Origin of the sequence: Synechococcus sp. CCAP 1479/9 (assembly GCF_019038535.1) — a bacterium.
GTDB lineage: Bacteria > Cyanobacteriota > Cyanobacteriia > PCC-6307 > Cyanobiaceae > Cyanobium.
Map to the genome: position 1 here is coordinate 1 of NZ_JAFKRK010000029.1, position 55,766 is coordinate 55,766.

Consider the following 55,766-nt stretch of genomic DNA (forward strand, 5'->3'; position numbering starts at 1 on the left):
CAGCATCCTCTTTGACGTCGTCTTCAGCGAGGTGGTCACCGGCTTTCAGACCGGCGACGTGACGCTCTCCGGTACCGCCGGCGCGACCACCGCCACCGTCAGCGGCTCCGGCGCCAACTACACCGTCACGGTGACCGGCATGACCGGACCCGGCACGGTGGCCGCCTCGATCGCCGCCGGGGTCGCCACCGACGCTGCCGGCAACGCCAGCCTCGCCTCGACAAGCACCGACAACACCGTCACCGTGGAGGCGAACCAGACCCCGAGACTCACCCTCGGCACCGACCTGATCGCCAATCCCAGCGCCTTCCGCTTCGATTTCGGCAGCAACCAGCCGGCGGCTGTCGCGCTTCAGGCCCGCTTCTTCGACGCCCAGGGCCAGCCGATCCCCGCGACCCAGACCCTCGCCACCGCCATCGGACAGGCCTCCGGGCTGCCTGCCGGATTCGATGCCGACACCCAGCCTGGTGTGCTCGGTGACGGCCAACTCAATGGCAGGGCGGAATTCTTCCTCACCAACCTCTCGAGCGGTGCCACCACTCCCCTGACCCTTTCCGGTTCCGCCCAGAGCGGGTTCGTACTGGCTGGCGGTGGCTTCAACATCACAGCCAGCCTCACCCCTGGGGCATCGCAGCCCGAGGTCTACAACACCAGCTTCGCCGTCGGTGGGGAAGAACTCATCGGACTGGACCTCACCGGCCTCACCAACCAGCTCACCCTGGAAGTGGAGATCTTCCGTGAAGCCGCCTACAACGGCACGCTGGGGCTCTACCTCTCCAAGCGCAGCACCGGCGATGTGATCGACCCCCTCACCGGGGCCGTGGCCAGTGGCGGCAGCTGGGCCGGAAGCGAAGTGAACTACCGCCGAGCGGCGGTGGCCAACGCGCTCTGGACCGGAACGACCCCCAACAACACCGTGGCCAGCCTCAGCGCTTCGGTGACCCTCGGCCAATCCCTCAACCCCGACGACTACGTGCTGCTTCCCTTCATTCAGGTGGCCAACACCAAGCAGACCTTCGTGGCGGGTGCCTCCAGGAATGCAGACAACTTCGGCCACATCCGCCTGCTCGGCAGCAACACCTTCGGTTTCGAGGACCTGAGCGGTGGCGGTGACGCCGACTTCGACGATCTCATCCTCCGGGTCAACAGCCTCTGAGGGTCGCTCGACCAGACAGCCACCCCCCGAAGACATCCGGAGGGGCCAAACAGTGGATCCACCGGAACGGGATTCCAGGTGAAGTCTCACCCCCTGGAAGTTGCATCCGTTCGATGATGACATCCCGACACCGGTGCTTTTACCGGCAACCACCTGATCTCCAGACAGACCAGGAATGACCCAGGGCGGCGCCAAGGGTCCACCTGGTCTGTCTTGACTGAGGCTGAGGCCTCTCTGGCACTCGCTGGCGTTCCGATCACTGGGCTTATCAGCCAGATTGCCAATCCTGCGCTGCCCTACCACCCAACGATCAAGTCTGGTCACTAAAGGATGACTTCCTCTTCCCTCTCGGTGATGACGACTTGAAGCGTCAGGATGGCTCTACCGATCGGATGGGGTAGGGAGAACACGCGCCACTTCAGTCCATTGTTCTGCAAGGAGTGACTCATGGATTCGAGCCAGCAGCAGCTTCGCCTGGGTGGGGCTTAGGGCTTTACCGCTGCGGGTGGTGCAACCGGCCTCAAAACGCCTTGCGCTGATCGCTGGGAGGCTCTGACCGGCAACATCCTCCAGGATCCTGAGGGAGAGTGCATCCTCAACCGCTTGCTCATGGGCTTCAATGTTCCTTAAAGAAGTGCGAGGCCTGAGCCCGCCCAACCTTGCACCTCTGGTCATTGGCCCCAACCAGGCCTGATTTGATGGCTGAGCTGTGGCGCCGCTCCAGCCATACAACTAAAGACTCCCCCTAGTGCCTACAGCGTCCTCGGCGCCACCCACAGAGTCGCTTGCTATTGACTTTCCGCGCATTTTCCGCGGTCGCCTGAGGAACGAAAACTGAAACTCTGAAAACCCTTGATCTACCTACTAAAAAGGGCCCTTCCAGGCCCCATGGGTCATTTGGGTGACAAGGCTGACCTCACCCCGTCTCCGTTAAGAGTGTCAGGCAGCCACAGGGGCGGCTTGACGGGAGAAACGAACGATGTTGTTCGCTGTTACGGGTTCGCTCTTACCGAGCAGGCTTCAGTCACCCTCCTCATGCCCCGTCGAAACCATTGCAGCCCCGGGATGACGCACCGCCTGCGGGGCGGTGCGTCGGGGGAATGGAGCTGAGCGGAATCGAACCGCTGTCCGAGACACTGGTGTGGACCACCTAGTTCGTCCGAAGACGAGCCTGTTCATCCTGCCACCTTCGGGGCGCCGGCCGGCAAGCAGCATGGGGGGATGTCCACCCCCTCCCATTTCGACGTCATCGCCGTGGTTCCCCCGGGGCTGGAGGAGCCGGCGGCGGCGGAACTGACGGCCCTGGGCGCCCATGAGGTGCGCCCCCTGCGGCGCGCCGTGGGCCTGCGGGCCGATGCGGCCACCTTCTACCGCCTGCACCTGCAGGCCCGGCTGCCGTTCCGCTTCCTGCGCCAGCTGGCCCGCTTCCCCTGCCGCGGCCGCGAGGAGCTGTACGACGGCGTGCAGCACGCCGCCGACTGGGAGCGCTGGCTGCCGCCCCAGCTGAGCTTCCGGGTGGAGGCCAGTGGCAGCGTGCCCGGCCTCACCCACAGCCACTACAGCGCCCTGCAGGTCAAGAACGCCCTGGTCGACCGCCAGCGCCAGGCGTGGGGGTCGCGTTCCTCGGTGGACCTGGACGATCCCGACCTGGTGCTGCACCTGCACCTCAGCCCAGGCCGGCCCGGCGGCAGCGGCCCCGAGGCGGTCCTGAGCCTCGATGGCGGCGGCGCCAGCCTGCACCGGCGCGGCTACCGGGCCGCCATGGGCCTGGCCCCCCTCAAGGAGAACCTGGCCGCCGGCCTGATCGCCCACACCGGCTGGGACGGGACGGTGCCCCTGGCCGATCCCTTCTGCGGCTCAGGCACCCTGCTGATCGAGGCCGCCTGCCACGCCCTCGGCCGCGCCCCCGGCCTGGAGCGCAGCTTCAGCCTGGAGCGCTGGCCCGATTTCGATGCCGCCCTCTGGCAGCGGGAGCGGCAGGCCGCCCAGGACCTGGCCCGCACCAGCCTCCCCGATGGGGCGCCCCTGGCGGCCGTGGTGGGCATGGAGCGGGATCCGGCGGTGCTGGCCATGGCCCGCAGCAACGCGGCGGCGGCGGGTGTGGCCGACTGGGTCGAGCTGCAGGAGGGGGACTGCCGCGATTTCCGCCCCCCGGAATCCCCCGGGGTACTGGTGTGCAACCCGCCCTACGGGGACCGGCTCGGAGCGGACGACGACCTGGAGGCGCTCTACGGCGACCTGGGTCGGATGGTGAAGGAGCGCTGCAGCGGCTGGACCCTGTGGCTGCTGAGCGGCAACCCCGCGCTCACCGGCGCCCTGCGCATGAAGGCCAGCCGCCGGGTGCCGGTGAGCAACGGCGGCATCGACTGCCGCTGGATCCGCTACGACATCCGCTGAAGCGCACGCGGGCCCCGTTGCCTCAGCAGCGCTGCTAGCGGTGGGTCCTGCCTCCGCCACCGCCAGAGCCATGGCCTCACTCTTTGAAGCCCTCAAGCAGGACGTGCTGGCCGTGGAGAAGGATCCGGCCCTCGACACCGGCCAGGCCACGATGGCCCTCGTGCAGGAGTGGCTGGCCAGCCACGAAGCCGAGATCAGCGCCCGCAAGCTGGCGGCGCCGACGGAGTTCAACGGCACGCTGATGCAGTGGTTCCACTGGTACAGCGACGGCGACGGCGGCCACTGGCGGCGGCTGCGCCAGGAGGCACCGGCCCTGGCCAGGGCGGGCATCACCGCCCTGTGGCTGCCGCCGGCGGGCAAGGGGGGCAGCGTGTGGGACGTGGGCTACGGCACCTACGACCTGTTCGACCTGGGTGAATTCGACCAGAAGGGCACGGTGCGCACCAAGTACGGCACCAAGCAGGAGTATCTGGAGGCCATCGAGGCCTGCCACGCCGCCGGGATGCAGGTGTACGCCGATGTGGTGTTCAACCACAAGCTGAACGCCGACGAGCAGGAGCAGTACCGGGCCACCCCCTACGACCCCGGCGACCGCAACCGGCCCCTGGGGGACGAACGCACGATCAGCGCCTGGACCCGCTTCCGCTTCGACGGCCGCGGCGACCGCTATTCGTCGATGCAGTGGCACTGGCACCACTTCGACGCGGTGGATCACAACACGCTCGATCCGGGGTTCCGGGCCGTCTGGCGCACCCAGGGCGCCGGCTTCGAGGGCAACGTCGATCTGGAGAAGGGCAACTACGACTACCTGATGGGCAGTGACCTCAACGTGAACCATCCGGAGGTGCGCGGTGAGCTCAAGCACTGGGGCCGCTGGAGCCTCGACCACGTGGGGGCGGACGGCTTCCGGCTGGATGCGATCAAGCACATCGCCAGCGATTTCTTCCTCGACTGGATCAGCGACCTGGAGACCCACGCCCAGCGTGATCTGTTCGTGGTGGGTGAGTACTGGACCTACAACATCGAAAGCCTGCACTGGTACGCGGCCAACACCGGCGGCCACATGAGCCTGTTCGATGCGCCGCTGCACATGAACTTCCACCAGGCCAGCCGCAGCGGAGGCAACTACGACATGCGCCGGCTGCTCGACGGCACCCTGATGCAGCAGCTGCCCCTGCTGGCGGTGACCCTGGTGGACAACCACGACACCCAGCCGCTGCAGGCCCTGGAATCGGTGGTGGAGGCCTGGTTCAAACCCCTCGCCTACGCCGTGATCCTGCTGCGTGACCAGGGCTATCCCTGCATCTTCGGTGCCGATTACTACGGCGCCGAGTACACCGACAGGAAAGACGGCCAGGAGTACCGGATCGTGCTTCCCAGCCACCGCTTCCTGATCGACCGCTTCCTGCTGGCCCGCGGCCACTGCGCCTACGGGCCCCAGTACGACTACCTCGACCACGACAACACCATCGGCTGGACACGCCTGGGCACCCCGGGCCACCCCCGGGCCATGGCGGTGCTGATGAGCGATGGGCCCGCCGGCCACAAGTGGATGGAGGTGGGCAAGCGCCACACCACCTTCCGCGACCTGACCGGGCACATCCGGACGCCGATCACCACCAACGGCGACGGCTGGGCGGAATGGCACTGCCCGGGGGGCTCGGTGTCGGTGTGGGTGGAGGAGGCGGCGCTGGCGGCGATGGGAGTGGCCCTCTGACCCCAGGGGGTCTGGCCTGCCCAGGGCGGGCTGGGGGGGGGCCGGCGGCTACCGCAGCACCCGTCCCATCAGCAGCTGGGGCTCGACGCTTGCCACCCCCTCCAGCTGCCGCAGCCGCGCCACACACCCCAGGGCATCGGCCACGCGGCCACTGCGGGCCCGCAGCCAGGCGGCCTCGGGGGCATGGTCGGGGGCCGCGGCGATGCGGCAGCCCGCCTGCTCCAGGGCGGCGCGGTGGGCCAGCGCCGACTCCCCGGGCCGGAAGCGGATGAACAGCTGGCCGGTGGGCACGGCCAGCGCGCCACTGCCGGGCTGGGCATAGACCGGGCTGAGCGACTGGCCCGCCGCCAAGGGGACGGCCGGGACTCCGGGCAGCACGGCGATGGCTTCGGGTTCGAACAGCAGCACCGCCTCGGCTGCCGGCAGGGGCTCCCCGTGCAGGGCGTACCAGCCGGGTTTCTGCTCGAACACCACCGGCCGCTCCACGCCGACGAGGATCTGCCGGGGGAAATCGTCGAAGGACGTCGCGGGGCCCATGGTCACCTGGCGGCCGCTCCGCTGCTCCTCCACGCTATCCAGCCACCGATCAGCGCCAGGGGGGTCTCACCTCTGAAGAAGGGTGAAGAATCCCCCGGCCTGTGTCGGCAGATCACGTCCTGTTCCGCCGGCTTGAATTCGCCAGCTGATGCGCGGAGAGTGATCGCCGCAGCGATGACACCGCGATGGTTCAGGTTCGCTATGGCGGCAAAGATGCGGCCCCTTACGCCCTCGATGTCAGCGACAATCACCTCGTCGTCCGCACCCTCAACCGCCAGGCGGTGATGCCGGAGCGGCCCTTCGAAGTGGCGCCGGTCAGCGCCGAGGCGCACCGGATCCTCGCCCAGTTCGAGTGCCTGACGCGCTTCCGCGAAGCGGGGGTCGAATTGTTGAGCACCCGGGCCCCCCAGGCCGATGGGGCCCTGCGCGATGCCGCCCGCAGCCTGCTCAAGGCGGAGCCCGGCATCGACTTCGCCGGCCGCGTTCTGGTGGATGGCCAAGGCCGGCCCGTGGTCTACACGGAGAATCTGTTCGTCAAGTTCGACGACGACGCCGAGCCCGAGGCCTGCGAGGACCTGCTGCAACGCCTGGGCCTCGCCATCAAGCGTGGCCTCAGCTATGCCCGCAACGCCTATTTCGTGGCCGCTCCAGGCAACAGCGGGCTGGCGGTGTTCCAGGTCGCCGAGACCCTGCTGGGCGAGGAGAGCGTCGCCCTGTGCCATCCGGAACTGGTGAGCCCCAGCCGCCAGCGCCGCCAGGCCTTCCCGCCCGAGTGGCATCTGAAAGCCACCGCCGTCAACGGCCGGCTCGTTGATGCCCACGCCGAGGTGGAGGCGGCCTGGGCCCTCAGCGACGGCACCGGGGCGATCATCGCCGTGGTGGACGACGGCTTCGACCTCGACCACGAGGAGTTCCGCTCCTCCGGCAAGATCGTCGCCCCGCGGGATGTGACCCGCCAGAGCGGCGACCCCCGCCCCGGCCGCGGCGACGACCACGGCACGGCCTGCGCCGGGGTGGCCTGCGCCAACGGCCAGTTCGGCGCCACAGGCGTCGCCCCCGGCGCCCGGCTGATCCCGATCCGGCTGGCCTCCGGCCTGGGCTCCCAGGCGGAGGCCGACGCCTTCGTGTGGGCGGCCCGCAACGGCGCCGATGTGATCTCCTGCAGCTGGGGCCCGCCGGACGGGGCCTGGTGGGACCCGAACGACCCGGCCCACCGCCAGGTGGTGCCCCTGCCCGATTCCACCCGCCTGGCGATCGACTTCGCCACCACCCAGGGCCGCGGCAGCAAGGGCTGCGTGGTCCTGTTCGCGGCCGGCAACGGCAACGAGAGCGTCGACAACGACGGCTATGCCAGCTACGGCAATGTGATCGCCGTGGCGGCCTGCAACGACCTCTCGAAGCGCAGCGCCTACAGCGACTTCGGCCGGGCCGTGTGGTGCAGCTTCCCCAGCAGCGACGGCCGCCCCTCCCTCACCCCCGGCATCTGGACCACCGACCGCTCCGGGGTGGCGGGCTACAACCAGGGCAGTCCCCAGAAAGGGGACACGCCGGGCCACTACACCAATTCCTTCGGCGGCACCTCCAGCGCCTGCCCCGGCGTGGCCGGGGTGGCGGCCCTGGTGCTGGCCCGCAATCCCGCCCTGCGCTGGGACCAGGTGCGGGAGATCCTGCGGCAGGCCTGCGTGCGCATCGACCCCACGGGCGGCAACTACGACGCCAGCGGCCGCAGCCCCTTCTACGGCTACGGACGGGTGAGTGCCCGCAAGGCGGTGGAGCTGGCCCGCCCGCCCCAGCCGGCGGCGGCCCTGGTGTTCCAGGCGGTGCAGGACGTGCCGATCAACGACTTCCAGACCGCCACCCTCACCCTGCCGGTGGCCGCCCCGGGCCCGCTGCAGTCGATCCGGGTGGCGGTGGATCTCGACCACACCTACATCGGCGATCTGGTGGTGCGGCTGCTGCCGCCCGCCGCCCTCGGGGCCGCCCCCGTGCTTCTGCACGACCGCTCCGGCGGCGGCACCGACAACCTCAAGGTCACCTACGACGCGGTGAATGCCCCCGCCCTGGCGGCGTTGAAGGGCAAGGACCCCAGTGGCACCTGGACCCTGGAGGTGTCCGACACCGCCCGGTCCGACAGGGGCACCCTGCGCAGCCTGCGGCTGGAGATGGGCTTCTGAACCTGGCCGGCCTCAGAACTTGCCGGTGAGGGCCCGGGTGGTGCGCATCAGGCCGGCGGTGGTCTCCGGCAGGTAGGGGCCCTTGAGCATCTGGCCGCCGATGCGCAGGCTGATCCCGGCCAGCACCAGGTCGATGGCGGCCACGGCCGCCGCGGCCTGCAGCCAGCTGAGGCTGAAGGCCTCGCGGATCCAGAGCAGCAGCACCAGCTCGGCCGCCACCAGCGCCAGGGTCATCAGGGTGAGGCCCATGCCGAGCATCACCCCGCCGCCCACCAGGCGCCGCTTTTCCTTATCCGCCTCCTGCAGGGCGATGCGGACGTGCAGGTCCATCACCGAGCTGATCAGGGCCGTGACCCGGCTGAAGTTCGGACCCGTCATGCCGAACGCCGACCCGACGACAGCAGCAGCCCCACCAGCAGCCCCACGCCGGCGGCGATGCCGAGGGCCATCAGGGGCCGCTCCCGCACCGGCTTCTCGATCCGGGGCCGCAGGGTGGTGTTGAGCTCGTCGAGCAGGTGCTCCAGCTGCTCCTCCAGGGGCCGCAGCGAATCCACCACGTGGCCCGCCTGCTCACCGGTGACGTTGACCAGATCGAGCAGTTGCTGCTTGACGCCGGCGGTGGTGAGCCCGCTCTGACGGCTGATCACTTCCACCACGTGGTCGAAGCTGCCCCGGGTGGCCTCCAGGGTGTGGCGAGCCACCTCGGGCCACTCCTTCTGGATGCTGGGCAGCAGGCTCTCGAAGCGTTCGCGGAACAGGTTCTGCGCCTGCTGGGCCTCGCCGCTGCCGGCGGGCGCCGGGCCCGGGGCGGGGGCCGCCGGGGAGTCGACAGGGGTGGTGTCCGTTTCCATGGGGCGCTCCGTGCGACGGCTGCACGGCATCACCGTAGGAAGAAGGGCTTGTGATCGTCAGCACCTCGGTTAAATTCGGCCTGCTCGGCGCACGGGCCTGTTGGTTCACATCAATCAGGTCGAGCTCACCCACTTCAAGTCCTTCGGCGGGTCGATGACCATCCCGCTGGAGGAGGGTTTCACGGTGGTGACGGGCCCGAACGGCTCCGGCAAGAGCAACATCCTTGACGCGGTGCTCTTCTGCCTCGGCCTGGCCACCAGCCGCGGGATGCGGGCCGAGCGGCTCCCCGACCTGATCAACAGCGCCGTGCTGCGCGAGGGGAAGGCCGCCGAAACCAGCGTCACCGTGCGCTTTGACCTGGGCGACTGGCAGCCGGATACGGCCGAGGAGGGGCTCGACGTCCCCGAACAGGGCCCCTGGCTGCAGCGGGGCCAGCGGGAATGGAGCGTCACCCGGCGGCTGCGGGTGGCCCCCGGCGGCACCTACAGCAGCAGCTTCAGCGCCGATGGGGTGCCCTGCAACCTGCAGCAGCTGCAGACCCAGCTGCGACGCCTGCGGGTCGACCCGGAGGGCAGCAACGTCGTCATGCAGGGCGACGTCACCCGCATCGTCTCGATGAGCGCCCGCGACCGGCGCGGCATCATCGATGAGCTGGCCGGCGTGGCCCTGTTCGACTCCCGCATCGAGCAGAGCCGGGGCAAGCTCGACGAGGTGGTCGAACGGCAGGAGCGCTGCCGCATCGTCGAGCAGGAACTGCTGGCGGCCCGCCAGAAGCTCGAACGCGACTGCGCCAAGGCGCGCACCTACCAGGAGCTGCGGGAGCGCCTGCACCAGGGGCGCCTGCACGAGCAGGTGCTGGCCTGGGAGGAGGCCCGCACCCACGGCCTGGCCCTGGCCGGTCGCCTGGAAAGCCTCGACCGCCAGCAGGAGCAGGAGCGGGAGGCGATCGTCGCCGGCGAAGCCGAGGTGGTCGCCGCCGCCGCCGCCCTCGAGCAGCTGCAGGCGGAGGTGAAGACCCTGGGCGAAGACCAGCTGCTGGCGGTGCAGGCCGAACTGGCCGGCCTCGAGACCAGTGGCCGTGAGCTGGCCCGCCAGGCGGAGCTCCATGGCCAGCAGGCCGAGGAGCTGCAGCGCCGCCGCCAGCAGCTGCAGCAGAACCAGGCGGAGCTGCGCCGGCAGCAGCAGGCCCTCGGTGAGCGGGCCGACGACGGCGCCATCGACCGCGCCGAGGCCCTCTGCCGCGACGCCGAAGCGGCGGTGGAGCTCTCCCGGCGTCGCCTCGGGGAGGTGGCCGGACGTTCCGGCAGCTGGCTGGAGGAGCAGCAGGAGCGCAGCCGCCGGCGCCAGGAGCTGCAGGAGCGGCTCGCCCCCCTGCTGGCCGAACGCCAGCAGCTGGAGGAACGGCTGCGACAGGCGGGTGAACGGCTCGAGGAACTGGGCGGTGAGGAGCTCCAGGAGGACGCGGCCCATGGGGAGGCCGCCGCCGCCCTGGCGGCCCTGGCGGAGCAGGAGCGCAGCCTGCGGGCCGTCCTGGAGGAACGCCAGGAGCAGGCCCGGGAGCTGGCCGAGGCCGTGGCGCTGCAGCAGCGCACCCGCGTGCGGCTGGAGCAGGAGCAGACCAGCCTGGAGCGGGACATCGCCCGCCTCGATAGCCGCCGCGAGACCCTGCAGGAGAGCCGCGGCACCGGCGCCCTGCGCCTGCTGCTGGAGGCGGGGCTGGAGGGGATCCACGGCTCGGTGGCCCAGTTGGGTGAAGTGGAGGAGCGGCTGCGGGTGGCCCTGGAGGTGGCGGCGGGGGGGCGCCTGGCCCAGGTGGTGGTGGAGGACGACCGCATCGCCGCCCGGGCGATCGAGCTGCTCAAGAGCCGCCGTGCCGGCCGCCTCACCTTCCTGCCCCTCAACCGCATCCGGGGCGGCAGTGGCGGCGCGGGAGGGGCGGCCCTGCAGCGGGGCAGCGCCGGCGGCAGTGGCGGTGCCAGCGGGCTGGTGGGGCGGGCGGTGGATCTGATCCGCCACGAGCCCGTCTACGCCGATGTCTTCCGCTACGTCTTCGGCGACACGCTGGTGTTCGCCACCCTCGCCGACGCCCGCCGGGAACTGGGCCGCTGCCGGGCCGTGACGCTCGAAGGGGAACTGCTGGAGAAGAGCGGCGCCATGACCGGCGGCAGCCTGCAGCAGCGCTCGGGCCAGCTGGGCTTCGGCCGCAGCGGCGACGGCGATGAGGCCGAGCCGCTGCGGCAGCGGCTGCTGGAGCTGGGGGAAAGCCTGCTGGCCTGCCGCCGCCGCGAAGCCGAGCTGGGACGGAGCCTGGAGGAGGCCCGGCCGGGCCTGCTGGAGCTCCAGCAGCGCCAGGCCGCCCTCCAGGCCGAACGAGGCGCCGCCGAGCGCACCCTGGCCCCGCGGCAGCAGCGCCGCGACCAGGTGGCCGGCCGGCGGCGGCAACTGCAGGAGGCCCACCAGGCCGACCGCGGCCGGATGGGGGTGCTCGAGCAGACCCTGCCGCCCCTGCGCCAGGCCCTGGCGGAACTGGAGCAGGCCGAGCGCGCCGCCAGCGGCAACGACGACAGTGCCCGCTGGCAGGGGCTCCAGGGTGAGCTGGAGCGGGCCGACCAGGCCCTGGTGGAGGCCCGACGCCAGCGGGACGAACTGGAGGCGGAACGGCGCGACCGGGCCCTGGGGGCGGAGCGGCTGGGCAGCCAGCTGGAGGCCCTCGCCGGGGAGGAACGGCGGCTGGTGGAGGCGGTGCAGGCCCTGGTGGCCGAACGCCAGCACTGGAAGGAACGCCAGCAGGCGGAGCAGGAGCGCCGCACCCTGCTGGAGCGCCAGCAGAGCGAGCTGCAGACCCGCTTCGGCGAACGGCGCCGCGCCCGCGACGGGGCCGAAGCCCACCTGGCCGGCCGGCGCCAGGCCCTGCAGCAGCGCCAGTGGGAGCTGCAGCGGCGCCAGGAGGAGCGGCTGGCCCTGGCCGAAGAGCAGCGCAGCCACGGCCTGCGGCTGGCCCAGATGGAACGGGAGCTGCCCGACCCCCGTCCCGGGCTGCCCGAGGAGGTGCGCGAGGCCGGCCTGGAGGCGCTGCAGCAGAGTCTGCGCAGCCTGCAGCAGCGCATGGAGGCGCTCGAGCCGGTCAACATGCTCGCCCTCGAGGAGCTGGAGCAGCTGGAGCAGCGGCTGGCCGACCTGGACGACCGCCTGGAGGTGCTCAGCAAGGAGCGGGAGGAACTGCTGCTGCGGATCGAGACCGTGGCCACCCTGCGCCAGGAGGCCTTCATGGAGGCCTTCCGGGCCGTCGACGGCCATTTCCAGACGATCTTCGCCGGCCTCTCCGACGGTGAGGGCCACCTGCAGCTGGAGAACCCCGAGCAGCCCCTGGAGGGCGGCCTGACCCTGGTGGCCCACCCCAAGGGCAAGGCGGTGCGGCGACTGGCTTCGATGTCGGGTGGTGAGAAATCCCTGACCGCCCTCAGCTTCCTGTTCGCCCTGCAGCGCTTCCGCCCCTCGCCCTTCTATGCCCTCGATGAGGTGGACAGCTTCCTGGACGGGGTGAACGTCGAGCGGCTGGCGGCCCTGATCGCCGCCCAGGCGCACCAGGCCCAGTTCATGGTCGTCAGTCACCGCCGGCCGATGATCGCCGCGGCCACCCGCACCATCGGTGTCACCCAGGCCCGCGGCTCCCATACCCAGGTGGTCGGTTTGCCGCCGGCGGCCTGAGCCGACCGCGTGGGCCACAATGGGCCGACCAGGCTGTTCCAGGCCGTGAAGTCGCTCCCGTTCCCCCTGCCGTCCAGCCCCGATCTCCGGATTTGACCTCCCCGATTCCCCCCTCCACCGAGCCCGCCGCCCCCAGCGACCGCCTCTGGCTGCGCTCCGAACTGATGGGCACGCAGGTCATCACCCGGGACACCGGCCGCCGCCTGGGCGTCGTCGGCGAGGTGGTGGTCGACATCGACCGGCGTGAGGTGATCGCCCTCGGCCTGCGGGACAACCCCCTCACCCGTTTCCTGCCGGGCCTGCCCCGCTGGATGCCGCTGGACCGCATCCGCCAGGTGGGTGACGTGATCCTGGTGGATTCAGCCGACTCCCTGGCTGAGGGGTTCAATCCCGAGCGCTACAGCAAGGTCATCAACTGCCAGGTGATCACCGAGTCCGGCGAACAGCTCGGCCGCGTGCTCGGCTTCAGCTTCGACATCGAAACCGGTGAGCTCACCACCCTGGTGATCGGGGCCCTCGGCGTCCCCCTGCTGGGGGAAGGGGTGCTGAGCACCTGGGAGATGCCGGTGGGCGAGGTCGTCAGCAGCGGACCGGACCGGATCATCGTCTACGAGGGAGCCGAGGAGAAGCTCAAGCAGCTGGGCACCGGCCTGCTGGAGAAGCTCGGCATCGGCGGCGCCAGCTGGGAGCAGGAGGAGCGGGATCGCTTCCGCTCCGGGGCCGTTCCCGCCGAGAACCAACTGCCCGCCGGCCAACCCACAGTCCAGGAGCAGCGGCGCATCCAGCCGGCCGCCAGCCGCAGTTTCCAGCCCAGCGAGGAGCTGGAGTACGTGGAGCTGGAGGAACGGCGCGAGCGCGAGCCCCTGCGCCAGCGCCGCTACCTCGACGACGACCTGCCCGAGCCGCGCCAGCGCCCCGAAGCCCGCCCGGCCGAGGCCTACGGGCGCGAGAGCGAGCGGCGGGAGCGGCTGACGCCGGACCGCTACGACGACCGCGTTCCTGACCGCACGCCCGACCGCAACCCGCCCCCGCGCTACGGCGAGGAGCGCTATCCCGAAGAGCGCTATAGCGAAAACCGCTACGCCGAAGATCGCTTACCAGAAGACCGATACCCCGAGGAGCGCTACCGTCCCGAGCGCGCTTACGAGCCGGAACGGGATCGTCCTGAGCCCCCCCGGGGACGGGAGCCCCAGCGGGACCCCTACGCCCCCCCCGAAGAAGCACCACCCCGGGAGGCCCCCCGCGCCAAGGAGCCGGTGGATGTGGAGCCCGAGATCCTCGACGACCCCTGGTGAGCGGGAGGCCGCCCGGCCTCAGCCCTCGTTGAACTGCAGCGACGCCGAATTGACGCAGTAGCGCAGGCCGCTGGGGGTGGGCCCGTCGTTGAAGACGTGGCCGAGGTGGGCGTCGCAGGTGGCGCAGCGGATCTCGGTGCGCTCCATGCCATGGGAGCGGTCAGTGTGGGTGGTGATCGCTCCGTCGCTCACCCCCTGCCAGAAGCTGGGCCAGCCGGTGCCGGAATCGAACTTGCTGGCGGAACTGAACAGCTCGCTGCCGCAGCAGACGCAGTGGTACATCCCGGTGGCCTTGTTGTTCCAGTAGGCGCCGGTGAAGGCCCGCTCGGTGCCCCCCTCGCGGGCCACCCGGTACTGCTCGGGCGTCAGCTTGGAGCGCCAGTCGGCATCGGCGGGGACGGTGCTGGCTGAGGTGGTGGAATCGCTCGGCTGCATGGTGGCGAGCCCCGCATGGGGCCATGGTGAGCTGAATCCTATCCAGATCGCACCGGCACCCCGGAGCGCTCCGGCGGCGGCAGCAAGCCCCGCACCATGGCCGCCACCGCCGCCACGGCGCCCGGCTGGCCCCGCAGGCTGCGCAGGTCGTCGGCCATGGCCGCCAGGCGCTCGGGATGTTCCAGCCAGTCGGCGGCCTCGGCGGCGATCTGGGCCGGTTCGATCGGCCCCACCCGCTCCGGCACCACGGCGCGGCCGGCGGAGATGTTGGGCCAGGCCAGGAAGCCGCGGTGGCGCATCCGCCAGGCGGTGAGGGCCACCCCCACCAGGCGCCGCAGCAGGGGCAGCCGGGCCACCAGCCCCATCCAGCCGTCCCAGGCCTGCATCACCGCCAGGTGCTGGGTGGGCACCAGCACAATCATCGGCACGGCCAGGGCCCCCAGCTCGGCCGTGTTGGCCCCCACCGTGGTGAGCGCCAGGGCGCACTGACTCAGGGCGGCATGGGCGGGATGGCGCTCCAGCACCAGGATGCGGGTGCCGGCCGCCGTGACGATCTCGTCGCCCTGGAGCTGGGGCTCACCGGCTCCCTGGTGGCGGTTGAGCGGGTTGGAGGGGCCGCCATAGGCCAGCAGTTCCCGCACCGAGGTGGTGGGGGCCACCGGCAGCAGGAAGCGGCAGCCGGGCCGCAGGGCCGCCAGCCGGTCGGCGGTCTCGAGCAGGAAGGGCACCCCCACCAGCAGCTTGGCCCGCTTCGAGCCGGGCAGCAGGGCCACCCAGTCGCCGGGCGGGAGGGGATCGTCCTGGCGGGCCAGGGTCGAGAGATCCGCCATCAGGTCACCCACCACCGTGGCCCGCTGCCGCCAGCGGGGGGCCAGGCGGCCGGCGGCGGTGGGCCCCATCACGGCGATGCGGTCGTTCCAGCGGGGCCAGCGGGCCACCCACTCGGCATAGGTGAGGTGGCGGTAGCCCAGACGGGCGGAGAGCAGCACGGTCCAGAACTGGTCGCCGCCGAGGAACACCACCACGCCCCGCTCGGGCCAGGGGCCGTGGCGGCGCGGCCGCAGCAGCATCCACCAGAACCGGGAGGCCGGCAGCACCCGCTCGAACAGCCCCCACTCCTGGGCCACCCGATGCTCCGCCCCGGTGGCGTTGGGGCACGGGACCAGCACCAGCCGCAGGCTGCAGGGGGCGGCGGGATCCCGGGGCCGCAGGGGCTGCAGCTGATGGAGCTGCTCGGCCAGCGGGCGCACCCAGGTGCTCAGCTCCCCGGGGCCGTTGCTGACCAGCACGATCGCGCTGCCTGCGGCTGGAGCGGAGACCGGCGACGGCTGGGTCAAGAGAACCGCAGGTTCCGGGGGACGGGGCTGGAGAAGAGAAATGCGGATGGCGAGACTTGAACTCGCAAGGCCGAAGCCACACGCCCCTCAAACGTGCGTGTCTACCAATTCCACCACATCCGCGTGGTCGGATCGGGCCGGGGCCTTCACCGATTGAGCAATATACGCACAGGCTTCCCCACCCCCGGCGACCCCTAAGCAGGGGTGGTGCCGGTGAGCACTGATACAGTCCGCCCCGGTACGGCCGCACCCCCGCCAGCCCCTTCGCCCGGACCTGCACGGATGCCCATCGGCAAGCTGCTGATCGCCAACCGCGGCGAAATCGCCCTCCGCATCCTGCGCAGCTGCCGGGAGCTCGGCATCGCCACGGTGGCCGTCTACAGCACCGTGGACAAGAACGCCCTGCACGTGCAGCTGGCCGATGAGGCCGTCTGCGTGGGCGAGGCCCCCAGCAGCCGCAGCTACCTCAACGTTCCCAACATCCTGGCGGCCGCCACCTCCCGCGGCGCCGACGCCATCCACCCCGGCTATGGCTTCCTGGCGGAGAACGCCGACTTCGCCGAGAAGTGCCTCGACCACGGCCTGATCTTCGTGGGCCCCTCACCGGCCTCGATCCTGGCCATGGGCGACAAGTCGACGGCCAAGATCACCATGCAGCGGGTGGGGGTCCCCACGATCCCCGGCAGCGAGGGGCTGCTGGAGGATCCCGCCGAAGCCGCCACCCTCGCCGCGGCCATGGGCTACCCGGTGATGATCAAGGCCACCGCCGGCGGCGGCGGCCGGGGCATGCGCCTGGTGCCGGAGGCCAGCCAGCTCGAGGGCCTGTTCCGGGCCGCCCAGGGGGAGGCGGAGGCCGCCTTCGGCAACCCGGGCCTCTACATGGAGAAATTCATCGACCGGCCCCGGCACGTGGAGGTGCAGGTGCTGGCCGACCGCCACGGCAACGTGGTGCACCTGGGAGAGCGCGACTGCTCGATCCAGCGCCGCCACCAGAAGCTGCTGGAGGAGGCCCCCAGCCCGGGGCTCGATCCCGACCTGCGCCGCCGCATGGGCGAGGCGGCGGTGGCGGCGGCCCGCAGCATCGGCTACGAGGGCGCCGGCACGGTCGAGTTCCTGGTGGACCGGAGCGGCGCCTTCTACTTCATGGAGATGAACACCCGCATCCAGGTGGAGCATCCCGTCACCGAGATGGTGACGGGCATCGACCTGATCGCCGAGCAGCTGCGCATCGCCGGCGGCGAGCCGATCTCCGTCCGCCAGGACCAGATCCACATCACCGGCCACGCCATCGAGTGCCGCATCAACGCCGAGGATCCGCGCCACAACTTCCGGCCGGCCCCGGGCAAGATCACCGGCTGGCTGCCCCCCGGCGGGCCGGGGGTGCGCATCGACAGCCACGTCTATACGGGCTACGAGATCCCCCCCTTCTACGACTCCCTGATCGGCAAGCTGATCGTCTGGGGGACCGACCGGGACCATGCGATCCGACGCATGCGCCGGGCCCTGTCGGAATGTGCCGTGACGGGGATTCCCACCACCATCGAGTTCCACCTCGCCCTGCTGGATCGCAAGGAGTTCCAGCGCGGTGAGGTCTGGACCAAGTTCGTCGAAGAGGAGATGCTGAACCGCTGAACCGGCGCCCGTTCAGCCTCCGGACACCAGCTCAGCCCACGGCCTGGCTGCGCAGCAAAGCCAGGGTGACCAGCCCCTGCTGACCCACCAGCAGCTCCCGCAGCAGGCTGATCAGCCCCACCCAGACCACCGGGGTCACGTCGACGCCGCCGATGGGCTGGATCAGGCGGCGGGTGAGGGCCAGAACGGGCTCGGTGGGCGCACCCACGATCCGCATCACCCCCTTGGTGAGGTCGATGCCGGGGTACCAGGTGAGGACGATGCGGAACAGGAACAGCAGGGTCCAGCCCGCCAGGAGCAGCCCCAGGGCCAGGTGCAGCAGGGGCAGCAGGGCCGGTGCGGAAAGGGCCGGGGCCGTCACAAAGCTCTAAGCGTCGGAACCCGGATCGTAGGAAGCCGCCGTCACTGCCTAGGATCCGCCGAGCTGTCCGGCGCGAACCACTGCCATGACCCCTTCCCTCGCCAACTTCCTCAGCAGCCTCGGTTGGGGCGCGGTCATCGTGGTGATCCCCATCTCCATCGCCCTGGTGCTGATCAGCCAGAACGACCAGCTCGACCGGCGCCTCTGATCCGACCGGCCCCCTGCGCCTGCCGATGACACGGTGGGCGCGGTCCTTAGAGTGGGGCCCGTCGCCCGGGTGAACCGCCGTGGTCAACGCCAGCCTCAACTGGGCCAGCATCGTCGGCATCGTCCTGGCGGTCGGTGGAGCCTTCCTCTACTTCATGAGGAGCTTCAAGCCGGCCCTGGCCCGGGACTACGACGTGTTCTTCGCCGCCATCGGCCTGCTCTGCGGCGGCATCCTCTTCTTCCAGGGCTGGCGCCTGGATCCGATCCTGCAGTTCGGCCAGTTCCTGCTGGCCGGCACCACGGTCTTCTTCGCCTACGAAAGCGTCCGGCTGCGGGGGGTGACCACCGAGCAGGCCCGCCGCTCCTCCTACTTCGACGACGAGGAGCCCGCCGCCCCCTTCCGGCCCCGTGGTGGCCTCGGCGGTGGCCGCAGCTGGGACGACGAGCCCGACCGGTTCGATGAACCCGAACCCCTGCGGCGTCGCATCCCCTCCCGCGAGGAACCCGAAGACGACTTCTACCGGCCGCGCCGGCCCAGCCGGGCCGCCATCCCCGAGCGGGCCGCCAGCCGTCGCGACGAGCCGGACGCCTGGGACAACCCCAGGGGCGAGCGCCCCTCGGGCCGCCCCGAACGTCCCCCCCTCGACGACCGCCCGGACCGCACCGCCGGCCGCTACAGCCCAGCTGGCCAGGGCCGTTCCGCCACCAGTGATTTCGGCGCCCGTCGCCGTGACCGTGACAGCGCCCCGGAACCCCGCCGCGGCTCCCGCCCGGTGGCCTCGGCCGATTCGGTGCCCCGCTCCACCCGCCGGGGCACCGCCCCGACGGGCCGTGAGCCCGGCCCCGCGGCCGCCGGTCCGCCGGGAACCCCGATGGGTACCCCGATCCGCCCCAGCTCCCGCGGCGGCGCCGCCGATGACGTCAGTGATGCCGACTTCTCGCCGATGGCCAGCGGCCGGCCCCGGCCCCCGGCCCCTGAGACCCGACCGCCGGCGACAGAGCCGCCCGCTCGCCCCTCCACCGCCAGGGACAACAGCTCCCGTTTCGACGACTGAACTATCTCCCTGCCGGCTGGGGCGCCCCGCTGGCACCCGCCTGCCCCTGCTGGCCGTGGCGCTCCTGGCCCTGCTGCTCTCCGGCTGCGGCAGCTGGAGCTGGGGCCGCCGCAGCGCCGGTCCGGTGGGCTGGGGCAGTGCTGACCGCCAGGATCCTTCCCTGAGCGGCAACGGCCGCGTCCTGGCCAGCGTGGTGCGCCGGGACGGCCGCGACACGGTGCTGCTGCAGGAGCAGCCCTCCGGCACGGTGCTGCCCCTGCGCCACCTGCAGCGTTTGCAGCCGCACCGCTCCCCGTCCCTGAGCTGGAACGGCCGCTATCTGGCCCTGCTGGTGCAGGAGGGCCCCCAGCGGCGGGTGGTCATCGAGGATCGGGCCACCGGACGGCTGCACCGCCTGCCCCTGCCGGGCAGCCTGGCGCCCGACAGCCTCAGCCTGGCCGCCGACGGCCGCCGCATCGCCATCGCCACCGAGGGGGATGGCCGCTCCCGGGTGCAGCTGTACGACCTCACCGCCCTGCTGGAGCCGGACCTGCCCGCCGGTCTGCCCGTGCGGGGCGCGCCGGGTGAGGCCCCATGACAGCCGGGGCCGGCCGGCGGATGGGGACGGCAGCGGTGGCGGTGATGGTGGCCTTGCCGGCTGTGCTGGCAGGCTGTCTGGGCCCCCTCCCTCAGCCCCTGGTGGGGCTGAACCAGCGCCTCGAGGCCGCCGGCCCCGCCCGGGCCCCCTCCCTTTCCGGCGACTGGCTGGCCCTGATCGTCAGCAGGGGCGGCCGCGACCGGGTGGAGCTGGTGGACCTGCAGCGCCAGCAGCCGGTGCCCCTGCCGGGGCTGGAGCGCCCCGACGCCCAGCCCCTGAGCGTGGCGGTGGATGGTCGCGGCGAGCGGCTGGCCCTGGTGCGCCAGCTGGAAGGGCGCACCGAGCTGGTGCTCTACCGGCGCAACCTGATGGCCCTGCAGCCGGTGCCGCTCCAGCCCCCCGGCGTGCCCCGGCGGGTGTCCCTGCGGGCCGATGGCAGGGAGCTGGCGGTGGAGGTGAGTCGCCAGGGCCAGTGGCAGGTGGACCTGATCGCGGTGCCCTGATCAGGGCACCAGGCCCGCCCAGTGCAGGAAGGTGTCGTGGCTGAGGGCCTCGACCAGCAGCACGGCGACGAAGCCGAGCATGGCGAAACGGCCGTTGACCCGCTCGGCGTAGCCGCTCCAGCCGAAGGCGGGCACCTCGGAGGTGGTGGCGCTGTGGGCGGGCGGGACTGCGGTGTCCTGGGGCCCGTCGGCGGACGGGGTGGCGGAAGGGTCGCTCATCGGATCAGTCCTCGCGGCCAAAGGTATAGCCGGCCGCCGGAAGCAGGCGCCAGCCGGCGTTGCCATCCAGCTCGAGCACCGTGTCGTGGTAGGCGGTGAGGGTGGGCCTGTGGCCCACGCTCACAAAGGCCATCTCCCGCTCCACCAGCAGTTCGTACAGCGCCTTCTCCGTGGCCACGTCGAGGGCGCTGGTGGCCTCATCGAGCACCACGAACCGGGGCGAGTTGAGCAGCAGGCGGGCGAAGGCCAGGCGCTGCTGCTCGCCGAGGGAGAGCAGCCGCGGCCAGTCCTGCTTGATGTCGAGGTCGGGATAGCGGTGCACCATCTCGGGCAGGCGCACCTCCTCAAGCACATGGCGCAGCTGCTCGTCGCTGAAGCGGTCGGTGGGCTGGGGATAGCAGAGCTGCTCCCGCAGGCTGCCCAGCAGCATGTAGGGCTTCTGGGGGATGAACATCAGCTCCCCCACCGGCGGCCGCTGCACGTTGCCGGCGGCAGGCGGCCAGAGGCCGCTCACCAGCCGCAGGAAGGAGGTCTTGCCGCAGCCCGACGGGCCCACCACCAGCAGTCGCTGGTTGGCGGTCACCTCCAGGTTGAGGTCCTGCACCAGGAGGCGGTTGGTGCGGGGCGGCACCAGATCCACATGGCTCACCAGGATCGATTCGGGGCGCACCGCGCCGGCACCCGCCCCCATGGCGCCACCGGCGGAGGCCTGCTCGGCGGCCACGAACTCGGCCATTTCGGCGCTGATCGACTCCACCTTGCCCTGGAAGCCCTCGAGACGGCTGATGGAGGCGGAGAAGGCGGCCAGCCGGTCGATGTTGTTGACGATGTAGCTGACGGAGAACAGCACCTGGGAGAAGGCGATGCTGGCCTGCCCGAAGACGCCGAAATCAACCTCCTTGGCGAAATAGATCGGGGCGATCACCAGCCAGGGGAGGAAGCGGGAGAAGTAGTCGTAGGAGCGCTGGATGACACTGATCAGCGCCTCCCAGATGATCAGACGGTTGTAGTTGACGATCACCCCGTCCAGCCGCCGTTCCCCCTCCTTCTGCTCCTGCCGTTCACCCCGGTAGAAGGCAATCGATTCGGCGTTGTCACGGATGTGGACCAGGCCATAGCGGAAATCGGCCTCCAGCTTCAGCTGCTGGTAGTTGAGGTTCACCAGCTTGCGGCTGGCGAACACGATCAGGGCCGTACCGCCCACCGAATAGGCCAGCAGCCACAGGGCCAGGGTCTGGTTGATGCTCCAGAGAACGATGATGAAGCTGAAGAACGTCAGCAGGGCGGAGATGATCTCCACCGTCACGCTCAGGCTGGTGGCGGTGAAGCTGGCCGCGTCCTGGGAGATCCGCTGGTCAGGGTTGTCGATCTCCTCAACGCTTTCATCGTTGGGATTGAGAACGTAGTAGGCCCGGTTGGTGAGGTAGCGGCCCAGCATGCGGCCGCTGAGCCACTCGCGCCACAGCAGCCCCAGCTTGGGAATCAGGTAGCTCTGGATGGCGCGGATCGGCAGCGCCAGCACCAGGCAGAAGGCGTAGATCGCGACAATCTTCCAGAACTCCTCCGCCTTGTACGCCACCAGGGCGTTCTCGATGTTCCGGGCGATGAAACTGATGCCGACGTTGATGCCGTTGATCACCAGGATCAGCAGGGCGATGATGCCCAGCAGCAGCCAGGGCAGCCAGCGCCCCTGGCGCAGCTTGGCCCGCAGGCTGATGAAGGCGCCCAGGCCGGCGGCGAACAGCACCATGATCACGATGCCGATCGGCCCTTTCCACACCGCCGCCACCTGCTCGGGCACCCCGGGCAGGAAGCGGTTGCGCAGCTCGGGGATCCAGGCCCCGGCCGCCGCCACCACGCCGGTGAGCAGCAGCAGGGTGAAGCCCACCACCACCGCCAGCAGGGCCACCACCAGCAGCAGAAACTGGCCGCTGCCGCCGCCGCCTTCATCGAGGGGCAGGAAGTAGGGCTGGGCCAGGCGCTGCAGCTTGCCCAGCTGCTCGCGAAGGGCCTTCAGGGGGGTCATGGGCGTGGGCGGATCGCGCCATTCTCACCGCCGGCCCGACCCGGCCGGGGCCGCGGTGTGCAGCCGGTGATCAGCCCGGCGGCCAGGCCAGCGGGCGGCCGCCGATCACGTGCAGGTGCAGGTGGAACACGGTCTGGCCGGCCTCGGCGCCGCTGTTGATCACCGTGCGCCAGCTCTCGAGTCCCTCCAGCCGGGCCACCTTGGCCGCCACCAGCAGCAGGTGGCCCAGCAGGGCCTGGTGCGCGTCCGTGGCCTCCCCCAGCTGGGGGATCGGCTCGCGGGGGATCACCAGCACGTGCACCGGCGCCTGGGGATTGACATCCCGGAAGGCGAGGCAGAGGTCGTCGGCATAGACCTCCTGGCAGGGAATCTCGCCGCGCAGGATGCGGCCGAAGATGGTGTCGCTGCTGGCCATGGGACGCCGCGGAGTGGTCGGGAGGTGGCACTGGACGGGCAGTGGGCTCCGAAGGGATGTTGGCACGGTGCAGCAGCGGGGCCCTGCGGGGCGTGGAGGCCCTGCCGGTGACGGTGGAGGTGGACATCGCCCCGGGGCTGCCCGGGCTGCGGGTGGTCGGCCTGGCGGATGCGGCGGCCCAGGAGTCCCGGGAGCGGGTGCGGGGGGCGCTGCGCAATGGCGGCCTGCGGGTGCCCCTCACCCGGGTGGTGGTGAACCTGGCCCCCGCCGACCTGCCCAAGGCGGGCCCAGGCTTCGATCTGCCCATCGCCCTGGGGCTGCTGGTGGCCAGCCAGCAGCTGGCGGCCGCCCAGGTGGAGGGGATCTGGAGCGCCGGGGAGCTGGGCCTCGACGGACGGCTGCGGCCGATCCGAGGGGTGCTGGCCCTGGCCCTGGCGGCCCGCCGGCACGGGGCCCGGGCCCTGGTGGTGCCGGCGGCCAATGCCACCGAGGCCGCCCTGGTGGAGGGGCTGCCCGTCTGGGCGGCCGACCATCTGGGGGAGGTGGTGGCCCTGCTGCGGGATCCGGAGCGCGCGGCGGCACCCGCGGCGGCGGTTCCGCCGGAGCCGCCGCTGGCCGCTCCCGATCTGGCCGAGGTGCGGGGCCAGGCCCATGGCCGGCGGGCCCTGGAGATCGCCGCGGCGGGTGGCCACCACCTGCTGCTGGTGGGGGCGCCCGGCAGCGGCAAGACGATGCTGGCCCGGCGGCTGCCGACGCTGCTGCCCCCCCTGGCGCACCACGAGGCCCTGGAGGTCACCCAGCTCCACTCCCTGGCCGGGCTGCTGGGGGAAGGGGCCGGCCTGCGGCGCCAGCGCCCCTTCCGCAGCCCCCACCACGGCTGCTCCGCCGCCGCCCTGATCGGCGGCGGCGCCCTGCCCCGGCCGGGGGAGCTGAGCCTGGCCCACCACGGGGTCCTGTTCCTCGACGAGCTGGCGGAGTTCCGCCGGGAGGTGCTCGACCAGCTGCGCCAGCCCCTGGAGGAGGGGGAGCTGTGGATCAGCCGCGCCCGGCAGCGCTGCCGCTTCCCCAGCCGGGTCCTGTTGGTGGCGGCCACCAACCCCTGCCCCTGTGGCTGGTACGGCGACCCCAGCCAGAGCTGCCGCTGCGGTGAGGCCCAGCGACGCCGACACTGGGGGCGCCTCTCCGGGCCCCTGCTCGACCGGATCGACCTGCAGGTGGTGATGCGCCGCCCGGAGGCCCGGGAGCTGGGCGGGGCCTACCGCGGGGCGTCGGATGGGCCGCGCTCTGCCGCAGAGTCGAGTGCGGTGGTGGCGCAACGGGTGGCGGCGGCGCGCCGGCGGATGGGCGAGCGCAACCCCCAGGGGGCCGCCAACGGCCAGCTGGATGGCCCCTCCCTGGCCGCCGTGGTGGATCCGGCGCCGGAGGCCCTGGCGCTGTGGGAGCGCGCCATCAGCCAGCGGCGCCTTTCCGCCAGGGGGGCGGAGCGGGTGCTGCGGGTGGCGCGCACCATCGCCGATTTGGCCGGCGAGGAGCGGGTGGCCAGCGGCGCCATCGCCGAGGCCCTCAGCTACCGCTCCTTCGACCGGATCGACTGAGTGCGTGGCTCGACCGAGCCAGGGCTGACGTCAGGGAAGGATGCCCTCAGCGGCGCCGGCGCCGCGGCGGGCTGTCGCTGTAGGGCTGCACGCCGATCAGGGGCGGCCGGTGCTGGGCTTCCTCACCCGGATTCCCCCAGGCGTGGTTGATCGTCTCCGACAACCAGTGGCCGAAACGCTCAAGCGCTGAACCAGACCGCGCGTGGCCTGCGGTGGAAGCGACCGGATGGCCCATGGACCCTGCTGCGATGGCCCCTCCAGCCTGGAGCCGGGCGGAGGTCAGGGCAACAGGTAGAAGCACCTGAAACGGTGCCCCCCAAGGCCAGGCTCAGCGGCGACGGCGGCGCTGCTGGGCCTTGCGCTTGTACTTCTCGGTGGGGGTTTCGTGGTGGCGCAGCCGCTTCAGATCGGCAAAGATGCCCGCCTTGGACACCTGGCGCTTGAAGCGGCGCAGGGCCGATTCGATGCCTTCGTTTTCGCCGACGGTGACCTGGGTCATGAAGTACTGCTGAGACGTTCGCAGCGTTGCACCCTAGCAAGCGGGGCTTCGGGGCCCCGCCTCAGAGCTTGGTGGCGGGGATGGCCGGCGGAGCCACGGGCTGCTGGGCGGCGGCCGGAGCCGACTCCGTCGCGGGGGGGACGGCCGTGGGGCGGGTCGTCGACGGAAGCACCCGGCGCCCGGCTGCGGCGGGCCTGCTGCTGGGGACTGATGCAGCAGGCCGGGTGGTCGGGGCGGCGGCGGCAGGTACCGGCGTGCCCGTAGCGGCGGCGGGCTGGGCCGGCAGGGCGGGAGTGCTCGTGGCGGGCTGGGCGGCGGTGGCCGCCGTTCCCGGCCAGCTGTCGGCATAGACGTACAGGTGGCCGAGGTTGCGGCCGCCGAACTGGCGCCGCATCAGTCGCCAGCCCGGCTCCAGGTGGAGCTTGAGGAAGCCGGGGGCACTGCCCTGGGTGCGGGCCACCACCATCTCAGGGCCGGCCCCGGCCTTGGTGGGGAAGGCCAGCAGCAGCATGTCGCCACCGCTGCGGGTGACCATCAGCCGGTAGGAGGTGGCCAGGTCCTGGCCGCCCACCCGCACCGAGTAGCCGTTGGCGTCGATGTAGCGGTTGCAGATGCCGGTGAAGTCGAAGGTGGCCAGCAGGGGGTTCACGGGAGACGGCAGGCCCGCGCCCACCTCGAAGCAGGGGCGCACCGGCTTGAGCTGCTCGTAGATGTTGAGCTGGGCCTTCTCGCCCCGGGTGCCGATGGGGGCCGCCACCATCAGGAAGTTCTGCTGGTCCACCTCGGCGGCGGCGAACAGGGCGGAAGCGCGGACGGGAGCGGGGCCCGCGGTGGCCAGGGTTGTCGCCAGCACCGTCAGGGCCGCCAGGCCTGCGCGGGGAAGCACGGGGAGGGTCACGGCGTTCATCGAAGCGGCCTGAATCGTATGAACGGCAACCACCGGAAACCAGCCCATGTGTCCCAATCGGCCGGCCGGTTGTCGGGCCGGCCGGGGGGTCGCAGCGGGGGCGCAGCCGGACCGCAGACGGACCGCAGCGTGCTCAGGCGGGCTTGTTGATCCGGATTGCCACCAGCAGGGCCAGCACCGTGCCCGGCAGGCTGCCGGCCAGGATCCAGCGGGTGGCCTGGACGCCCAGATCAGGGTCGCCGTAGGAGAGCTCGAAGATCGAGCCGGTGGCGGCGATGCCCAGCAGGCAGGCCAGGCCCAGGAAGAGGCCGGCCAGGGGTTTCATCGGCATGGGATCAGCGGATCGACTGGACGTCGGAGCGGCGGAAGCCCTGCTGCTGCAGGCCCTCGTTGAGGCTGAGCTCGTCGGTGACCCGATCGACGAACAGCACGCCATTGAGATGGTCCATCTCGTGCTGGATACAGCGGGCCAGCAGGCCGTCGGCCTTGAGGCGGCGGGGGCGGCCCGTCTCATCGCGGTAGCTGACCTCCACCACCGACGGACGCACCACGTCGAGGTAAACCCCGGGGATGCTGAGACAGCCCTCCTCGTAGGTGTTGAAGGAGGCCCCGGCGGCGGTGATCTCCGGATTGATCAGCACCAGCGGCGGAGTGGCAGCCTCCTCCAGGTCCAGATCGATCACCAGCAGCTGACGATGCACGCCCACCTGCGGCGCCGCCAGGCCGATCCCCTTGGCGGTGTACATGCTGCGCAGCATGTCGCGGGCCAGATCCCGGATCGAGGCATCCACCTTGCTGATCCGCCGGGCCGGGGCCCGCAGCTCCTTCGAGCCCAGCTTGTGGATCTCCAGGGGTGGCCGCTCCACCGGCACCTTCGGCACCAGCACGGAGTTGCCGCCCTGTTCGGCCGACCGTGCCATCTGGGCGAAGCTGCGGGCCAAGTCGTCACCTGAAACGATGGGCGGATTCTAGAAGCAGCCTGCGGAGGACTCGGTGGGGGCGCAGCCATGGCGGGACACGGGGCCTTTGCCCGCCGAGCTGGCGGTCGGCCGGACAGCCGGCGTGGCCGAACCGCGGCTGGAGGGGGGGCGCCTGTTCTGGCTGGAGCAGCGACCCGACGAGCGGGGCCGCACCACCCTGATGGGGCGGGGCGGGGCCGGCGACGCGGCCGTGGATCTGACCCCGGGGGCCTGGAACCTGCGCACCCGGGTGCATGAATACGGCGGGGGCGCCTATGCGGTGGCGGGCGATCAGGTCGTGTTCGTCGACGACGGCGACCGCTGCCTCTGGCGGCTCGACCTGGCCGGCCCCCAATCAACGACGGCCGCAGGCGATCCCCGGCGGCTCACCGCCCCCCCCGACCCGGAGCGGCCGCGGGCCTTCGCCGATGGCCTGATCGACCGGCGGCACGATCGCTGGATCGGGGTGATGGAGCAGGACGGCCTCGACCGGCTGGTGGGCGTGCCCCTGGCGGGGGGTGAGCCGGAGCTGCTGCACCAGCCGGCCGACTTCTGCGGCTACGCCGTGCTGGCGCCGGACGGCGGCCACCTGGCCTGGGTGAGCTGGGAGCAGCCGTTCATGCCCTGGGAGCGCAGCCAGCTCTGGCTCGCGGCCATCGATGCGGCCGGGCAGCTGGGCCAGGCACGGCCCATCGCCGGCTCGGCGGCCGGGGATCCCCAGGGGCTCTCGGTGTTCCAGCCCCTCTGGCTCGACGACGGCTCCCTGGTGGTGGCCAACGACCGCAGCGGCTGGTGGAACCTGGAACGGCTGGCGGACGTGGCCGCCCTGGGGCCGGACACCCCGCCCCGCTGGCAGCCGCTGTGTCCCATGGAGGCCGAGTTCGGCACGCCGCAGTGGGTCTATGGCCTGCGCACCACGGCCTGGGACGGCACGGGGCTGCTGACGGCGGTCTGCCGCCAGGGGCGCTGGGAACTGGGCCGGCTGGGCCTCGACGGCGGCCCCTGGGAGCCGATCCCCCTGCCCTTCAGTGACCTGGCGGCCCTGGGCGCCGAAGCGGGCCGGCTGGTGGCGGTGGCCGCCGCCCCCACCATCGGCCAGGGGCTGCTGGAGCTGGACACGGCCAGCGGCACCTGGGAGCACACGCCGGCCGCCCCGGCGCCGCTGGTGGCCGAGGCGATCAGCCTCCCCGAACCCCTCTGGTTCGATGGCCATGGCGGGGCGCCCACCCAGGCCTGGTACTACCCGCCCCGGGGCGGCAGCCGCGGCGATGCCCCCCTGCTGGTGAAGGGCCACAGCGGCCCCACCGCCATGGCCGGCACGGGGCTGAATCTGACCATCCAGTTCTGGACCAGCCGCGGCTGGGGGGTGGTGGATGTGAACTACGGCGGCTCCACCGGCTTCGGGCGGGGCTACCGCGAGCGGCTCAACGGCCAGTGGGGCGTGGTGGACGTGGCCGACTGCGCCGCCGCCGCCCGGGCCGTGGTGGCGGCGGGCCGGGCCGACCCGGCCCGGGTGGCGTTCGAGGGCGGCAGTGCCGGGGGCTTCACGGTGCTGGCGGCCCTGTGCTTCACCGACGTGTTCACGGCCGGCGCCGTCCGCTACCCGGTGACCGATCCGCAGGCCCTGCTGGCCGTGGAGCATCGCTTCGAAGCCCGCTACACCGAGACCCTGATCGGCCCCTGGCCCGGGGCCCGGGCCCTCTACGAGGAGCGCTCACCGCTGGGGCATGCGGAGCGGATCACGGCGCCGGTGGTGTTCTTCCATGGCCAGGACGACCGGGTGGTGCCGGCGAGTCAGAGTGAGCGGATGGTGGATGCCCTGCAACGACGCGGACTGAAGACGGAGCTGCACCTGATTCCCGGGGAGGGCCACGGCTTCCGTGAGCGCGGTGTGCGCACCGCGGTGCTCGAGGCCACCGAAGCCTTCTTCCGCCGCCAGTTCCACCTGTGATCGCATCGCTGGTACCGGGGGTGGTGGATCGGGTGGAGTGGCTGGCGCTGGCCCTGGCCGCCCTCACCGTGCTGCTGCTGATCGGCGCGGGCATCGGCGGCCTGCTGGGCATGAAGCGCTGGGGACTGCCGGAGGCCCTGCTGGCGGGCGGCCTGGGGCTGGTGGTGGCCCCGGCCGGGCTGCTGCCCCTGCTGCCCCAGCGGGTGATCGACCTCTGGGACCAGCTGCCCCTGCCCCTGCTGACCCTGGTGTTCGCCACCCTGCTGCTGGGCAAGCCGCTGCCGAAGCTGGGGGGCCTGTGGCGTCCGCTCTCGGCCCAGGTGCTGCTGGCCCTGACCCTGGCCTTCGGCCAGTTCCTGGTGGGGGGGCTGGCGGTGCTGCTGGTGCTGCAGCCCTGGCTGGGGGTGAGCCCGGTGATGGCCTGCCTGATCGAGGTGGCCTACGAGGGTGGCCACGGCTCGGCCGCCGCCATGGGGCCCACCTATGAGCGACTGGGGCTGGAGGGGGCCCAGGCCCTGGGGCTGGCCATGGCCACCGTCGGGCTGCTGGTGTCCACGGTGGTGGGCGGTCTGCTGGTGGTGCTGGGTCGGGCCCGGGGCTGGCTGAAGTTCCCCGACGCGCTGCCGATCGAGGAAGCGATGGCGATCGTCGAAGGGGAGACACCGCCCCTGCAGGAGGTGTCGGTGGATCTGCCCATGGAGGAGGGCACCGTCGAGGTGCCGGCGCTGTGGCGGCAGCTCGCCGACTGGGCCGTGAACCTGGGCCTGGCGGGGGTGGCGGTGCTGTTCGGCTGCGGGGCCCTGGCGGCCCTGCGGGTCGTCGCCGACGCCAGCGGCGGGGTCTTCGCCCTGGTGATCGATGCCCTGCCCGTGTTCCCCCTGGCCCTGGTGGGCTCCCTGCTGGTGCGCCTGATCCTGGAGAAGAGCGGCCAGACCCAGTGGGTCTCCACAGCCATCCAGGGGCGGACCGGCACCCTTTCGGCCGATCTGCTGATCACCGCCGCCACCGCCTGCCTGGACCTGAGCCTGCTGGCCCACGACTGGATTCCCCTGACGGTGCTGGCGGTGGTGGGCCTGCTCTGGAACCTGGGGGTGATCCTGCTGCTGGCGCCGCGGATCCTGCCGCCCGACTGGTTCGAGCGGGCGATCATCGAATTCGGCCAGGCCACCGGGGTGGCCGCCAGTGGCCTGCTGCTGCTGCGCATGGCCGACCCGGGCGACCGCAGTCAGGCGGTGACGGCCTTTTCGATCAAGCAGCTGCTGCTCCAGCCCCTGCTGGCCGGGGGTGTGATCACCGTGGTGGCCCCGCTGGTGGTGGACGGCTGGGGCCTGCCGGCCTGGACCGGCCTCTGCCTGGGCCTGGTGGTGCTCTGGAGCGGTCTGGGCCTCTGGCTGGCGGCGCGCGCCCGGGCCGCCGCTTAGCGGGCCGTCGCGCCGTTAGGCGCGCTTAGCGGACCGTCGCGCCGGGAGGCGCGCCTAGCGGACCGTCGCGCCGGGAGGCGCGCCTAGCGGACCGTCGCGCCGATAGGCGCGCTCACCTCACCGTCGCGCCGGGAGGCGCGCCTAGCGGACCATGGCCGCCACATTGCCGCCATCGACGGTGAGCACGGCGCCGGTGGTGCGCGGCATCAGGGCCAGGGCCACGAAGGCGTCGGCCACGTCGCTGGCGCGCACCTCGGCCCCCAGCAGGTTGCCGGCCATGTAGAGCTCCTCGCTGAGGCCGCGGGCCGCGGAGCGCTCCTTGATCATGGTGTCGTCGAGCAGGCCGGAGCGGATGCGGTCGGCATTGATGGCGTTCACCCGCACGGCGGCCTCGCCTTCCTCGAGGGCGTACTGGCGCACCAGGGCCAGCAGGGCCGCCTTGCTGATGCCGTAGGCGCCGAAGTTGGGGCCCGGATTGAGGGCCTGCTTGCTGACGTTGAACAGCAGCTGGCCCCCCAGCACCGGGCGGCCGCCGCCCTCGGGGCGGTCCTGGGCGCGGAACACCGCCAGGGCCGCCTGGGCCACGCTCTGGTGGGCGAAGAAGTTGAGCTCGAAGCTGGCCCGCAGGTCGGCGTCGGCCAGGGTGGCCATCGGGCCGGTCCAGGCGGCCCCGGCATTGCTCACGACGATGTCGAGCCCGCCGAAGTGGGCCGCCACCGCCGCGACGGCGGCCCGCACCGCCGCCGGGTCGGTGACGTCACAGGCCGCGGCGAGGGCCCGCTTGCCGCAGGTGGCCGCCACCGCTTCGGCCGCCTCCCGGTCGAGATCGAGCACGGCCACCTCGGCGCCGGCGGCGGCGAAGGCGCGGGCTGTGGCGGCACCGATGGCGCCGGCGCCGCCGGTCACCAGCACCACCTGGCGGGCCAGGGGCTTCTCGGCCGCCTTGCCGAGCTTGGCCTGCTCCAGGCTCCAGTACTCCATGGCGAAGGTGTCGGCCTCGTTGACGGGCGCGAAGCGGCCGATGGCTTCCGCCGCCAGCAGGGTCTGGGCCCAGGCCTCGGCGATGTCGGCCACGGTGGCCGCCTCGGCGGCCGACTTGCCGATGCCCACCAGCCCCAGGCCAGGGATCGCCGCCACCCGCGGCAGGGGATCGAGCGCCTTTTTGACGCCCCCGGCGGCGGCGTTCTGGCGCTGGAAGTAGGCGCGGTACTCGGCCGCGTAGGCCTCCAGGGCCTGCTCCAGGGCCTTGCCCCAGGCGGCCAGGGCCGGGCCGTCGCCGCCGGACGGCAGCGGCGGCAGCACCAGGGGCCGGGCCTTGGTGCGGATGACGTGGTCGGGGGTGGCGACGCCCCGGCCGGACCAATCCGGCAGCCGGGCGTCGTCGCTGATGGCGCGGGCCAGGGGGGTGTCGCGCAGCGCCAGGATCCAGTGGGGACGGACGCCGGCGGCGACGGCGGCCCGGCCCAGGGCGCCCCGCAGCACCGGCAGCACCGCCGCCGCAGGGGCCGGGCGCTCCGGCACGGCCACGGCATGGAGCGAGCGCTCGCCCCGGGCCAGGCGCTCCTCGGCCCGCCGCACCAGGTCGATCATCCGGTCGTAGCTCTGCTCGGCCGTCGCCCCGAAGGAGAACAGGCCGTGCTGCAGCAGCACCATGCCCTCCGGTTCGCTGCCGCCGGCCGCCGCGGCCTCCCAGGCCAGGGCTGCCGCCTTGGCCAGGGCGAAACCGGGCATCACGTAGGGCACCAGGGCCACCCGATCGCCGTAGACCTCCCGGCACACCTCGGACGCATCGGGCTGGTCGGCCAGGGCCAGCAGGGCGATCGAGTGGGTGTGGTCGACGAAGGTGTGGGGCAGGAAGGCGTGCAGCAGCGCCTCCACCGAGGGGTTGGGGGCGGCCGGATCGATCAGGTTCTGGCGCTGGGCCGCCACCATCGCCTCATCGCTGAGGGCATCGAGGGCCCGCAGGGCCTGCAGGGGCTCCAGGCGCACCGCCGGATGGCCCGGCGGCTCGATCGTGCCCAGGTCCCAGCCCGATCCCTTGACGCACAGCACCCGGATCGGCTCGCCCAGCAGCCCGTGCACGGTGGTCTTCACCGAGGTGTTGCCGCCGCCGTGCAGCACCAGCTCGGGGTCGGCCCCCAGCAGCCGGGCGGAGTAGGTGCGCAGGGCCAGGTCTTCGCCCACGCCCTGGTCGCCGTAGCGGGCGATCGCCTCGCGGGCGGCGGCATCCGACCAGCGATGTTGCACGGCCATGGGGCGAAACGGGGACTCTGGGGGGAGACTACGGGGAGCGATCCTCCAGGGGCTGCCCGTGTCCATCCGCCGCCGCCGCCGCTGCCGCCGCGAGGTCCTGAAGCCGTGGGCCGGCGGGGCCTTGCTGCCCCTGCTGCTGGTGGTGGGTGTGGCGGTGGGGGTCGGGGTGGCGGCCCCCGCCCTGGCCGAGCAGCCGGTGCCCCCCCAGATCCCCCGCGACGGCTGGAAGGATTGCGAATACAACGACAAGCCCCTGGCCTGCGTGGATGAGCAGCTCCCCGGCGGCCTGAAGATCCGCTGGAAGGACGGCCAGTCGATGACCTACCGGGCGGTGTCCGCCAAGGGCAAGGACGCCAGCGGCAGCGACCTGCTGCGCGATCGGCTGGGGGGCCTCTGGCGCAGGGAGCTCTTCGTCCAGGGCAATATCACCCTCACCAACGAGGCCAACGGCAACCGGATCTTCGTGCCGCTGCGCTTCCCCTGCAAACCGCCCCTGAAGGGGGAGGTGGGCTACTGCCGCTACTGACCCCGCCCGCCATGAGAGCGATTCTCGCCACCCCGTCCCTGGTGGACACGGCGTTGCCGGAGCCCGTCCCCGGCCCCCACGACCTGCTGGTGCGGATCGAGGCGGTGGCGGTGAACCCGATCGACACCAAGCTGCGGGCCGCCGTGCGCGAAGGGGATCCACCCCGGCAGCTGGGCTGGGACGGCGCCGGGGTGGTGGCGGCGACCGGGGAGCGGGTGAGCCGCTTCCGGGTGGGGGATGGGGTGATGTTCGCCGGCGACGCGGGACGGGCCGGCTGCAATGCCGAGGCCGTGCTGGTGGACGGGCGGCTGGTGGGCCACAGGCCGGCGCGGCTCTCCTGGGCCGAGGCGGCCAGCGTCCCGCTGACGGGGCTGACGGCCTGGGAGTCCCTGTTCGAGCGGCTCGACCTTGATCCAGCCGGTGGCACTGGGCGGGGCCGCAGTCTGATGATCCTCGGCGGCGCCGGCGGGGTGGGCTCGATCGCCATCCAGCTGGCCCGCCGGGCCGGGGCGGTGGTGATCGCCAGCGCCTCGCGGCCGGAGAGTGCCGCCTGGGTGAGGGAGCTGGGGGCCGACCACGTCGTCGACCACCACCGACCCCTGGCCCCCCAGCTGGCCGCCCTGGGCTTCGCGGCGGTGGACCGGATCGCCAACTTCAGCGACACCGACGCCTACTGGGAGGTGATGGCCGAGCTGATCGCCCCGCTGGGGTCGATCGTGGCGATCGTGGGCAACCGCCGCCCCCTCGACCTCAACCTGCTCAAGGCCAAGAGCGTGACCTTCGCCTGGGAGTTCATGTTCAGCCGCTCCCAGTTCCAGACCGCCGACATGGGGGAGCAGGGGCGGATCCTGGATCACCTCGCCGCGCTCTTCGAGGCCGGCGAGCTGCGCCCCACCCTGGGCCGCACCCTCAGCCCCATCAACGCCGCCAACCTGGAGATCGCCCACGACCAGCTCGCCTCCGGCCGCACGATCGGCAAGATCGCCCTGGTGGGCTGGGACTAGGCCAGTCGCGCCACCAGCACCCGGTGACGGGGGTCGCAGGCCTCCCGGCGCACGTCGCGGAAGCCGGCCTGCTCCAGGGTCCTGGGCAGATCGAGGCTGAAGTAGTCGGCCAGGTAGGGCTCGGTGCTCTTGAGCAGGGTGGCGATCGGGGCCGGCAGGCGGCGGATCACGGCCGAATCCGGGTCCTGGTCCACCAGGGCCACCACCCCGCCGGGCCGCAGCAGGCGGGCCGCCTCCCGCAGCACCGCCTGGGTGGCGCCTGCGGGCAGCTCGTGGCAGACGAACTGGAGGGTGATCAGGTCGACGCTGGCCGCGGGCAGGCCGGTGGCCTCGGCGGCGGCGTGGTGCCAGCGGCGGATCCGCCCCCCGGGGTCGCGGACCCTGGCCACCGCCAGCATCTGGGGGGAGAGGTCGAGGCCGTCGACGGCGACGCCTGTGCCCTCACGCCGCTCCAGCCAGTCCTTGAGGGCCAGGGTGCCGACGCCCACCGAGCAGCCGATGTCGAGGGCACTGCCCACCGGGCCGGTGAGGCTGGGCTCGATCGCGGCGAAGATCGCGTCCCTCAGCCGCCGCTGGGCGTCCTGGGGCTCCAGGGTTTCCCCCGGCCACACCCGCAGGGCCATGGCATCGGTGGCCTGCTCCGCCTCACCGGCCGCCTGCCAGCAGAGGTTGCCCTCCTGGTAGGCGTGGAAGCGGGCCCGGTAGTAGGCCGGCGTGGCGGTGGCCCTATCCGTGCTGCTGGCCAGCAGCGGCTCGGCCTGCCGCACCAGCTCCTCGCGACGGGCCCGCCAGGCGATGCCGCGGCGCTCGGCGGTGCGGATGATCAGCTGGCGGGCCTGCAGGAACAGCAGCCGCCGCAGGGGCTCGACCGCCAGCAGCCGGTCGATCAGCCAGCCGAGGGGATGGCGCGAGGCCACCCAGTTGGGGGGCGGGGCGGCGGCGGTCAGGGCCGGAGCGGCAGGCTGGGCCTGGGCCATGGACGGCGAAGGGGCGGCGACTCAGTCTGACGGCGTTGCGGCCCCCGGCGCCGGGCGCAACCGCAGCGAGGCGGCGAAGCCCGCCAGGGCCACCGCCAGCCAGATCCAGCCGTGCAGGCTGAAGCTCATCACCCCGCCCAGGAAGGCATTGACGTTGCACCCCGAGGCGAGCACCCCGCCGTAGCCCATCAGCAGGCCGCCGAAGCCACGCCGGGCCAGGTCCGGCAGGGGCTCGGACCGCTCACCGCGCCAGCGGAAACGTCCCTCGGCCAGGGCGGTGGCGACGGCGCCATAGAGCAGGCCCAGATCCACGAGCACGGCCTCGTTGAACAGCCAGGCCTCCGGCCCCGCCAGCAGGGCCTGGCCCCGGGGACTTGACCAGAACAGGCTGCTGCCTGGATCCCAGCCCAGGGCCTGGGCGGCGTGGGCGCCACTGAGGGCCAGGCCCCAGAGCACCTTCCAGGGCTCGGCCGTCACCAGCAGCAGGCCCGTGGCCAGCAGGGCGACGGCGATGGCGCCGCCGTAGAGCCGGCGGCTGGGGGAGCGCCAGGGGGCATGGCCGCTCCAGCGCATCAGCAGCACGGCGATCAGGGCGATGAAGGCGAGCTGCAGGGTCAGGGCTCCCAGAAGGCCGAAGAGCTCCAGGCCGACCGGGGACGGCAGGCGCGGCAGGGGCAGGGCCGCCAGCTGCGGGGCGTGCAGGGTGCCGAGGAAGGCGCCGACGATCAGGCCGATCAGGGCGGCCAGCACGCCGCCGCCGCCGCGGGAGGTGGCCGCCAGGGTGCCGCAGCCGCAGGCCCGGGCCCGCTCCATGCCGATGCCGAACAGGAAGGCCCCGGCCAGGAAGGGCAGGGAGAGGGGGGTGGCCAGCAGCTTCGGCTGCAGGCCGGTGAGGGGCTCGGCGGTGAGCACCAGGGCCATGGCGATCACCAGCAGCGCCGCCAGCAGCAGCTGGGCGAAGACCGGGTGGGGATCCCGCCGCACGATCAGCCGGCGATAGCCGGAGGCGAAACCGAAGCCGGAGCGGACCAGGGCGTGGCCGAGGCCGCAGCCCAGCCCCCAGACGAGGGCCGAAGTGGGTTGCCGAACCGCCAGGGCCGCGGCCACCGCCACGGCGGGGGCCACGGTGATTGCGGCAGACGGGAAACGCCTCAACGCTTCTTCGCTTTGGTTTGGGATGGGGACTCGCTGCCGGTGTCACAGGCGAGGGCTGCGGCCGGTGGGAGCAGCAGCACCAGCAGCACGCCGGCCAGGGAGAAGAGCCGGGTGGCCTGGCGAAGGAGGGGCATGGCCATGGAGAAACGGGGTGGAGCTGGAGGTGGGATCAGCGGCTGCTCACCAGGGCCGGACTGCCTTCCGGCCCAACGGCGATCGGCAAATTGGAGGCACTGTATTCGGTCCAGGAGCCTTCATAGATCCGCACGTTGGGGTACTTGAGGACGTGCCTGAGGGTGAGGAACTGCAGGCTGGCCTCACGGCCGGTGCTGCAGGAAATGATGATCTCCTTGTCGGGGGTGATGCCGCGGCTGACGAGCAGGGCCCGGAGCTCTTCGGCGGACTTCAGCTTGTGGGCGTTCTTCTTCGTTTCATCGGCGTTGTTCGCTTCAGTGAACGCCTGCCAGGGGATGTTCCTGGCCCCGGGGATGTGGCCGTTGCGGATGAAGGTCTGGTCGGTGCCCTCGAACTGGGCCTTGGGACGGGGGTCGATGATCACCACGTTGCTGCGGCCGATCAGGGGCTGCAGCTCCTTGAGGGTGATGGCCAGTCCCTTGACCGTGGTGGGCCGGAAGCTGCCGACCTGGAAGGTGGGGAACGCCTTGGTGGTGCTCTGGCCGGCCGCCTTGTAGCCGCTGAGGCCCCCATCGACGATCGCGACCTGACGCACGCCGCTCTTCTCGAGGATGTAGGAGACGAGGGCGGTGCCGAGCACGTCGTTGCCGTCGGAATAGACGAGCACCGAATCCCGGTTGGAGATGCCCGCCTCGCTCAGGAGGCTGGCGAGCTTGGTGGGACCCCAGATCTGGAACGGCAGGCGGCCGTTGGGGCCACGGAAGGCCTGCTCGGAGAGGTGGACGGCGCCGGGCACGTGGCCACCGATGTAGGAGAGCGGAGGCACCGGGCGAACATCCAGGACCTTCCAGCGGCCCGAGCGGGCGGCGTCGGCCGCCTGCTCGGGGGAGAACACCTGGAAGTTCGTGCCCCCCGCGGCCAGGGTGGTGACAGCGGCGCTGGCCTGGGCGGGAGCGGCGGCCTGGGCCTGGGTGGCGGGGGAGCTGCCGAAGCCCAGTGTGGTGGCGGTGGTGATGGCGGCGGCGGCACCGAGCGCGGCGGACACCAGCAGACGCCTGGAGTGGCGGAGCCTGGAGTGGCGGGCCCTGGAAAACGTCATTGAACACAAAGGTGATCGATGAACCGATCTTAGAAGAACGGTGGGCGCCTCTGGTTGTGGGCGTAGCAACAGTGGGGCGCTCCTGGTGTTCCGGGCTACCTTTTCTTCCATCCCGCGACCGAACCATGCCCTGGCGTCCCCGCCTGCTGGCCCTCTCCACCTCGCTGCTGGTGGGAGCCGGCGCCCTGGTCGGCGGGGCCGCCCTGGCCACCCCGGCCGGATCGCTGCTCAAGGGCCTGGCGCTGCCGCTGCCCAAGCCGGCGGCCAGCCTGTTCGCCGCCAACGCCATCGGCCAGACCAGCCTCAACACCCAGCTGCCCGGCAAGCCGGACGAGCTGCTCGCCAAGGTGAAGGCGTCCCTGGCCAAGCAGGGCTACAGCGAGCGCAAGATCAACACGGTGGTGGGCCCGTGGGGCTTCAACCTGGTGCTCGATCCCCCGGCGGGCACCAAGGTGGACGGCACCGCCGACGGCAAGGCCGCCGCCCTGGTGCTGCAGGCCACCGCCATCGGCCCCAACCAGCTCAACCTCAACGTCCGCTTCGAAGGGCTCTGAGGGGTCACGGACCCGGGTCACCCCACGGACAGCACCCCGGCCCCCAGCTGGTGGGCCCGCCACTGGAAGTGGCTGGTGCCGGCCGGTTGCCTCACGGGCCTGGCCGGTGTTGCCGGCTTCATCGCCCTGATCGTCAGCCTCGTGTTCGGGCTTCTCAAGTCCACCACGCCCTATAAGGAGGCCCTGGCCAAGGCCCAGCGGGATCCGGTGGTGATCGGCCTGCTGGGCGCACCGATCCAGGGGGGCTTCCTCGTCTCCGGCAATGTCAGCCTCTCCGGTGGCACGGGGGAAGCCCAGCTGGCCATTCCCCTGCAGGGGCCCAGGGGCGGTGGCACCCTCTACGTGGAAGCCCGCCAGAAAGCCGGCACCTGGACCTACTCCACCCTGACGGTCCGGCCGGATGGGCCCGGCGAACCCATCAGCCTGCTGCGCCCTTCGCTCTGAAGCCGGCTCAGCCCGCGGCCACCGGGGCGGCGTAGAGGGCCTGGAGGCCCGCCTCGCTGGCCGGTGCCACGCCCCGCTCGGTGATCAGGGCCGTCACCAGTCGGGCGGGGGTGACATCAAAGGCGGGGTTGAAGCCGTCGCTGCCGTCGGGCACCAGCTGCACGCTGGTGGGCTCCCCCGCCGCGGGCTTGCCGGCGATGCGGGTCACCTCCAGGGGGGAGCGCGCCTCGATCGGGATCTCCTTCACCCCGTCGCCGATCGACCAATCAATGGTGGAGGCGGGCAGGGCCACGTAGAAGGGCACGCCGTTGTCGTGGGCGGCCAGGGCCTTGAGGTAGGTGCCGATCTTGTTGCAGACATCGCCCGTGCGGGTGGTGCGGTCGGTGCCGACGATCACCGCATCCACCTGGCCGTGCTGCATCAGGTGCCCGCCGGCGTTGTCGACGATCACGGTGTGGGGCACCCCTTCGCGGCCCAGCTCGAAGGCCGTCAGGCTGGCCCCCTGGTTGCGGGGGCGGGTCTCGTCGACCCAGACGTGGATCGGCAGGCCGGAGCGGTGCGCCTTGTAGATCGGCGCCAGGGCCGTGCCCCAGTCCACCGTCGCGAGCCAGCCGGCATTGCAGTGGGTGAGCACGTTCAGGGGCTGGCCGCGGCGCTCCTCCGGGCGCCGGGCGGCGATCGCCTGGAAGAGGCGCAAGCCGTGGTCGCCGATCGCCTCGCACATGGCCACGTCCTCCTCGGCGATGGCGGCCGCCTCGGCCCTGGCCGCCTCGGCGCGCTGCTCCGCTGCCAGGGGGAGCACGGCGGCCCGCACCCGCTCCAGGGCCCAGCGCAGGTTGATGGCGGTGGGGCGGGTGGCGTCGAGGCGCTCGAAGGCCGCGGCCAGGGAGGCGTCGGAGGGATCGGCCTGCAGGGCCAGCATCAGCCCGTAGGCCCCGGTGACGCCGATCAGGGGAGCCCCCCGCACCACCATGGTGACGATCGCCTCGGCCGCCTCCTCGACGTTGGTGAGCGAGCGGGTCACGAACCGGTGCGGCAGCAGGGTCTGGTCGATGACGCCGACCGAGCGGCCGCCCTCCTCCAGCCAGATGGTGCGCCAGGGCCTGCCGTCGATGTTCATGGTCGTTCAAGAAGCCGTCAGATGGTTCCGATCATCCCTGCCGGCAGGGAAGGGCCGAACAAGGGCCATAGATTCAAAACACCCCGTTGAGTGCTGACGGTGAAGCCACGGCCTGCCCTGGTTGGACTCAGCCTGCTGGTGGGCCTGCTGGGAGCCTGCGCTTCCGCTCCGCCCGCGAACGTCGTGGCGCCGGCTCCGGCGGAATCGCCGCTGCTGGCTCCGATGACCAAGGCCAGGCAGGCCGTGGATCAGGTCAATGCCGCCCAGGACCAGCGCGAGAAGGCGATCGAGAACGCCCACCAGTAAGGTCCCGCGTTCCTGCGTGGTTCCGGGACGGCGCTGCCACGAAGCCGCCGAGATTCAGGGGAGCCCCCCCGGTGTTGGGGCGTCACGGCCCAGCAGCCCACGGGTCAGGGCCCGGAAGCGGGCGGGCTCGAGATCCCCGAGGGCCTCGCCCCGGCGGCTGCGCCAGGCGTGCCAGCCCAGCAGCGGCACCAGCCGGTTGTGGCCGGCCAGATCCAGGGGGGACGCCAGGGGCGCCACCGGTCGGGGGGCCGGCAGCGGCCCGCGGCGGGCCTCCAGCTGCGCGGCGATGGCGACGAGGTCCTCGTCCCGGCCACTGGCGCCGAGGATCTCCAGGCCCACGGGCAGGCCGCGGCCATCGACGGCCACCGGCAGGGCCACCGCCGGCAGGCCGCTGGTGCTGCTCACCATGCAGGTGATGGCGGGCGAGGGCTCGCGCTGGGCGCCGCCGCGCCGGTCGCTCAGCAGCAGCAGCCCATCGAGGCGCTGGGCGCCCAGGGCCTGCTCCAGCCGCCGGCGGTTGGCGGCCATCCGCCGGCGTGCCCGCGCCTCCGCCGCCGGATCGCTGGCCATCAGGTCGCGGCATTCGGCCGGGGTCCACTCCGGCGGCAGGCGGCCGGAGCCGCAGATGTCGTCCCAGCTGCGTCGGCTGCCGGGGTAGCGGGCCAGCTGGGCATCGATGCGGCGCCCCGACCCCTTGACGAAATCCGAACCGAGCCGGGTGTCGAGCCCCGGCACCACCAGCGCCTCGACCACCTCCGCTCCGGCCGCCTGCAGCAGCTCCACGGCCCGCCGCAGGGCCTCCGCCGCCGCCGCCGTGGTGGGCGCCAGGTCCTGGTTGCCGGCCCTGGCCAGCACCGCCAGACGCCGGCCGCGCAGGTCCACCGAGGCCGCCGCCCGCCCGGGCCGCCAGCTGGGATCGAGCACCGCCAGGCCCCGGGCCAGCAGGCCCATGTCACGGGCGATCAGACCCGGGGTGCCGTTGACGAAACCCAGCGGCAGCAGGCCGGCGCTGGAGAAGCGCCCCTGGGTGGGCCGCAGGGTCACGGCGCCGTTGTAGACGGCCGGCAGGCGCAGGGAACCGCAGTTGTCACTGCCGAGGGCCAGGGGCACGAAACCGGCCGCCACGGCCACGGCGGAACCGGAGGAGGAGCCCCCCGGGCTGAGCCAGGGGTCGTAGGCGTTACCGACCCGGCCCGCCGCCCCCGACAGCCCGCGGATGCCGAAGGCGAACTCGTCCATCGTGGTGGTGCCGACCACGATCGCCCCAGCGGCCCGCAGCCGCGCCACCGCCTCGGCATCGGCCGCCGGCTGGTTGCCCAGCAGGGCCAGGGAACCGGCCGCCATGGGCTGGTCGGCGCTGGCGAAGTTGTCCTTCACCGCCAGCGGCAGGCAGTCGAGGGCACCGGCGGGGGCGCCCGCCGCCCGGGCGCGGTCGTGGGCGGCGGCCTGCTCCAGGGCGTAGGGGTTGAGCTGCTGGAAGGCGTTGAGCGGCGGCCCGGAGCCGGTGGCCAGGTTGCGGCTCAGGATCTCCGCCTGCACCGCCCGGATCCGGGCCTCGCAGGTGGAAGCGGGACCCGCTGCAGCGACAGGAGCCCCCAGGGCCAGGGCCAGGCCGGCACCGAACGATGCCGTGGCCAGGCCAGACCGGGGGCGTTGCTGCAGGTCCATGGCGCCGGTTCAGCCCCGCCGGGCGTCGCGCAGCATCATCGCCATGCGCTGCAGCAGCTTCCAGCCGATGACGCCGTTGGCCTCCACCAGGGGGCGGAACTCCCAGTAGGTGAGGCCGTAGCAGTCGAGACGGGTGGCGGCGGTGATCGTGGCCATGCGGGTGCCGTCATCGATCAGGGCGATCTCACCGAAGAAGTCGCCGGCGCCGAGCCGGGAGCGCACGGTCCCCTGGATCGTCACCGTCGCCTCCCCGGCCTCGATCACATAGAAGGCGGAGCCGCCGGAGCCCTCCTGGATGATCGTTTCCCCGGCCTCGAAGTCCCGTTCCTTGAACAACAGGGCAACCTGCTGGAGCTCCTCCGGGCTCAGATCGGCGAACAGCGGCACGCGCTGGAGCACTTCGACGGGGGCGCCGCGCATTCAGGGTCCGGCCTTGGTGATCGCTCGGCACTGAAGCAGAACCAGCCCGTCATCGGCAAACGCCCACTCCAGATCACGGCCGGGGCCGTAGACCTCCTCGCAGCGCAGGGCAAGGCGGTTGAGGGCCTGGAGCTGGGCGTCATCGAGGCAGAGCCGCTCCACCAGCTCGCCCGGCAGCGTCTCCTCCCGGGTGCCGCCACCGGCCAGCGGCCGGATCGCCACGGTCTTGTAGCCCGGCCGGCACTCCCGCACCTGCCCGGCCCGGTCGAGGCAGATGTGGTCGGGGATCACCAGGCCCGCCACCACCGCTTCCCCCAGGCCCCAGCTCGCCTCGATCACCCGTTCGTCGACACCGGTGACGGGGTTGCGGGTGAACATCACCCCGGCACTGACGGGGGAGAGCAGCGTCTGGACGACGACGCCGACGCTGGGGCGGCTGAACAGGCCCACCCGCTTGCGGTAGCTGATGGCGGAATCGGAGTTGGCCGACCACCACACGTCCCGCACAGCCCCGGCCAGCGCTTCCAGGGAGGGCACGTTGAGCAGGGTCAGGTGCTGGCCGGCGAAGCTGGCGGCGGCGCCGTCCTCATCGATGGCGGAGGAGCGCACCGCCAGCGGACCGGCCAGGTCACCCACCGCCGCCAGCACCTCAGCGATGGCGTCATCGTCGCCACTGGCCACCGCCTCCACCAGATCGGCGGCGAGGGCGAAGCCGCTCGGCACCGGCAGGCCGTCGCGCAGGGCCTGGCCGAGGCCCACGGCCTTGGCACCGAAGCATGCAAGGTCTTCGGCCGCTTCGAGGGGAACGACCCGGCTCATACCAGCACCGTCACCTCACCGGCGGTGCCGTCCACCCGCAGGCGCTGGCCATCGGCGATGCGCTGGGTGGCCTCGCGGGTGCCCACCACACCGGGGATGCCGTACTCCCGGGCCACGATCGCCGCGTGGGAGAGCAGGCCGCCGCTGTCGGTGACGATCCCGCCCAGCAGGGGCAGCAGGATGTTGAAGGCTTCGGTGGTCGAGACGGTCACCAGGATGTCGCCGCGCTGGATCCGGTCGAACTCCGAGGGGTGGGACACCAGGCGGGCGGGCCCCTCAACGGTCCCCTGGCTGGCGGCCAGGCCCCGCAGCCGGTCGGCCTCGTGGGGGGCCGCCGAACTGCCGAACAGGGCCTCGAGGGCGAGGCCGGTGGCGCGCATCATGCGGGCGGCGGCGGCGGGCAGCCCGGCCAGGTCCGGCATGGGCGGCGGGGTGCCGATGGTGGCCGGGGCCTCCTTGGCGCTGTGGGCGGCGCGGTAGGCGGCGCGGGCGGCCAGGACGTCGGCGTCCGGGTCGGCGCTGCCGCCGAGCAGGGCGGCCAGCTCGTCCAGGTCGGCATCGAGGCCATGGAGCGGATCGTGGAGACGGCCGCGGTCCGCCAGGCGCCGGCCGGCGGCCAGGGCCGCCCGCCGCATCAGGCCCGAGGCCCAGATGTCGCTGAACACCCCCCGTTCATCGCGGATCGGGTAGGTGAGCCTGGCCTCCCCAAGCAGCTCGTCGAACTGGCTGCGGTGGGCCTCCGGCACCGCGGCCCGCACGGTGGCGATGCGGTCCTGCAGGTCGGAGGGAGCGACCTGCTCGGCCACCGCGGCCCGGATGGCGCGGAGCAGGGCATCGGGCAGCTCGAGGGCAAAGGGGTTGGAGATGTCAAAACCATCCAGCAGCCGGTAGCCCACCAGATCGAGGTAGGCGGCGACCGCCTCACCGGTGCCCCCCTCCAGGCCCCGCAGCCGGGCGAGCACCGCACCGGCCTCCCCGGGGGCCTCCAGCAGCTCCCGGGCGCTGGAATCGCCGCGGATGGCGGCGATCAGGGCGCCGAGCTCGCTGGAGGCCCCCGCCGACACCGGCGAACTGCCCCGCATCAGGCCCAGCAGCTGGGCCGCCGGCAGGCCCGTCCAGTCGCCCACATGGGCGAGGAAATCGCCGGTGGGCACGATCGCGGCCGCCGTGAACCGCATGTGCTGGTACAGCATCTGGGCGTGGTGGTCGCGGCAACGGCCCAGGTGGGCCACCAGGGCGTCATCGGCGAGCGCCTCCGGATCGATGGCCTGAATGGCGCGGTGGGCCTGGATCGCCGCCGGCTTGAACGTCTCGTTCCAGTCGCGCAGCTGCTCCCGCCAGTACTTCTCGGCGAACACCACTTCGGCCCGGGCGAAGCGCTCGGGGACCTCGGCCGGATCGAGCGGCGTCACCCGCTTGTAGGCGAAGCCGTTGACGTACGCCATCTCGAGCGAGTCGATCAGCATCCCGTAGGAGCGGGCAAACTCGCCGGTGCCGCGCTGGAAGGCCGGCGGGTGGATGGCGCTCCAGTAGCGGGTGGCCGGCCGGGGGAAGTGAACAGGATCGAGTTCCCAGAAGCCGGAGCCCGGGGAATCGAAGCGAAGCTCGGACGCGGGGCCGGTGAACGCCAAGGGCACCTCCGGGGGGATCGGATGGGGGTGGGGGGAACCTAAGCGAGGCGACAGCGGCCGGCCTCAGGCGCCACCGGCCCGCATCAGCCGCTGCAGCTGGCCGCTTTCCAGTTCCAGCACCCGGCGGGCGAAGTCCGGGTCCCGCTCCAGCACCGCATCGAAGGAATCCACCGGCACCGCCAGCAGGCGGGTGCCGTCGGCCTCGGCCACGATCGTGCTCTCCGAGGCGCTGTGGGTGAGCACCTGGAGCTCGTCGAGCACCCGGCCGGGCTGGAGATCCTCCACCCAGGTGCGCTGCCCGTCCCGGTGCAGGACCCGGGCCCGGCCCTCGATCAGCAGCAGCAGTTCGCGGCAGGTGTCGCCCGTCTCGGTGATCAGCTCCCCCTTGGCGAAGGTGCGCACATCGGCCTGGGACGCCAGGGCATCGAGGGTGTCGGAGTCGGAGCGGCGGAAGAAATCGCTCGTGGCCAGGAAGACCCGCTTCTCCAGCTCCGGGAACCCCCGCAGGTCCGGGGGGCCGTCGAGGGTCTCGACCGCCCGGGCGGTCTGGCGCAGCAGGGCCGGGGCCCCCGGCACGCCCCGTTCGGCCGCCATCGACCGGGCCCGGCCTCCATCCAGGCAGGCCGTCAGGAACAGGCCGGCGGAGGCCAGGGTGGGGCTGGAATCGGCCACCAGGGTGGCCAGGAAGCTGAGGGTCTCCTCGACGGGCACCTCCAGGGAACAGGAGGGGGCCTCCCCGCCGGGATGGGCCAGGGTGTCGGCAACGCCCGCCGGCAGGCGGCGCTCCCAGCCCTCCCGATGCAGCAGTTCCGGCAGCTCCAGGGGGGCGATGGCCTGGAGGCGCTGCACCAGGGCCGGCACCGCCGGATCCTCCTGGAGGGTGGCCAGGCCGTCGAGGATCGCCCGCAGGGTCAGCTCCTTGCGCAGCTGCAGCCGGTCGTCGAGCAGGGCCAGCACGGCGGACTGGTGGCGCAGGGCGCTCTGGTGCAGGGCCCGGTAGCCGTCGGTGAGGGCCGGCAGCCGCTCCAGCAGCCGCTCCACCTTGTGGATCGCAGCCGCGGCGGGGGAGAGGTCGTCGAGCACCCGCTCCTCCTCGCGGGAGGAGATGCCGTACTCGCGCCGCAGGGCCTGCAGGGAAGCGCCATCGGGGCCGCCCGCCACCGGGCCGCTGCCAAGGCGCTGCACCAGCATCAGCCGCTCCAGCGACTTGCGGTAGCCGCTGAGGCGGACCTGGTCCTCCAGGCTGCGGCGGCTGTCGGGATCCAGCAGGCCGGGATCCTCCACGCCGAGTTCATCGAGCACCTGACGGTGCTCGCCGTCGCTGATGCCGAAGGAGAGGCGCATCTGCTTGAGCACCTCCAGGCTGCTGGCGGCATTGACGAAGCCCTCCTCGAGGGCTTCCCGCACCACGCCCTTGTAGGCCTCGAGCCGCTTCTGGCCGGTGAAGCCCGGCAGCACCTTGGCCAGCACGTACACCTCCTCGGTGCCCAGGTCGGCCAGGGAGCGGCCGTCGAGGTAGCGGCCCACATCGAGATCCATGCGGGTGAGCTGCTTGCGGAAGCGCTCGGCCAGGTTCTCGCGGCCGTAGAGATCGGGGGAGCGGTTCCAGGCCCGGTAGAGCCAGAGGGTGCTGACGGCCACCAGGGTCACGTCGAACAGGTACTGGAGCCAGGCCGGCGCCAGCAGCAGCAGCGGCCGGCCGGCGAACAGAAAGAAGAAGTTGAAGACCAGGAAGGTGGCCACCACGAACACCCGGTGGCGGATCCGCTCGCGGTCGGGCTCGGCGCCACTGCGCCGCACCCGGCTCCGCAGGGCCGATTCGATCGCCCGGCCGGCGAGGGTGCCGAGCCAGGTGCACAGCCCCAGGAACAGGGGCACCGTCACCAGCTTGGGCACATCGATCGGCTGGCCGAACAGGTAGAAGCCTGGCCGCAGCAGCTGGGCCAGCTGGTCCTCCTGGCGCAGCCAGACGCCGGAGAAGTAGTAGTCCCAGTTGCCGGCATAGACGTAGTAGTAGACGAAGTAGCCGAACACCAGGCCCACGTAGCCGTAGCGCTCGAAGGCGAAGGCGGGGGAGGGGATCTTGGCCCAGTAGAGGCGCTCGGCGTCGATGTCGATGCAGGGCTGCTGGCAGGCCACGCAGGCGCTCTGCTCGCTGCCGTCGGGCTGGACGGTGCGGCACATCGACTGGGTGATCGGCGTGCTGGCCATGTGGGCGCGGCTGCCCAGCAGGCCGGTGGGGGTGGAGAAGACGCTCTGCACCGGTGCCATCGGGCAGAAGTACTGGCACCAGCTCTTGCCGCCGTAGAGCCAGCCCACGGCGATGGCACAGACGATGGTGAACGTGAGCCAGGCGAACAGCACCAGGCGATCGGCATTGAAGAAGAGGATGCGGCCGCAGAGGCCCACGAACAGCCAGGCGAACTGCAGCCGGGAGTAGTGCTTGCCCAGCCAGGAATCGCCCGGCACCTTGGCCAGCTGCAGGCGCTTCTCGCCGGTCTTGGGGTTCACCTTGGCGATCTGGCGCTGCAGCCCCAGGGCGCGGGGGATCTGGGAGAGGAAGGAGAGCGGGCAGATCCGCCGCCACAGCTCATGGCCGAACACCAGCAGGATGAAGATCCCCGAGGGCACCACCAGGCCCCAGAACAGGGTGGTGCCAAGGGGATAGGGGGTCTCGCTCAGGCAGAGACCCTGCACCGTCACGCAGGCCTCCGGCAGCCGCAGGGGGCTCCAGGGGTGGTCGGGCTCGGTGAACCGGGGCGTGAACGGGTCGTAGAGCAGGGAGAGGATGATCAGCAGCCAGCCGGTGGTGAGCGCCCAGCGCACCAGATGCATCCGCCGTTCCGTCACTGAATAACTCGCGCCGCCGCGCCTAGGTGGCGCTGACCATAGCGATGGCCTCCGAAAGCTGACTGGCCTGCTGTGCCGGGGGGCCAGGGGCTGCCATCCTCACGGTGGAGGCTGACGCCCGCAGACACCACCAGATGGACTTCTTCGATCGCCAGTGGTCCACCTACCGGGCGGTGGTGGACCACGACCTGATGCAGCACCGGGCCCTGACGGCGGCCCTGGGCCAGGGGCTGGAGGGCTGGCTGGCGGCACGGCCGGCCGGCTCAACGCCGCCCCGGATGGTGGATCTCGGCTGCGGCGACCTGGCCGTGATGGCCCCCCTGCTGCGAGGCCTGCCGCTGGGCTCCTACCTGGGCGTGGACCTCTCCGGCCCGGTGCTGCCCCGGGCGGCGGCCGCCCTGGGCCCGGTGCCCTACCCCTGCCAGTGGCGGGAGCAGGATCTGCTGGCCTGGGCCGAAGCCGAACCGGGGCCCGAACCGGTCGACCTGCTCCATTCCGCCTTCGCCATTCACCACCTCAGCGACGACGACAAGGCCCGCTTCCTGCGGCTCTGCCGCCGCCATCTGGCCCCGAACGGCCTGTTCCTCTGGGCCGACGTGTTCCGCCCGCCCGGGGAAGACCGCCCGGCCTACGTGGCGCGCTACGTGGACCGGATCCGCAGCGACTGGGGCGTGCTGGCGCCCGAGCAGCAGCAGCCCGTGATCGACCACCTCAGCCAGTTCGACTTCCCACCGGATCGCGACGCCATCCGCGACACCGCCGAAGCCTGTGGCTGGACGTGGCAGTGGCTCTGGCAGGGCGACCACCGGGCCGAAGCCCTGGCGGTGCTCACCCCAGCGACTCCCTAGCCCCCCTCAAACCCCTCCTGGATCACCCCCGCCAGATCCATGAGCATCTGCTCGCTGCTGCCGGTGAACGAGGAGCCGTGCATGACAGCCAGCGTCTGCGGCTGCAACGCGGCCAGGCCCGCCAGCAGGCCAGCTGAACGGCTGGTGTAAGGCATGTAGTCCGCCAGGGGACCGCTCTGCATCTGCTGCATCGCCTGGCGCGCCGGGCCGATCAGATCGGAGGTAGTGACAGCAGCGACATCGCCGAACTGGTGGAAGAGATCGGAGCAGAACAGGGTGCGGCGGGTCTCCTCGAACAGCAGGCCGGCGTCCCAGCCATGGGGGAGGTGGGGGGTGCGGTGGAAGCGGAAGCGGTACTGGCCGGTGCTGAGCACATCGCCCTCCGCCATGCCACGGGCGGGGCGCAGGGCGAAATCATCAACACTCACCAACTTGCCGACGAGGGTGCACACCGGCTGGGCCAGGGGCGCCAGCTCCAGCCAGTGGTTGAGGCCACCGATCTCATCGGCTTCGAAATGGCTCCAGGCGATGTGGCGCAGCTGGGTGGGATCAATCAGCGTGGCCACGGCATCGCGCAGAGCCGGAAACATGCCCTTGAGCCCGGCGTGGAACAGCAGCGGCTCCTCGTCGCGCACCAGGAAGTGGTTGAACTGCAGATCGAAGTCCGGCACATGGATCGAGAGCCGGAACAGGTCGGGGGCGATCTCAGAGACGACAACCATGGTTCAGGGCCCGTTGGACTGCATCGTTTCCAGGGCAGCCTGACACTGTTCCGGAGACTGGTAGATGAAGACTTGACCCCGGGGCAAGGCATCGCACTGGTGGTACTGGGAGGGAAGCCCGAAGGCGTAACCGGCCGGCGAAAACTCACAGCGGGTGAATGTCGCCGCCTCCTGCGCCGTGATGCGATGGCATGTGGTGGTCGTCGGCTTGAGGGCGTCGAAGCCGTAGCCGCCCTGCACCGGGAACTCCCCGGCCCATGACGCGCTGGACGTCATCAGCACCAGGGCCGCCAGCCGAAGTCGCAGGGTGGTGGCCATCGGTCCGTAGCCGGTGGGGCAAGAGCTTGACGCTAAGCGAGCTGCCCCGTCAGCTCCATGGGCTGACCAGTCCGCTCAATCGGCTGCCACGGCACTCCCCAGCCGCGCCCGGATGTCCCTGAGCCGGGCGACGTTGTTCACCAGCGCCGGAGCGCTGTCGAGGCCCTCGAGATAGTCGAACACGTAGGCGAGCACGGCATAGATGGCGCCGGCGCTGAAGGACGCCGATCGGGTGAAGTCGATCAGGAGCACCACCAGGGCGACGATCGTGGCGAGCTCCGTCACGGTCCAGGTCCACGATTCGCTGTCGGAGAGCTGCACATGCCAGCGCCGCACCCGGCCGAAGTGGCGCCGTAGGCGCCGCGGGCGTGCCGCCTCGATGTCCGCGATCTCGCGCTCGATCTGGTCGTTGAGGCCGCGGTGCAGGCGCAGGGCACGCCGCCAGTACCAGGCGTTGACGAGCCCCATCGGCAGCAGCACCGCCATGGCGATGAAGCCCGCCTGGAGGTCGTAGGTGAACAGCATCACCAGCGAGCCCACCACAGTCACCACCTGGGAGAACATCATCGGCACGTCGGCCTCGAAGAAGCCGACCATGTCGCGCATCATCTCCACCCGCGCCGACACGATGCTGGTGCCGTGGCCGAGGCGCTGCTGCTCGGCCACGGTGTGCACGGCGAGGCGGGCATAGAGACCCATGAAGACCCGGGTGTCGAAGCGCTGGCGCACAAAGGCCGTGACCAGGTGCACGAGCCACACGGCGATCAGCGCCGACAGGCCCCGGTAGCTGCCCTTCAGCAACCCGTCGACCGCCCAGCCGGTGATGGCGGGGTAGGCGAGCATGCAGAGGTTCTCCAGCAGCGTCAGGGCATAGGTGCCGGCGATCGACAGCCGTTCAGCTCGGGAGAGGGTGGAAAGGAGCGTCTGCGGCATCGCCTGGCCCTGATGTCCCCAGACTGCCTGGTTCGAAGGCTCAGAGCCTGGACCAGCGCAGCAGGCTGACGCCCCCCAGGGCGATCGGCAGCAGTCCCGTCACCACGATGAACCAGGTGCCGTCGTCTGGCGCACCCAGCAGAGCCGCCTTGCCCTGGAGCAGCACCAGGGCGCCACCCAGAACAGCCAACAGGCCAGCCACCACGATCCAACGCTGGCGCCTGCGGCCGGGTCGTGTCCGGACCCAGACCAGCAGCCCCACACCCAGGGGCAGAACGGCCAGGGCGTAGTGCACCACCAGCGGGACGAGAAAGGAGAAGAACGTCATTGCGTGGAGGGCAAGGCTGGAGGTGGGCAGCGATCACTCAATGACAAACGCCGGCTTGACCTGGGCGAGGCAATGGCTGTCAGGAGCTTGCTTCGGATCGGCAAGAAAGTCGGCGGCGATCTGTGTCACGCACGCGGCTGCGGGCATGCCCTGCGGTGCAAACAGCGCCCCATGGCCCACACCGGGGAAGGTGACCACGTAGGCGGTGGTCTGGTTCCTGGCCACGGCTTCGCCGTAGGGGGCCGGCGTGATCGGGTCGTAACTGCCGTTCAGCACCAGGGTGGGAATCTGCGGATTTCTGGAGACGAAAGGAGGTTTCTGCTCCACCTGGAGCACGTCGCAGGCGTTGTTCACCGCTTCGGCTTCACGCAGGCCCAGGGGGAGCAGCTGCGGATAGGGGGGCGGCAGCACCTGGCCGGGCTGGACCCGGACCGACCGACCCCGGGCACAGACGACCGTGTGATACACCTCCCTGGCCCCCCTCGGTTCGAGATCCGACAGGGATTCGGCGATCCAGCCGAAGTTGCCCTGGCTGGCGGCGTGGATGAACCGGGGCAAGGAACTGCCCCGTGACGATTCACCGGAATAGGGCCGGGCGAGATAGGCCACAACGCCTGAGACGAAGGCCGTGCCGTCGAGCTGGGTTGTGAAGGTCTCTTTGCTCGAGGGAATCGTCAACGTCAGGGGGATGGGCTTCCGGTTCAGCCGGTCCACAATCGCCAGAAACGTCGGCTCCAGATTCGGGTAGGCCGCGTTGCACCGTTGATCCTGCGCGCAGGCGCGGAACACGTTCCTCAGGGCGTAGCTGATTGTATGACCGGAGGCCAGGTTGAAATCAATGTCCGGCCGCACGACACCATCAAGGATCACGCTGCGAAGTTTCGGCCTGTGCTTGTCGGCCTGAGCCAGAACGTATTGCCCCAGCAACGTGCCATAGGACACGCCATAGTAGTTGAAGACCGGATAGCGCAATGCCTCAGCGACGGCATAGATATCGGCCGCATTCTCGCGGGTGTTGAAGGCGCTGGGATTGATCCCCTGGGCCCTCAGCCGAGCGTTACAGGCCCTGATCCAGCTCGGATCGGTGTAGCTCTGTTTCCCCTGCGCCACAGCAATGTTGTGGGCATTGAGCTCGGGACAGAACAGGAACGGCTTCGCAAACCGGGTACCCCGTTCCTCCACGAAGATCAGATCACGCCCCTGCAACAAAGCCGGAAGCTCGGGGTACTTCGGCAGGGCTCCATTGGCAATGTCGCCGATGGTGGAATCGCCAGGGCCACCCTGCTCCACGAACAGGGGATCCGCCGCAGAGGTTTTCCCCGTGCTGCGGGTGCGGACCACACCGAGCTGGATCTTGCGTCCCTGGGGCTTGGCATGCTGCTCGGGGACGGTGACGTAACCGCAATCCGACTGGGCGGCAATGGCGGCAGGAACGTCGAAAGTCCTGCAGTCGACGGATGACCATGCCGGGCCAAACTTGGCCGCAGCTTGCGCTGCATGGCCAGGAGCAGAGCCGCCTGCAGCGACGGCAGCCATCGCAAGGAGAGCGCATCGGAACAACGGAATTGACGGCGGCCGCCCATGATGGGCTTGGCTTGATCGAGTATCAAAACAGTCGTTCTTCATTCGACGCCAAGGACTCATTGGATGCTAGCAAGCTGTTGCACGGATCTTCCTTGCCCGTGCATCTCCCTGCTTGGCGGGATAGCGAACCGCATGGCGGATCAGCCACTGAAGGTCTGCGGAGGCACCCTCCTGCAGCCAACTCTCGCAGGTGGTGAAGACGAGGTCCGGATGGTCTTTGGCGATGTCACCCAGGTGGTTGGCAACGCTGCGGCGGACATACAGGGATGCATCATTCTTCAGAGCCTCAAGGATAGGCAGTGTTGGACTCGGATCGGCAACAAACGAAGGAATGCGTTTCCCCCAGGGGAGCCTCGGGCGCGTCCCCTCACTGCACAGGCGCCTCACGTGCGGGTTGGGATCAGTGATCCATTGGCCAACCGTCTTCAGTGTGCGCTCTTGCTGCTGAATCAGAAACGTGCGGATGGCAAATTCCGAGGTGAACCGCTTGGTGAGGGCATGCAAAGCCAGCATCGACGTCTCGAAGGGGTCGATGCCACCATTGTGTTGATCGTCCTGCCCGTACTCAGATATATAGAAGCTGTGGGGAAGATAGAAAAAGCCTGCCATGCCCAAGTCTTCTGTGTCTGACTTCTCCGGGGTCAAGGACGCCATGAGGACTTGAAGAGACTCCTCATAGTCCCCAGGCAGGACTTCCCGAAGCGCCTTGGCGATATGCAGGCCTCGCTGCATGATGGATAGGGGCTCAATCCCTGTCAATGCAAAGTCGCAGAATCGGTTAACCGGAAAGTCTGGTTGTACATACTGAATGTTGCTCGCCAGATACGCAATGGCCTCCTGGCCCAGCAGGTGCTTCAGAGGCGTGCCCTTCTGAATGGATCGCGGCGCTGGTGGGATGGTGGGGACTTGAGGCGTCATGGAGGCCCTATCCATGGCCATCGAGATCACCGGCCACCTGAGCAAGAATCTCGTTCGCATGGCTGAGGGCAATGAAATGGCCCCCGCCGCTGATGGAATGCCAGATGGCGCCGGGGGTCCTGTCCGCCACCGTCTTGTTGATGGGTTCAGGCACCAGCTTGTCATCCGTTCCCTGCCAGAAGTGGATCGGACGGGTCACTGCGGTCATGTCGAAGGGCCAGGCCTCGTAGAGCATCGTGGCGTCGGTGACAAGCCCCTCAGCGCCCTGCAGAAAACATTCGCGCGATGCTTCCAGAAAGGATTGGCGGACTCCCTCATCCGACAGAACTTCTTGATCCGAGACGCCGATCGACTTTTTGAGCGCCTGCAGATAGCTGGCCTCAAAGTGCGTTGCACTCAGGCCAAGCAGTTCATACATGAGCCTGAAGCCAGGATGGAAATGCAACGCCAGGCGGCCCCCAAGCGCATCAACGCTGCTCTGATGCCTCGCCGCCCAGTTGGCGCCAAACGTTCCGTAGCTGGCACCCGCGATGCAGGAGACATGGGCAACACGGGCAGAATCCAGGTAGGCGGCGGCGGCAAGGGCCCACGGACCACCTTCCGACCAGCCGGTCACCGCGACATTCTGTGCGCCGAAGAAGTCGGCCAAGGCCAGGAGGTCGTTGGCCCATGACGCGAAGGTACGGCCCGGCTGAGGATCGGACACACCGATGCCAGGTCGATCCACGCAGACCAACCTCAGGCCATGGGCCCTTGCAGACGCGTCAAAAAGATTCGCCTCCAGGCGGCTGGATGGGCCACCGTGGTTATGGAGGACGAGTGGCCCGCCGTCATCACCGACTTCGAGATAGGCGAGGGTCCGGTTCCCAATTCGGACAACTCCTTCACGTGCCAACCGCACTTCCTCTATGGAGACTATCCACTTTAGTCTGATGTCAACATCTCAAGCCAACGATGGAGCCAGGCCGCGTCGCCAGGCGGCATTGAATGGAACGCATTCAAAAAGGCAATCGCGCACCAGACCTCCGAAGATGATCGAAGTGCCACCCTTCAACTTACTTGAATGATGCCGGCAGGTGCTGTTCATGCCAATCCAGGCACGTAAAGGACCCTGAGCCATTGCCGCTGCAGAAAGCCCTGGCCATGCAGGGGACAGCGAGGACGGCATGAGTCACGCTTGCGGTAGAGGCCTAACGGCTGCATGGAGGAACAAACGATCACCACCGACCCAAACCAAATCATCACAGCATTTTCCGGTCCAATGATTTATGATGTAGTGAGCGCACTCAGGATTACATGAAGCCAATCCATTGGCCGACCTATACTGAACCATGACAACGGCTGCCCATAACGCACCACAAACAGCAAAGGCCTGGCGCAACGCAGTCTTCGGCATGGGGCGTTATCGCTCAGTGCTTGCGATTACTTTATTCTCCATTCTGATGTCGGACATGATTACCGGTGTAATCATGTCCGTATTCTGGTGGGAGGGTGTGGATGTCCTGCTAAAGTCATTATTGGTAGCCGCCATCGTCCCAGGGATCGTTGCGCCCTTAGCGAGCAGCTTCGTTGTCAAGCTTCTGCTTGAGCTGGAGGATCTACAAACTCAGCTGCTGGAAATGGTCAACCGCGACCCCTTAACGAAGGTATACAGTCGCCGTTATCTTTTGGACTGCCTTGAGATAGAGCCAGCAAGAACTCTGCGCTCTAACGAGCCAATGTCGCTGTTAATTCTTGATGTTGATAATTTCAAGTCAGTCAACGATTGCCATGGGCACATCAATGGGGATATCGTGCTGAAGAAGATCGCTCAGATTTGCGAGTCCACCCTTCGCCCCTATGACGTCATTGCACGATTTGGGGGCGAAGAGTTTGTCGTGCTCCTGCCGAACACACCCTTGCCAGAGGCGTGCACTGTCGCTGAACGGATTCGAGAAAATGTGGCCAATGCCACCATCGAACTAACTTCTGGAGAATCTATTCGCAGCACGGTCAGCATTGGCATCAGCCCCTTTATCCCGCCAGATCCAAAGTGCATCAACCTGCTATCAAGAGCAGACAAAGGATTGTATAAAGCCAAGGATAACGGTCGGAACCAGTGGGCGATCGCAGACTGACTTTATCGCATCGGATCAGGGCTGACCCTGAGTGGCAGGCATGAACGCGACAACTCAGAATGGGAATCGATGAGGGTCTGTCCACTCGAGGAGGTTGCCAGAAGAAGATCGATGCCGTGCAAACTCTCTCCAGCTCCTCCTGGCTCCGGAACATTATTCACCGTGAGTCACATCCCAAAGAGAAGCTTCCTGCTGAATTTGCTCACCAGGACAGGACATTGAGCATAATGCCATTATCCTGCTTTGTGGGACTTCCAATGATGCCCACAGCTCGATCGGGCGCAATACGTCCCACTGCCCGCATAAGCGGGGCATGAGCACTCGTCGCATTGGCCATAGGTAATGGCATAGATCCTTTCGGATGTGCGAACCCACTGGGAAAGAACATCCCCGAACGAAGATAGACCTATGCAGGTCTCAGCGGCAGACGTCAGCGGCACTTTCGCTGCCTGCTGCGTTCCTGGTCGGGAATTCCCGCTTCGGGAGCCACAAAGGCAAGTCATTACTGCCATGGATGCAAATTATTGTCTCGATCCATTCTTGGCGATCTTCTGCTGCCCTGTCAGTACTGCATCGATAAGTTCAAATAACTTAATTCGTGAACTTTGCTGTATCACGCTTGCTCAGGAGAGGTGGCAAGGCTAATTCACTGGATCTCGCAGAATCGATGATATCTTTCATGGCTCTCATTAGATTGGCCTTGAAGAGACTATCTCGGCCTTGGCTAACGCTCCAGATCGGAAGCGGGCAAGTGCTGCTTGTGATTGGCAAAATCCACAACTCCCGCCTTCTGTATCTGGATGTTAGCTGCCGTGCAATCGTCCTCAGTTGACCTGCTTAGCCTCGACGTGGCGAGCGAATCTGTCCAGAATAGCCTGCCAACCCTGCCGTTGCTGCTCACCTGAATTAGGTGATTCAGCATCGAAGCTCTCACGAACAGTCACCGACTCATCACTCTCAGCGAACTCCACTACGACTAGCCGCTCGTCTTCTAACGCGAATTCGATGAGTTCGTAGGGTACTACCTTCGTGAAGATGCCATCGAGATCAAAGCCCATGCTGCCGTCTTTGGCCTCCATGCGGTAAGAGAACTTTCCACCGG

Annotated in this window: 53 protein-coding genes and 1 tRNA gene (1 of these 54 running past the window's edge); 21 read left to right on the plus strand and 33 right to left on the minus strand. The window is 70.5% G+C overall.

The window, feature by feature from the left end; all coding sequences use genetic code 11:
* From KUG38_RS12655 to KUG38_RS12670, 3 genes are all read left to right on the plus strand, one after another.
* Window positions 1-1,156 (plus strand): DUF4114 domain-containing protein (locus tag KUG38_RS12655; protein WP_353617807.1); only part of this gene is annotated, 1,156 nt, incomplete at its 5' end.
* A gap of 1,221 nt (window positions 1,157-2,377) precedes the next feature.
* Window positions 2,378-3,553: a THUMP domain-containing class I SAM-dependent RNA methyltransferase gene (locus tag KUG38_RS12665; protein ID WP_216922244.1), complete on the plus strand. Its 1,176-nt coding sequence runs from the start codon at window positions 2,378-2,380 to the stop codon at window positions 3,551-3,553.
* 70 nt (window positions 3,554-3,623) lie between these two features.
* Entirely contained in the window at window positions 3,624-5,270 is a 1,647-nt protein-coding gene (locus KUG38_RS12670) for an alpha-amylase (RefSeq protein WP_216922246.1), read from the plus strand.
* Between the two features lie 48 nt (window positions 5,271-5,318).
* Here KUG38_RS12670 and KUG38_RS12675 read toward each other — a convergent pair whose 3' ends face one another.
* Window positions 5,319-5,807 carry a hypothetical protein gene (locus KUG38_RS12675; RefSeq protein WP_216922248.1) on the minus strand — a complete coding sequence of 163 codons (489 nt, stop codon included), beginning with the start codon at window positions 5,805-5,807 and terminating at the stop codon, window positions 5,319-5,321.
* Window positions 5,808-5,992: 185 nt separating this feature from the next.
* Here KUG38_RS12675 and KUG38_RS12680 point away from each other — a divergent pair, with 185 nt between their 5' ends.
* A complete protein-coding gene (locus tag KUG38_RS12680) occupies window positions 5,993-7,981 on the plus strand; it encodes a S8 family serine peptidase (protein WP_216922250.1) in 1,989 nt (662 codons plus the stop codon).
* A gap of 12 nt (window positions 7,982-7,993) precedes the next feature.
* Here the strand turns inward: KUG38_RS12680 and KUG38_RS12685 are convergent, their stop codons facing one another.
* Both KUG38_RS12685 and KUG38_RS12690 read right to left on the minus strand, forming a co-directional pair.
* Window positions 7,994-8,359: a phage holin family protein gene (locus tag KUG38_RS12685; RefSeq protein ID WP_216922251.1), complete on the minus strand. Its 366-nt coding sequence runs from the start codon at window positions 8,357-8,359 to the stop codon at window positions 7,994-7,996.
* On the minus strand, window positions 8,356-8,832 hold the full coding sequence (locus tag KUG38_RS12690) for a glycine zipper domain-containing protein (protein ID WP_216922253.1): 477 nt from the start codon (window positions 8,830-8,832) through the stop codon (window positions 8,356-8,358). Before KUG38_RS12690 ends, KUG38_RS12685 begins: the two co-directional genes overlap by 4 nt.
* Window positions 8,833-8,932: 100 nt before the next feature.
* On the opposite strand from KUG38_RS12690, the gene smc reads away from it, so the two are divergent.
* A complete protein-coding gene (gene smc, locus KUG38_RS12695; protein ID WP_216922255.1) occupies window positions 8,933-12,541 on the plus strand; it encodes a chromosome segregation protein SMC in 3,609 nt (1,202 codons plus the stop codon).
* Between the two features lie 92 nt (window positions 12,542-12,633).
* On the plus strand, window positions 12,634-13,836 hold the full coding sequence (locus KUG38_RS12700; protein ID WP_216922257.1) for a PRC-barrel domain-containing protein: 1,203 nt from the start codon (window positions 12,634-12,636) through the stop codon (window positions 13,834-13,836).
* A gap of 18 nt (window positions 13,837-13,854) precedes the next feature.
* On the opposite strand, the gene msrB is transcribed toward KUG38_RS12700, so the two are convergent.
* The 3 genes from msrB to KUG38_RS12715 all read right to left on the minus strand — a co-directional run bounded on the left by msrB (window position 13,855) and on the right by KUG38_RS12715 (window position 15,731).
* Window positions 13,855-14,271, minus strand: a complete 417-nt coding sequence (msrB, locus tag KUG38_RS12705) for a peptide-methionine (R)-S-oxide reductase MsrB (RefSeq protein WP_216922259.1) — start codon at window positions 14,269-14,271, stop codon at window positions 13,855-13,857.
* A gap of 38 nt (window positions 14,272-14,309) precedes the next feature.
* Window positions 14,310-15,608 (minus strand): glycosyltransferase family protein, encoded by a 1,299-nt coding sequence (locus KUG38_RS12710; protein WP_216922260.1) that lies wholly within the window; start codon window positions 15,606-15,608, stop codon window positions 14,310-14,312.
* Between the two features lie 41 nt (window positions 15,609-15,649).
* Window positions 15,650-15,731: transfer RNA gene (locus tag KUG38_RS12715), tRNA-Leu, on the minus strand.
* Between the two features lie 159 nt (window positions 15,732-15,890).
* On the opposite strand from KUG38_RS12715, the gene accC reads away from it, so the two are divergent.
* On the plus strand, window positions 15,891-17,240 hold the full coding sequence (accC, locus tag KUG38_RS12720) for an acetyl-CoA carboxylase biotin carboxylase subunit (protein WP_216922261.1): 1,350 nt from the start codon (window positions 15,891-15,893) through the stop codon (window positions 17,238-17,240).
* Window positions 17,241-17,271: 31 nt separating this feature from the next.
* Here accC and KUG38_RS12725 read toward each other — a convergent pair whose 3' ends face one another.
* Window positions 17,272-17,601, minus strand: coding sequence for a YggT family protein (locus KUG38_RS12725; RefSeq protein ID WP_216922262.1), 330 nt, complete (start codon window positions 17,599-17,601; stop codon window positions 17,272-17,274).
* Window positions 17,602-17,686: 85 nt separating this feature from the next.
* On the opposite strand from KUG38_RS12725, the gene psbX reads away from it, so the two are divergent.
* The 4 genes from psbX to KUG38_RS12745 all read left to right on the plus strand — a co-directional run bounded on the left by psbX (window position 17,687) and on the right by KUG38_RS12745 (window position 19,943).
* Window positions 17,687-17,809, plus strand: a complete 123-nt coding sequence (gene psbX / locus KUG38_RS12730; protein WP_094586637.1) for a photosystem II reaction center X protein — start codon at window positions 17,687-17,689, stop codon at window positions 17,807-17,809.
* Window positions 17,810-17,888: 79 nt separating this feature from the next.
* Window positions 17,889-18,863 (plus strand): Ycf66 family protein, encoded by a 975-nt coding sequence (locus KUG38_RS12735; RefSeq protein WP_216922263.1) that lies wholly within the window; start codon window positions 17,889-17,891, stop codon window positions 18,861-18,863.
* Window positions 18,864-18,918: 55 nt separating this feature from the next.
* Entirely contained in the window at window positions 18,919-19,440 is a 522-nt protein-coding gene (locus tag KUG38_RS12740) for a TolB family protein (RefSeq protein WP_216922264.1), read from the plus strand.
* A complete protein-coding gene (locus KUG38_RS12745; RefSeq protein WP_216922265.1) occupies window positions 19,437-19,943 on the plus strand; it encodes a TolB-like translocation protein in 507 nt (168 codons plus the stop codon). The genes KUG38_RS12740 and KUG38_RS12745 overlap by 4 nt, the downstream gene beginning before the upstream one ends.
* On the opposite strand, the gene KUG38_RS12750 is transcribed toward KUG38_RS12745, so the two are convergent.
* The 3 genes from KUG38_RS12750 to KUG38_RS12760 form a co-directional block, all read right to left on the minus strand.
* The gene (locus KUG38_RS12750) at window positions 19,944-20,162 is read right to left on the minus strand and encodes a CAB/ELIP/HLIP family chlorophyll-binding protein (protein WP_216922266.1); all 219 of its coding nucleotides are present in this window, start codon (window positions 20,160-20,162) and stop codon (window positions 19,944-19,946) included.
* Window positions 20,163-20,166: 4 nt separating this feature from the next.
* Window positions 20,167-22,188 (minus strand): ABC transporter ATP-binding protein/permease, encoded by a 2,022-nt coding sequence (locus tag KUG38_RS12755; RefSeq protein WP_216922268.1) that lies wholly within the window; start codon window positions 22,186-22,188, stop codon window positions 20,167-20,169.
* A 70-nt stretch (window positions 22,189-22,258) separates the two neighbouring features.
* Entirely contained in the window at window positions 22,259-22,603 is a 345-nt protein-coding gene (locus tag KUG38_RS12760; RefSeq protein WP_216922270.1) for a histidine triad nucleotide-binding protein, read from the minus strand.
* A 56-nt stretch (window positions 22,604-22,659) separates the two neighbouring features.
* On the opposite strand from KUG38_RS12760, the gene KUG38_RS12765 reads away from it, so the two are divergent.
* Window positions 22,660-24,198, plus strand: coding sequence for a YifB family Mg chelatase-like AAA ATPase (locus KUG38_RS12765; RefSeq protein WP_216922272.1), 1,539 nt, complete (start codon window positions 22,660-22,662; stop codon window positions 24,196-24,198).
* A gap of 328 nt (window positions 24,199-24,526) precedes the next feature.
* Here KUG38_RS12765 and rpsU read toward each other — a convergent pair whose 3' ends face one another.
* The 4 genes from rpsU to def form a co-directional block, all read right to left on the minus strand.
* The gene (gene rpsU / locus KUG38_RS12770; protein ID WP_006172073.1) at window positions 24,527-24,697 is read right to left on the minus strand and encodes a 30S ribosomal protein S21; all 171 of its coding nucleotides are present in this window, start codon (window positions 24,695-24,697) and stop codon (window positions 24,527-24,529) included.
* A 61-nt stretch (window positions 24,698-24,758) separates the two neighbouring features.
* Complete coding sequence (locus KUG38_RS12775) at window positions 24,759-25,604, minus strand: DUF3747 domain-containing protein (protein WP_502988702.1); 846 nt, start codon at window positions 25,602-25,604, stop codon at window positions 24,759-24,761.
* Between the two features lie 133 nt (window positions 25,605-25,737).
* The gene (locus KUG38_RS12780; protein ID WP_015109112.1) at window positions 25,738-25,935 is read right to left on the minus strand and encodes a hypothetical protein; all 198 of its coding nucleotides are present in this window, start codon (window positions 25,933-25,935) and stop codon (window positions 25,738-25,740) included.
* Window positions 25,936-25,939: 4 nt separating this feature from the next.
* The gene (gene def / locus KUG38_RS12785) at window positions 25,940-26,545 is read right to left on the minus strand and encodes a peptide deformylase (protein ID WP_216922274.1); all 606 of its coding nucleotides are present in this window, start codon (window positions 26,543-26,545) and stop codon (window positions 25,940-25,942) included.
* Window positions 26,546-26,630: 85 nt separating this feature from the next.
* On the opposite strand from def, the gene KUG38_RS12790 reads away from it, so the two are divergent.
* Window positions 26,631-28,514 carry a S9 family peptidase gene (locus tag KUG38_RS12790; protein WP_216922276.1) on the plus strand — a complete coding sequence of 628 codons (1,884 nt, stop codon included), beginning with the start codon at window positions 26,631-26,633 and terminating at the stop codon, window positions 28,512-28,514.
* Window positions 28,511-29,935: a sodium/glutamate symporter gene (locus KUG38_RS12795; protein ID WP_216922278.1), complete on the plus strand. Its 1,425-nt coding sequence runs from the start codon at window positions 28,511-28,513 to the stop codon at window positions 29,933-29,935. The genes KUG38_RS12790 and KUG38_RS12795 overlap by 4 nt, the downstream gene beginning before the upstream one ends.
* Before the next feature lie 141 nt (window positions 29,936-30,076).
* Here KUG38_RS12795 and KUG38_RS12800 read toward each other — a convergent pair whose 3' ends face one another.
* Window positions 30,077-32,188, minus strand: a complete 2,112-nt coding sequence (locus KUG38_RS12800) for a bifunctional aldolase/short-chain dehydrogenase (RefSeq protein ID WP_216922280.1) — start codon at window positions 32,186-32,188, stop codon at window positions 30,077-30,079.
* Between the two features lie 58 nt (window positions 32,189-32,246).
* Here KUG38_RS12800 and KUG38_RS12805 point away from each other — a divergent pair, with 58 nt between their 5' ends.
* Complete coding sequence (locus tag KUG38_RS12805; RefSeq protein WP_353617809.1) at window positions 32,247-32,714, plus strand: hypothetical protein; 468 nt, start codon at window positions 32,247-32,249, stop codon at window positions 32,712-32,714.
* 11 nt (window positions 32,715-32,725) lie between these two features.
* Window positions 32,726-33,718 carry a zinc-binding alcohol dehydrogenase family protein gene (locus tag KUG38_RS12810; protein WP_216922282.1) on the plus strand — a complete coding sequence of 331 codons (993 nt, stop codon included), beginning with the start codon at window positions 32,726-32,728 and terminating at the stop codon, window positions 33,716-33,718.
* Here the strand turns inward: KUG38_RS12810 and KUG38_RS12815 are convergent.
* Genes KUG38_RS12815 through KUG38_RS12830 form a run of 4 tightly spaced genes read right to left on the minus strand, consistent with a single transcriptional unit; the run spans window position 33,715 to window position 37,030 of the window.
* Window positions 33,715-34,695, minus strand: coding sequence for a class I SAM-dependent methyltransferase (locus tag KUG38_RS12815; RefSeq protein ID WP_216922284.1), 981 nt, complete (start codon window positions 34,693-34,695; stop codon window positions 33,715-33,717). The two genes, KUG38_RS12810 and KUG38_RS12815, sit on opposite strands and share 4 nt — an antisense overlap.
* A gap of 21 nt (window positions 34,696-34,716) precedes the next feature.
* Window positions 34,717-35,820 carry a YeeE/YedE thiosulfate transporter family protein gene (locus KUG38_RS12820; protein ID WP_216922286.1) on the minus strand — a complete coding sequence of 368 codons (1,104 nt, stop codon included), beginning with the start codon at window positions 35,818-35,820 and terminating at the stop codon, window positions 34,717-34,719.
* Between the two features lie 26 nt (window positions 35,821-35,846).
* The gene (locus KUG38_RS12825; protein WP_216922288.1) at window positions 35,847-35,990 is read right to left on the minus strand and encodes a hypothetical protein; all 144 of its coding nucleotides are present in this window, start codon (window positions 35,988-35,990) and stop codon (window positions 35,847-35,849) included.
* A 29-nt stretch (window positions 35,991-36,019) separates the two neighbouring features.
* Complete coding sequence (locus KUG38_RS12830) at window positions 36,020-37,030, minus strand: sulfurtransferase (RefSeq protein ID WP_353617811.1); 1,011 nt, start codon at window positions 37,028-37,030, stop codon at window positions 36,020-36,022.
* 179 nt (window positions 37,031-37,209) lie between these two features.
* On the opposite strand from KUG38_RS12830, the gene KUG38_RS12835 reads away from it, so the two are divergent.
* Together KUG38_RS12835 and KUG38_RS12840 are read left to right on the plus strand one after the other, a co-directional pair.
* Window positions 37,210-37,638 (plus strand): hypothetical protein, encoded by a 429-nt coding sequence (locus tag KUG38_RS12835; RefSeq protein WP_094586776.1) that lies wholly within the window; start codon window positions 37,210-37,212, stop codon window positions 37,636-37,638.
* Between the two features lie 75 nt (window positions 37,639-37,713).
* A complete protein-coding gene (locus tag KUG38_RS12840; RefSeq protein ID WP_216922292.1) occupies window positions 37,714-38,082 on the plus strand; it encodes a cytochrome c oxidase assembly factor Coa1 family protein in 369 nt (122 codons plus the stop codon).
* A 7-nt stretch (window positions 38,083-38,089) separates the two neighbouring features.
* Here KUG38_RS12840 and mtnA read toward each other — a convergent pair whose 3' ends face one another.
* Window positions 38,090-39,202 (minus strand): S-methyl-5-thioribose-1-phosphate isomerase, encoded by a 1,113-nt coding sequence (gene mtnA / locus KUG38_RS12845; protein WP_216922294.1) that lies wholly within the window; start codon window positions 39,200-39,202, stop codon window positions 38,090-38,092.
* A gap of 99 nt (window positions 39,203-39,301) precedes the next feature.
* On the opposite strand from mtnA, the gene KUG38_RS12850 reads away from it, so the two are divergent.
* Complete coding sequence (locus tag KUG38_RS12850; protein WP_216922296.1) at window positions 39,302-39,508, plus strand: hypothetical protein; 207 nt, start codon at window positions 39,302-39,304, stop codon at window positions 39,506-39,508.
* Between the two features lie 54 nt (window positions 39,509-39,562).
* On the opposite strand, the gene KUG38_RS12855 is transcribed toward KUG38_RS12850, so the two are convergent.
* The 5 genes from KUG38_RS12855 to KUG38_RS12875 all read right to left on the minus strand — a co-directional run bounded on the left by KUG38_RS12855 (window position 39,563) and on the right by KUG38_RS12875 (window position 46,881).
* Entirely contained in the window at window positions 39,563-41,176 is a 1,614-nt protein-coding gene (locus tag KUG38_RS12855) for an amidase family protein (RefSeq protein ID WP_216922298.1), read from the minus strand.
* Between the two features lie 9 nt (window positions 41,177-41,185).
* Window positions 41,186-41,596 carry a cyclic nucleotide-binding domain-containing protein gene (locus KUG38_RS12860; RefSeq protein WP_216922300.1) on the minus strand — a complete coding sequence of 137 codons (411 nt, stop codon included), beginning with the start codon at window positions 41,594-41,596 and terminating at the stop codon, window positions 41,186-41,188.
* Entirely contained in the window at window positions 41,597-42,415 is an 819-nt protein-coding gene (locus KUG38_RS12865; protein ID WP_216922302.1) for a PEP/pyruvate-binding domain-containing protein, read from the minus strand.
* Entirely contained in the window at window positions 42,412-44,046 is a 1,635-nt protein-coding gene (locus tag KUG38_RS12870; RefSeq protein ID WP_286196005.1) for a PEP-utilizing enzyme, read from the minus strand. The genes KUG38_RS12865 and KUG38_RS12870 overlap by 4 nt, the downstream gene beginning before the upstream one ends.
* A 63-nt stretch (window positions 44,047-44,109) precedes the next feature.
* Window positions 44,110-46,881, minus strand: a complete 2,772-nt coding sequence (locus KUG38_RS12875; protein ID WP_216922304.1) for a cyclic nucleotide-binding domain-containing protein — start codon at window positions 46,879-46,881, stop codon at window positions 44,110-44,112.
* 149 nt (window positions 46,882-47,030) lie between these two features.
* On the opposite strand from KUG38_RS12875, the gene KUG38_RS12880 reads away from it, so the two are divergent.
* The gene (locus tag KUG38_RS12880; RefSeq protein ID WP_216922306.1) at window positions 47,031-47,744 is read left to right on the plus strand and encodes a class I SAM-dependent methyltransferase; all 714 of its coding nucleotides are present in this window, start codon (window positions 47,031-47,033) and stop codon (window positions 47,742-47,744) included.
* Here the strand turns inward: KUG38_RS12880 and KUG38_RS12885 are convergent.
* From KUG38_RS12885 to KUG38_RS12915, 7 genes are all read right to left on the minus strand, one after another.
* Window positions 47,741-48,466, minus strand: a complete 726-nt coding sequence (locus KUG38_RS12885) for an oxygen-binding di-iron domain-containing protein (protein WP_216922308.1) — start codon at window positions 48,464-48,466, stop codon at window positions 47,741-47,743. The two genes, KUG38_RS12880 and KUG38_RS12885, sit on opposite strands and share 4 nt — an antisense overlap.
* A 3-nt stretch (window positions 48,467-48,469) precedes the next feature.
* On the minus strand, window positions 48,470-48,784 hold the full coding sequence (locus KUG38_RS12890; RefSeq protein ID WP_216922310.1) for a hypothetical protein: 315 nt from the start codon (window positions 48,782-48,784) through the stop codon (window positions 48,470-48,472).
* 75 nt (window positions 48,785-48,859) lie between these two features.
* Window positions 48,860-49,717, minus strand: coding sequence for an ABC transporter six-transmembrane domain-containing protein (locus KUG38_RS12895; protein ID WP_216922312.1), 858 nt, complete (start codon window positions 49,715-49,717; stop codon window positions 48,860-48,862).
* Window positions 49,718-49,757: 40 nt separating this feature from the next.
* The gene (locus KUG38_RS12900) at window positions 49,758-50,045 is read right to left on the minus strand and encodes a hypothetical protein (protein ID WP_216922314.1); all 288 of its coding nucleotides are present in this window, start codon (window positions 50,043-50,045) and stop codon (window positions 49,758-49,760) included.
* A 33-nt stretch (window positions 50,046-50,078) separates the two neighbouring features.
* A complete protein-coding gene (locus KUG38_RS12905) occupies window positions 50,079-51,581 on the minus strand; it encodes an alpha/beta hydrolase (protein ID WP_216922315.1) in 1,503 nt (500 codons plus the stop codon).
* A gap of 114 nt (window positions 51,582-51,695) precedes the next feature.
* On the minus strand, window positions 51,696-52,547 hold the full coding sequence (locus KUG38_RS12910; RefSeq protein ID WP_286196006.1) for a DNA alkylation repair protein: 852 nt from the start codon (window positions 52,545-52,547) through the stop codon (window positions 51,696-51,698).
* A gap of 7 nt (window positions 52,548-52,554) precedes the next feature.
* Complete coding sequence (locus KUG38_RS12915; RefSeq protein ID WP_353617816.1) at window positions 52,555-53,448, minus strand: alpha/beta fold hydrolase; 894 nt, start codon at window positions 53,446-53,448, stop codon at window positions 52,555-52,557.
* A 430-nt stretch (window positions 53,449-53,878) separates the two neighbouring features.
* On the opposite strand from KUG38_RS12915, the gene KUG38_RS12920 reads away from it, so the two are divergent.
* On the plus strand, window positions 53,879-54,664 hold the full coding sequence (locus tag KUG38_RS12920; RefSeq protein WP_216922321.1) for a GGDEF domain-containing protein: 786 nt from the start codon (window positions 53,879-53,881) through the stop codon (window positions 54,662-54,664).
* Window positions 54,665-55,488: 824 nt separating this feature from the next.
* Here the strand turns inward: KUG38_RS12920 and KUG38_RS12925 are convergent.
* On the minus strand, window positions 55,489-55,766 hold the 3' portion of the coding sequence (locus KUG38_RS12925; protein WP_216922323.1) for an SRPBCC family protein. The gene runs 139 nt beyond the window's last position; only the last 278 of its 417 coding nucleotides appear in the window; its start codon lies beyond the right edge, outside the window; it ends in the stop codon at window positions 55,489-55,491.

Bases quoted from the DNA above. Each gene is read 5' to 3' on its own strand.
- KUG38_RS12665 (WP_216922244.1), top strand. From the start codon at position 2,378: ATGTCCACCCCCTCCCATTTCGACGTCATCGCCGTGGTTCCCCCGGGG.
- KUG38_RS12670 (WP_216922246.1), top strand. From the start codon at position 3,624: ATGGCCTCACTCTTTGAAGCCCTCAAGCAGGACGTGCTGGCCGTGGAG.
- KUG38_RS12675 (WP_216922248.1), bottom strand. From the start codon at position 5,807: ATGGGCCCCGCGACGTCCTTCGACGATTTCCCCCGGCAGATCCTCGTC.
- KUG38_RS12680 (WP_216922250.1), top strand. From the start codon at position 5,993: ATGGTTCAGGTTCGCTATGGCGGCAAAGATGCGGCCCCTTACGCCCTC.
- KUG38_RS12685 (WP_216922251.1), bottom strand. From the start codon at position 8,359: ATGACGGGTCCGAACTTCAGCCGGGTCACGGCCCTGATCAGCTCGGTG.
- KUG38_RS12690 (WP_216922253.1), bottom strand. From the start codon at position 8,832: ATGGAAACGGACACCACCCCTGTCGACTCCCCGGCGGCCCCCGCCCCG.
- msrB (WP_216922259.1), bottom strand. From the start codon at position 14,271: ATGCAGCCGAGCGATTCCACCACCTCAGCCAGCACCGTCCCCGCCGAT.
- accC (WP_216922261.1), top strand. From the start codon at position 15,891: ATGCCCATCGGCAAGCTGCTGATCGCCAACCGCGGCGAAATCGCCCTC.
- psbX (WP_094586637.1), top strand. From the start codon at position 17,687: ATGACCCCTTCCCTCGCCAACTTCCTCAGCAGCCTCGGTTGGGGCGCG.
- KUG38_RS12745 (WP_216922265.1), top strand. From the start codon at position 19,437: ATGACAGCCGGGGCCGGCCGGCGGATGGGGACGGCAGCGGTGGCGGTG.
- KUG38_RS12750 (WP_216922266.1), bottom strand. From the start codon at position 20,162: ATGAGCGACCCTTCCGCCACCCCGTCCGCCGACGGGCCCCAGGACACC.
- KUG38_RS12755 (WP_216922268.1), bottom strand. From the start codon at position 22,188: ATGACCCCCCTGAAGGCCCTTCGCGAGCAGCTGGGCAAGCTGCAGCGC.
- KUG38_RS12760 (WP_216922270.1), bottom strand. From the start codon at position 22,603: ATGGCCAGCAGCGACACCATCTTCGGCCGCATCCTGCGCGGCGAGATT.
- KUG38_RS12765 (WP_216922272.1), top strand. From the start codon at position 22,660: ATGTTGGCACGGTGCAGCAGCGGGGCCCTGCGGGGCGTGGAGGCCCTG.
- rpsU (WP_006172073.1), bottom strand. From the start codon at position 24,697: ATGACCCAGGTCACCGTCGGCGAAAACGAAGGCATCGAATCGGCCCTG.
- KUG38_RS12775 (WP_502988702.1), bottom strand. From the start codon at position 25,604: ATGAACGCCGTGACCCTCCCCGTGCTTCCCCGCGCAGGCCTGGCGGCC.
- KUG38_RS12780 (WP_015109112.1), bottom strand. From the start codon at position 25,935: ATGCCGATGAAACCCCTGGCCGGCCTCTTCCTGGGCCTGGCCTGCCTG.
- KUG38_RS12800 (WP_216922280.1), bottom strand. From the start codon at position 32,188: ATGGCCGTGCAACATCGCTGGTCGGATGCCGCCGCCCGCGAGGCGATC.
- KUG38_RS12810 (WP_216922282.1), top strand. From the start codon at position 32,726: ATGAGAGCGATTCTCGCCACCCCGTCCCTGGTGGACACGGCGTTGCCG.
- KUG38_RS12815 (WP_216922284.1), bottom strand. From the start codon at position 34,695: ATGGCCCAGGCCCAGCCTGCCGCTCCGGCCCTGACCGCCGCCGCCCCG.
- KUG38_RS12825 (WP_216922288.1), bottom strand. From the start codon at position 35,990: ATGGCCATGCCCCTCCTTCGCCAGGCCACCCGGCTCTTCTCCCTGGCC.
- KUG38_RS12835 (WP_094586776.1), top strand. From the start codon at position 37,210: ATGCCCTGGCGTCCCCGCCTGCTGGCCCTCTCCACCTCGCTGCTGGTG.
- mtnA (WP_216922294.1), bottom strand. From the start codon at position 39,202: ATGAACATCGACGGCAGGCCCTGGCGCACCATCTGGCTGGAGGAGGGC.
- KUG38_RS12855 (WP_216922298.1), bottom strand. From the start codon at position 41,176: ATGGACCTGCAGCAACGCCCCCGGTCTGGCCTGGCCACGGCATCGTTC.
- KUG38_RS12860 (WP_216922300.1), bottom strand. From the start codon at position 41,596: ATGCGCGGCGCCCCCGTCGAAGTGCTCCAGCGCGTGCCGCTGTTCGCC.
- KUG38_RS12865 (WP_216922302.1), bottom strand. From the start codon at position 42,415: ATGAGCCGGGTCGTTCCCCTCGAAGCGGCCGAAGACCTTGCATGCTTC.
- KUG38_RS12875 (WP_216922304.1), bottom strand. From the start codon at position 46,881: ATGCATCTGGTGCGCTGGGCGCTCACCACCGGCTGGCTGCTGATCATC.
- KUG38_RS12880 (WP_216922306.1), top strand. From the start codon at position 47,031: ATGGACTTCTTCGATCGCCAGTGGTCCACCTACCGGGCGGTGGTGGAC.
- KUG38_RS12885 (WP_216922308.1), bottom strand. From the start codon at position 48,466: ATGGTTGTCGTCTCTGAGATCGCCCCCGACCTGTTCCGGCTCTCGATC.
- KUG38_RS12890 (WP_216922310.1), bottom strand. From the start codon at position 48,784: ATGGCCACCACCCTGCGACTTCGGCTGGCGGCCCTGGTGCTGATGACG.
- KUG38_RS12895 (WP_216922312.1), bottom strand. From the start codon at position 49,717: ATGCCGCAGACGCTCCTTTCCACCCTCTCCCGAGCTGAACGGCTGTCG.
- KUG38_RS12900 (WP_216922314.1), bottom strand. From the start codon at position 50,045: ATGACGTTCTTCTCCTTTCTCGTCCCGCTGGTGGTGCACTACGCCCTG.
- KUG38_RS12905 (WP_216922315.1), bottom strand. From the start codon at position 51,581: ATGGCTGCCGTCGCTGCAGGCGGCTCTGCTCCTGGCCATGCAGCGCAA.
- KUG38_RS12910 (WP_286196006.1), bottom strand. From the start codon at position 52,547: ATGACGCCTCAAGTCCCCACCATCCCACCAGCGCCGCGATCCATTCAG.
- KUG38_RS12920 (WP_216922321.1), top strand. From the start codon at position 53,879: ATGACAACGGCTGCCCATAACGCACCACAAACAGCAAAGGCCTGGCGC.